General features: G+C 53.5%; 62 protein-coding genes, 1 tRNA gene and 1 pseudogene (1 of these 64 only partly in view). 31 read left to right on the top strand and 33 right to left on the bottom strand.

Annotation, left to right across the window (positions count from 1 at the left end; translation table 11 throughout):
• The 4 genes in view from INF86_RS02555 to INF86_RS02540 are tightly spaced (at most 16 nt apart) and all read right to left on the bottom strand, a layout consistent with a single transcriptional unit that may run on beyond the window.
• Nucleotides 1-314 carry the start of a fimbria/pilus outer membrane usher protein gene (locus INF86_RS02555; protein ID WP_193543192.1) on the bottom strand. It extends 2,071 nt beyond the left edge of the window, so the window shows 314 of its 2,385 coding nt (coding positions 1-314); its start codon is at nt 312-314; the stop codon falls past the left edge of the window.
• On the bottom strand, nt 290-1,051 hold the full coding sequence (locus INF86_RS02550; RefSeq protein ID WP_023300459.1) for a molecular chaperone: 762 nt from the start codon (nt 1,049-1,051) through the stop codon (nt 290-292). Before INF86_RS02550 ends, INF86_RS02555 begins: the two co-directional genes overlap by 25 nt.
• Before the next feature lie 16 nt (nt 1,052-1,067).
• A complete protein-coding gene (locus INF86_RS02545) occupies nt 1,068-1,613 on the bottom strand; it encodes a spore coat U domain-containing protein (RefSeq protein ID WP_022648507.1) in 546 nt (181 codons plus the stop codon).
• Nucleotides 1,614-1,620: 7 nt separating this feature from the next.
• On the bottom strand, nt 1,621-2,193 hold the full coding sequence (locus INF86_RS02540; protein WP_022648508.1) for a spore coat protein U domain-containing protein: 573 nt from the start codon (nt 2,191-2,193) through the stop codon (nt 1,621-1,623).
• A gap of 427 nt (nt 2,194-2,620) precedes the next feature.
• On the opposite strand from INF86_RS02540, the gene INF86_RS02535 reads away from it, so the two are divergent.
• Complete coding sequence (locus INF86_RS02535) at nt 2,621-3,880, top strand: dicarboxylate/amino acid:cation symporter (RefSeq protein WP_023300461.1); 1,260 nt, start codon at nt 2,621-2,623, stop codon at nt 3,878-3,880.
• Nucleotides 3,881-3,976: 96 nt separating this feature from the next.
• Here INF86_RS02535 and cheW read toward each other — a convergent pair whose 3' ends face one another.
• From cheW to flhD, 6 genes are all read right to left on the bottom strand, one after another.
• Nucleotides 3,977-4,480: a chemotaxis protein CheW gene (gene cheW / locus INF86_RS02530; RefSeq protein ID WP_003859699.1), complete on the bottom strand. Its 504-nt coding sequence runs from the start codon at nt 4,478-4,480 to the stop codon at nt 3,977-3,979.
• A gap of 19 nt (nt 4,481-4,499) precedes the next feature.
• On the bottom strand, nt 4,500-6,509 hold the full coding sequence (gene cheA, locus INF86_RS02525; protein ID WP_022648510.1) for a chemotaxis protein CheA: 2,010 nt from the start codon (nt 6,507-6,509) through the stop codon (nt 4,500-4,502).
• 4 nt (nt 6,510-6,513) lie between these two features.
• The gene (gene motB, locus INF86_RS02520; RefSeq protein WP_022648511.1) at nt 6,514-7,443 is read right to left on the bottom strand and encodes a flagellar motor protein MotB; all 930 of its coding nucleotides are present in this window, start codon (nt 7,441-7,443) and stop codon (nt 6,514-6,516) included.
• On the bottom strand, nt 7,440-8,327 hold the full coding sequence (motA, locus tag INF86_RS02515; protein ID WP_003859696.1) for a flagellar motor stator protein MotA: 888 nt from the start codon (nt 8,325-8,327) through the stop codon (nt 7,440-7,442). Before motA ends, motB begins: the two co-directional genes overlap by 4 nt.
• A 123-nt stretch (nt 8,328-8,450) precedes the next feature.
• Entirely contained in the window at nt 8,451-9,029 is a 579-nt protein-coding gene (gene flhC, locus INF86_RS02510; RefSeq protein ID WP_022648512.1) for a flagellar transcriptional regulator FlhC, read from the bottom strand.
• Between the two features lie 2 nt (nt 9,030-9,031).
• Nucleotides 9,032-9,382, bottom strand: a complete 351-nt coding sequence (gene flhD / locus INF86_RS02505; protein WP_003859693.1) for a flagellar transcriptional regulator FlhD — start codon at nt 9,380-9,382, stop codon at nt 9,032-9,034.
• A gap of 795 nt (nt 9,383-10,177) precedes the next feature.
• On the opposite strand from flhD, the gene uspC reads away from it, so the two are divergent.
• Nucleotides 10,178-10,606: a universal stress protein UspC gene (uspC, locus tag INF86_RS02500; protein ID WP_022648513.1), complete on the top strand. Its 429-nt coding sequence runs from the start codon at nt 10,178-10,180 to the stop codon at nt 10,604-10,606.
• A 15-nt stretch (nt 10,607-10,621) separates the two neighbouring features.
• Here uspC and otsA read toward each other — a convergent pair whose 3' ends face one another.
• The 6 genes from otsA to INF86_RS02470 all read right to left on the bottom strand — a co-directional run bounded on the left by otsA (nt 10,622) and on the right by INF86_RS02470 (nt 17,422).
• Entirely contained in the window at nt 10,622-12,046 is a 1,425-nt protein-coding gene (gene otsA, locus INF86_RS02495; RefSeq protein WP_022648514.1) for an alpha,alpha-trehalose-phosphate synthase, read from the bottom strand.
• On the bottom strand, nt 12,021-12,824 hold the full coding sequence (otsB, locus tag INF86_RS02490; RefSeq protein ID WP_032676180.1) for a trehalose-phosphatase: 804 nt from the start codon (nt 12,822-12,824) through the stop codon (nt 12,021-12,023). Before otsB ends, otsA begins: the two co-directional genes overlap by 26 nt.
• A 153-nt stretch (nt 12,825-12,977) precedes the next feature.
• Nucleotides 12,978-13,958, bottom strand: coding sequence for an L-arabinose ABC transporter permease AraH (gene araH, locus INF86_RS02485; protein ID WP_023300464.1), 981 nt, complete (start codon nt 13,956-13,958; stop codon nt 12,978-12,980).
• A gap of 14 nt (nt 13,959-13,972) precedes the next feature.
• A complete protein-coding gene (gene araG / locus INF86_RS02480) occupies nt 13,973-15,487 on the bottom strand; it encodes an L-arabinose ABC transporter ATP-binding protein AraG (protein ID WP_193543191.1) in 1,515 nt (504 codons plus the stop codon).
• Between the two features lie 71 nt (nt 15,488-15,558).
• Complete coding sequence (gene araF, locus INF86_RS02475; protein ID WP_023300466.1) at nt 15,559-16,548, bottom strand: arabinose ABC transporter substrate-binding protein AraF; 990 nt, start codon at nt 16,546-16,548, stop codon at nt 15,559-15,561.
• Nucleotides 16,549-16,864: 316 nt separating this feature from the next.
• Entirely contained in the window at nt 16,865-17,422 is a 558-nt protein-coding gene (locus tag INF86_RS02470) for a DJ-1/PfpI family protein (RefSeq protein ID WP_048966695.1), read from the bottom strand.
• A 504-nt stretch (nt 17,423-17,926) separates the two neighbouring features.
• Here INF86_RS02470 and INF86_RS02465 point away from each other — a divergent pair.
• Nucleotides 17,927-18,430 carry a non-heme ferritin-like protein gene (locus INF86_RS02465; protein WP_022648520.1) on the top strand — a complete coding sequence of 168 codons (504 nt, stop codon included), beginning with the start codon at nt 17,927-17,929 and terminating at the stop codon, nt 18,428-18,430.
• Between the two features lie 492 nt (nt 18,431-18,922).
• On the opposite strand, the gene ygfZ is transcribed toward INF86_RS02465, so the two are convergent.
• A complete protein-coding gene (gene ygfZ, locus INF86_RS02460) occupies nt 18,923-19,903 on the bottom strand; it encodes a tRNA-modifying protein YgfZ (protein WP_032626101.1) in 981 nt (326 codons plus the stop codon).
• Between the two features lie 294 nt (nt 19,904-20,197).
• Between ygfZ and sdhE the strand changes: the two genes are divergently transcribed.
• Entirely contained in the window at nt 20,198-20,464 is a 267-nt protein-coding gene (gene sdhE, locus INF86_RS02455) for an FAD assembly factor SdhE (RefSeq protein ID WP_003863437.1), read from the top strand.
• Entirely contained in the window at nt 20,445-20,855 is a 411-nt protein-coding gene (locus INF86_RS02450; protein WP_022649305.1) for a protein YgfX, read from the top strand. The genes sdhE and INF86_RS02450 overlap by 20 nt, the downstream gene beginning before the upstream one ends.
• A gap of 1 nt (nt 20,856) precedes the next feature.
• Here the strand turns inward: INF86_RS02450 and fldB are convergent, their stop codons facing one another.
• Entirely contained in the window at nt 20,857-21,378 is a 522-nt protein-coding gene (gene fldB / locus INF86_RS02445) for a flavodoxin FldB (protein WP_015571793.1), read from the bottom strand.
• A 101-nt stretch (nt 21,379-21,479) separates the two neighbouring features.
• Between fldB and xerD the strand changes: the two genes are divergently transcribed.
• The 5 genes from xerD (at nt 21,480) to lysS (ending at nt 27,573) form a co-directional block, all read left to right on the top strand.
• Nucleotides 21,480-22,376 (top strand): site-specific tyrosine recombinase XerD, encoded by an 897-nt coding sequence (gene xerD / locus INF86_RS02440; RefSeq protein ID WP_048965619.1) that lies wholly within the window; start codon nt 21,480-21,482, stop codon nt 22,374-22,376.
• Nucleotides 22,377-22,404: 28 nt separating this feature from the next.
• Nucleotides 22,405-23,118, top strand: a complete 714-nt coding sequence (dsbC, locus tag INF86_RS02435; RefSeq protein WP_022649304.1) for a bifunctional protein-disulfide isomerase/oxidoreductase DsbC — start codon at nt 22,405-22,407, stop codon at nt 23,116-23,118.
• A 5-nt stretch (nt 23,119-23,123) separates the two neighbouring features.
• Nucleotides 23,124-24,857, top strand: a complete 1,734-nt coding sequence (recJ, locus tag INF86_RS02430; protein WP_193543190.1) for a single-stranded-DNA-specific exonuclease RecJ — start codon at nt 23,124-23,126, stop codon at nt 24,855-24,857.
• Nucleotides 24,858-24,947: 90 nt separating this feature from the next.
• Nucleotides 24,948-26,046, top strand: a protein-coding gene (gene prfB / locus INF86_RS02425) for a peptide chain release factor 2 (protein WP_096147815.1) whose coding sequence is annotated in 2 segments (ribosomal slippage) — nt 24,948-25,022 and nt 25,024-26,046 — 1,098 coding nt in all. Because the reading frame shifts where the segments join, the coding sequence is not laid out codon by codon here.
• Nucleotides 26,047-26,055: 9 nt separating this feature from the next.
• Nucleotides 26,056-27,573: a lysine--tRNA ligase gene (gene lysS, locus INF86_RS02420; RefSeq protein ID WP_022649302.1), complete on the top strand. Its 1,518-nt coding sequence runs from the start codon at nt 26,056-26,058 to the stop codon at nt 27,571-27,573.
• A gap of 48 nt (nt 27,574-27,621) precedes the next feature.
• Here lysS and idi read toward each other — a convergent pair whose 3' ends face one another.
• A complete protein-coding gene (gene idi, locus INF86_RS02415) occupies nt 27,622-28,164 on the bottom strand; it encodes an isopentenyl-diphosphate Delta-isomerase (protein WP_032676492.1) in 543 nt (180 codons plus the stop codon).
• Between the two features lie 163 nt (nt 28,165-28,327).
• On the opposite strand from idi, the gene actS reads away from it, so the two are divergent.
• From actS to INF86_RS02400, 3 genes are all read left to right on the top strand, one after another.
• Nucleotides 28,328-29,068, top strand: a complete 741-nt coding sequence (gene actS / locus INF86_RS02410) for an amidase activator ActS (protein ID WP_063137624.1) — start codon at nt 28,328-28,330, stop codon at nt 29,066-29,068.
• A gap of 80 nt (nt 29,069-29,148) precedes the next feature.
• Nucleotides 29,149-29,222, top strand: a tRNA-Gly gene (locus INF86_RS02405).
• A gap of 596 nt (nt 29,223-29,818) precedes the next feature.
• Complete coding sequence (locus INF86_RS02400) at nt 29,819-30,133, top strand: hypothetical protein (RefSeq protein ID WP_015673660.1); 315 nt, start codon at nt 29,819-29,821, stop codon at nt 30,131-30,133.
• Here the strand turns inward: INF86_RS02400 and INF86_RS02395 are convergent.
• Entirely contained in the window at nt 30,130-30,936 is an 807-nt protein-coding gene (locus INF86_RS02395; RefSeq protein ID WP_023306876.1) for a DUF4225 domain-containing protein, read from the bottom strand. The two genes, INF86_RS02400 and INF86_RS02395, sit on opposite strands and share 4 nt — an antisense overlap.
• Before the next feature lie 240 nt (nt 30,937-31,176).
• On the opposite strand from INF86_RS02395, the gene INF86_RS02390 reads away from it, so the two are divergent.
• The 4 genes and pseudogenes from INF86_RS02390 to INF86_RS02380 all read left to right on the top strand — a co-directional run bounded on the left by INF86_RS02390 (nt 31,177) and on the right by INF86_RS02380 (nt 33,121).
• Nucleotides 31,177-31,593 (top strand): recombinase family protein, encoded by a 417-nt coding sequence (locus INF86_RS02390; RefSeq protein ID WP_226863006.1) that lies wholly within the window; start codon nt 31,177-31,179, stop codon nt 31,591-31,593.
• A gap of 518 nt (nt 31,594-32,111) precedes the next feature.
• Nucleotides 32,112-32,426 (top strand): hypothetical protein, encoded by a 315-nt coding sequence (locus INF86_RS02385; protein WP_022649281.1) that lies wholly within the window; start codon nt 32,112-32,114, stop codon nt 32,424-32,426.
• Nucleotides 32,427-32,595: 169 nt separating this feature from the next.
• Nucleotides 32,596-32,826, top strand: a pseudogene (locus tag INF86_RS22335) (hypothetical protein); the annotation flags it as partial.
• Complete coding sequence (locus tag INF86_RS02380) at nt 32,765-33,121, top strand: putative T6SS immunity periplasmic lipoprotein (RefSeq protein ID WP_063146499.1); 357 nt, start codon at nt 32,765-32,767, stop codon at nt 33,119-33,121. The pseudogene INF86_RS22335 and the gene INF86_RS02380, both read left to right, overlap by 62 nt.
• Before the next feature lie 21 nt (nt 33,122-33,142).
• Here INF86_RS02380 and INF86_RS02375 read toward each other — a convergent pair whose 3' ends face one another.
• Nucleotides 33,143-33,787, bottom strand: a complete 645-nt coding sequence (locus tag INF86_RS02375; protein WP_023298536.1) for a LysE family translocator — start codon at nt 33,785-33,787, stop codon at nt 33,143-33,145.
• Nucleotides 33,788-33,973: 186 nt separating this feature from the next.
• On the opposite strand from INF86_RS02375, the gene INF86_RS02370 reads away from it, so the two are divergent.
• The 4 genes from INF86_RS02370 (at nt 33,974) to INF86_RS02355 (ending at nt 36,910) form a co-directional block, all read left to right on the top strand.
• Nucleotides 33,974-34,117: a hypothetical protein gene (locus tag INF86_RS02370; RefSeq protein WP_058676772.1), complete on the top strand. Its 144-nt coding sequence runs from the start codon at nt 33,974-33,976 to the stop codon at nt 34,115-34,117.
• Between the two features lie 212 nt (nt 34,118-34,329).
• Nucleotides 34,330-35,505, top strand: coding sequence for an OmpP1/FadL family transporter (locus INF86_RS02365; RefSeq protein ID WP_023298534.1), 1,176 nt, complete (start codon nt 34,330-34,332; stop codon nt 35,503-35,505).
• Between the two features lie 63 nt (nt 35,506-35,568).
• Nucleotides 35,569-36,198, top strand: coding sequence for a winged helix-turn-helix transcriptional regulator (locus INF86_RS02360; protein WP_193543189.1), 630 nt, complete (start codon nt 35,569-35,571; stop codon nt 36,196-36,198).
• 100 nt (nt 36,199-36,298) lie between these two features.
• Nucleotides 36,299-36,910: an outer membrane beta-barrel protein gene (locus INF86_RS02355; protein WP_022649276.1), complete on the top strand. Its 612-nt coding sequence runs from the start codon at nt 36,299-36,301 to the stop codon at nt 36,908-36,910.
• Nucleotides 36,911-36,968: 58 nt separating this feature from the next.
• Here INF86_RS02355 and INF86_RS02350 read toward each other — a convergent pair whose 3' ends face one another.
• The gene (locus tag INF86_RS02350; RefSeq protein ID WP_022649275.1) at nt 36,969-37,367 is read right to left on the bottom strand and encodes a hypothetical protein; all 399 of its coding nucleotides are present in this window, start codon (nt 37,365-37,367) and stop codon (nt 36,969-36,971) included.
• Between the two features lie 171 nt (nt 37,368-37,538).
• Between INF86_RS02350 and INF86_RS02345 the strand changes: the two genes are divergently transcribed.
• Nucleotides 37,539-39,521 (top strand): alkyl/aryl-sulfatase, encoded by a 1,983-nt coding sequence (locus tag INF86_RS02345; protein ID WP_193543188.1) that lies wholly within the window; start codon nt 37,539-37,541, stop codon nt 39,519-39,521.
• 102 nt (nt 39,522-39,623) lie between these two features.
• Here the strand turns inward: INF86_RS02345 and INF86_RS02340 are convergent, their stop codons facing one another.
• Complete coding sequence (locus INF86_RS02340; RefSeq protein WP_022649272.1) at nt 39,624-40,508, bottom strand: SDR family oxidoreductase; 885 nt, start codon at nt 40,506-40,508, stop codon at nt 39,624-39,626.
• Nucleotides 40,509-40,569: 61 nt separating this feature from the next.
• The gene (locus INF86_RS02335) at nt 40,570-40,959 is read right to left on the bottom strand and encodes a YdeI family stress tolerance OB fold protein (protein WP_022649271.1); all 390 of its coding nucleotides are present in this window, start codon (nt 40,957-40,959) and stop codon (nt 40,570-40,572) included.
• Nucleotides 40,960-41,098: 139 nt separating this feature from the next.
• Here INF86_RS02335 and INF86_RS02330 point away from each other — a divergent pair, with 139 nt between their 5' ends.
• Genes INF86_RS02330 through INF86_RS02315 form a run of 4 tightly spaced genes read left to right on the top strand, consistent with a single transcriptional unit; the run spans nt 41,099 to nt 43,595 of the window.
• The gene (locus INF86_RS02330; RefSeq protein WP_032626079.1) at nt 41,099-41,602 is read left to right on the top strand and encodes a hypothetical protein; all 504 of its coding nucleotides are present in this window, start codon (nt 41,099-41,101) and stop codon (nt 41,600-41,602) included.
• A gap of 9 nt (nt 41,603-41,611) precedes the next feature.
• Nucleotides 41,612-42,058, top strand: coding sequence for a DUF421 domain-containing protein (locus tag INF86_RS02325; protein WP_193543187.1), 447 nt, complete (start codon nt 41,612-41,614; stop codon nt 42,056-42,058).
• A 15-nt stretch (nt 42,059-42,073) separates the two neighbouring features.
• Nucleotides 42,074-42,592, top strand: a complete 519-nt coding sequence (locus tag INF86_RS02320) for a 2-oxo-tetronate isomerase (protein WP_193543186.1) — start codon at nt 42,074-42,076, stop codon at nt 42,590-42,592.
• A 16-nt stretch (nt 42,593-42,608) separates the two neighbouring features.
• Complete coding sequence (locus INF86_RS02315; RefSeq protein WP_023298529.1) at nt 42,609-43,595, top strand: SDR family oxidoreductase; 987 nt, start codon at nt 42,609-42,611, stop codon at nt 43,593-43,595.
• On the opposite strand, the gene INF86_RS02310 is transcribed toward INF86_RS02315, so the two are convergent.
• From INF86_RS02310 to INF86_RS02280, 7 genes are all read right to left on the bottom strand, one after another.
• On the bottom strand, nt 43,596-45,221 hold the full coding sequence (locus INF86_RS02310) for an alpha-amylase family protein (protein WP_045622067.1): 1,626 nt from the start codon (nt 45,219-45,221) through the stop codon (nt 43,596-43,598). It lies immediately after the preceding gene.
• Nucleotides 45,222-45,229: 8 nt separating this feature from the next.
• Entirely contained in the window at nt 45,230-46,240 is a 1,011-nt protein-coding gene (gene cydB, locus INF86_RS02305) for a cytochrome d ubiquinol oxidase subunit II (RefSeq protein ID WP_022649265.1), read from the bottom strand.
• The gene (locus INF86_RS02300) at nt 46,240-47,643 is read right to left on the bottom strand and encodes a cytochrome ubiquinol oxidase subunit I (protein WP_003862857.1); all 1,404 of its coding nucleotides are present in this window, start codon (nt 47,641-47,643) and stop codon (nt 46,240-46,242) included. Before INF86_RS02300 ends, cydB begins: the two co-directional genes overlap by 1 nt.
• 70 nt (nt 47,644-47,713) lie before the next feature.
• Entirely contained in the window at nt 47,714-48,586 is an 873-nt protein-coding gene (locus INF86_RS02295; protein WP_193543185.1) for a manganese catalase family protein, read from the bottom strand.
• A gap of 17 nt (nt 48,587-48,603) precedes the next feature.
• Nucleotides 48,604-49,110: a ferritin-like domain-containing protein gene (locus INF86_RS02290; RefSeq protein ID WP_022649262.1), complete on the bottom strand. Its 507-nt coding sequence runs from the start codon at nt 49,108-49,110 to the stop codon at nt 48,604-48,606.
• A 62-nt stretch (nt 49,111-49,172) separates the two neighbouring features.
• Entirely contained in the window at nt 49,173-49,670 is a 498-nt protein-coding gene (locus INF86_RS02285) for a ferritin-like domain-containing protein (protein ID WP_003862851.1), read from the bottom strand.
• A gap of 90 nt (nt 49,671-49,760) precedes the next feature.
• Nucleotides 49,761-49,949, bottom strand: a complete 189-nt coding sequence (locus INF86_RS02280; RefSeq protein ID WP_022649261.1) for a general stress protein — start codon at nt 49,947-49,949, stop codon at nt 49,761-49,763.
• A 452-nt stretch (nt 49,950-50,401) separates the two neighbouring features.
• On the opposite strand from INF86_RS02280, the gene yjdI reads away from it, so the two are divergent.
• Together yjdI and INF86_RS02270 are read left to right on the top strand one after the other, a co-directional pair.
• Entirely contained in the window at nt 50,402-50,632 is a 231-nt protein-coding gene (yjdI, locus tag INF86_RS02275) for a 4Fe-4S mono-cluster protein YjdI (protein ID WP_022649260.1), read from the top strand.
• 10 nt (nt 50,633-50,642) lie between these two features.
• Entirely contained in the window at nt 50,643-50,915 is a 273-nt protein-coding gene (locus tag INF86_RS02270) for a GNAT family N-acetyltransferase (protein WP_006811846.1), read from the top strand.
• A 33-nt stretch (nt 50,916-50,948) separates the two neighbouring features.
• On the opposite strand, the gene INF86_RS02265 is transcribed toward INF86_RS02270, so the two are convergent.
• Together INF86_RS02265 and INF86_RS02260 are read right to left on the bottom strand one after the other, a co-directional pair.
• The gene (locus INF86_RS02265) at nt 50,949-52,178 is read right to left on the bottom strand and encodes an amino acid permease (protein WP_022649259.1); all 1,230 of its coding nucleotides are present in this window, start codon (nt 52,176-52,178) and stop codon (nt 50,949-50,951) included.
• Between the two features lie 116 nt (nt 52,179-52,294).
• Nucleotides 52,295-52,759, bottom strand: a complete 465-nt coding sequence (locus tag INF86_RS02260; protein ID WP_022651793.1) for a multidrug/biocide efflux PACE transporter — start codon at nt 52,757-52,759, stop codon at nt 52,295-52,297.
• 101 nt (nt 52,760-52,860) lie between these two features.
• On the opposite strand from INF86_RS02260, the gene INF86_RS02255 reads away from it, so the two are divergent.
• The 3 genes from INF86_RS02255 (at nt 52,861) to INF86_RS02245 (ending at nt 55,999) form a co-directional block, all read left to right on the top strand.
• Nucleotides 52,861-53,727, top strand: coding sequence for a LysR family transcriptional regulator (locus INF86_RS02255; RefSeq protein WP_032626067.1), 867 nt, complete (start codon nt 52,861-52,863; stop codon nt 53,725-53,727).
• Nucleotides 53,728-53,819: 92 nt separating this feature from the next.
• Entirely contained in the window at nt 53,820-54,998 is a 1,179-nt protein-coding gene (locus INF86_RS02250; protein ID WP_022649256.1) for an acetyl-CoA C-acetyltransferase, read from the top strand.
• A 317-nt stretch (nt 54,999-55,315) separates the two neighbouring features.
• A complete protein-coding gene (locus INF86_RS02245) occupies nt 55,316-55,999 on the top strand; it encodes an oligogalacturonate-specific porin KdgM family protein (RefSeq protein WP_003862842.1) in 684 nt (227 codons plus the stop codon).
• The last annotated feature ends 44 nt before the right edge of the window (nt 56,000-56,043 follow it).

The following is a 56,043-nucleotide window of genomic DNA, read 5'->3' as shown; positions in this document are numbered from 1 at the left end:
TCATACTCTACGCGTACCGATGAGAGCGTTGAAAGGTTCACCTCTCCGGCAGGCACATGCTCCTGCGGCAGTCCGGCGCGAAGCAAATCCGCTCCTGAAATAAACCAGGCGCCCTCGCGCTGCGTCATCGGCACCACCAGACCCGTGTCATAGTGGTTCAGCACCAGAGCGAGCTGGAATACAGCTTCGCCGTTCATCGTCCGCGCGTCCGGCGGCGGCGGTAAACTGTCGTCGCCGGTTTCGGCAAATGCGCTGGTACTGACGCAAAGCAGGATCATCATCGCCGGTTTCAGTTGACGGGCGTCGATTGCCATTGCGTATCCCTGGCATTAATTTGCGCGCTCATCCGATTCGGCTGATAAATCCCTGCCGGAAGCGGCCAGCTTCGGGTGCTGCCTGGCAGCACATAACCCAGCAGCCCCTCGGCAACCGTGCGTTTTTGCCCGCCCTGCTCAACCGCAACCTGGCTGAGCCTGACGTGAACGTTTCCCTGATTGCGGACCTCAAGCGCGGGTTTCCCCTCCTCCTGAATGACCCGCCAGTTGAGCTGCTGAGTGTTCGCCAGCGCGTGATGCTCACCTTCGTTGAGGGTGGGGATCCCCTGTCCATAAACAAATAAGGGAATGGAATAGCGCATTTGCAGTTTGAGGCCCATAGACGGTTCCGCTTTGGCATCCGGCTGGGGAATCTCATCCACAATGATGCGGTAGGCTTGCTCGACGCCGGACGGGATCGTCCCCTGCTTAATCAGGCGAATAAGCTGTTTACTGCCCTTAGCGATAGTCACGATCGGCGGGCTGGCGACCACATCCTGCTGGGCGGTGTAACGCTCATATCCGCCCTCCTGTTTCCAGCGCACAATGCGTATCTGCATTGTCGTGGCGCTGTTGCCCTGATTCTGGATCCACAATTCAGTTGCTCTGGCGTCTGCCGAAAGCCACGGATCGATAGGCCAAAGAAGAATGGTTGCGGCTGCTTGCGCCTTAACCGCTGTAAGGGCCGTTATCCCCAACAGACTCAACAGGCCTGACCGCCTGAAAAATGGCTTCATCAATGCTCTCCCTTTCCTACCATGACAAGGTCACGGTGAGTTGATCTGAATACGTTCCTGACGGGCTAAACCCGGTCAAAAGCGCGACGCCAAAAAGAGGCAGCGCGATGTTATTGCTGTTGGTATAGGTAATCGGTATTGCCTGGTTAACCCCAATTTCACTGTTTGCGGCCAGAGAGCTGCTGCTGTAGAGCCGGTAACCGACCACCTCTGTCCCGCCTGAACGCGTCATCCGCCGCACAGAGCTATAATTCTGACCGCCATTAATGCTCATACTTAGCGCCACACCCGGTGTGCAGGCGATGGACAACGCGCCGTCGGCAACAAAGCTGGTGCTGACCGGTGCGCTCTCCACGCCGCTGCGGGTCCCGAAATTCAGCGTACCGAAACGCCCGCCGGTGCCGGTGCTCACCGAGCATCCAGGCACAACCGTCGCGCTCACCCTGAATGACTGAGATGTCACCGCCCCGGCGTCTGGGATCAACATCAGCCCGACCAACAGGGTCAAAAAAGGGTGCACGACGCCCTCTGCGCTGTCGCGCAGACATAACAATGCCTTCATGGCTGAATCAGTAGGTGACGCTGACGTTAATCGTGTCGGTATAGGTTCCCGGTACGACCGTCACGCTATTGCCGCCGCCCGTAATGCGTGCATAGAGGGTGTAGCTATCCACCCCACCCGCAGTAGAGGCGACCGGCAACGCGGCATTGTTCGCAACCACGTTGTTGTAACCGCTATCGCTGAACAGGCTGTAGGCAACGCCCTGCGCCGCATTGGCGGTGTTGACCAGATAGCGGCCCGGCGTACCTGGGGTGCCGACAACGGTTCCGGGTGCGGTAGCGTTAGTGTTGCCGGTGATCGCCACCGTGTAACTGGCAGTGGTACATTGAATGGTAAAGGTGTTTCCTCCGCTGGCACCGGTTAACTGGGTTGTCAGGGTGGAGAATGTTGCAGGATGAGTGCCGAAATCGAGCGTCCCGAAGTTAATGCCGTTTTGCGTTGGCGAGCCGTTGATCAAGCAGCCGTTGGTCAGCGTCAACGTCGCGCCAATAGTGCCGCTACTGGTGACCGCGAGAGCCTGACCGACCGTTGCCGCCGTCAGCAGCGTGCCCGCGCAGATAAAAAGAAGTTTTCTTTTCATTTACCACCCTCCAGAAGAAATATAGGTTCGCTTGCCATATTTTATTCATACTGTTCAGTATGTTAGCCCCGCTTAAACATTCCCCGGCGCGGTTACTGAGAATTTAGTTTATGGTTAGCACTTCAACCACTTTCATCAAAAAGAGGGCAACCCCGCTCGAATTAACAGGTTATTAACAAACATTACAAAGGGTTAGCAAAAAAAAATGGGCATTATTCTTGCTTAACTTGAGGATATATCGCCTGTAGTGTGATCTGAGTCACAATATATCGTCATGATAAAAACAACGAATTTCATAAAAAATAAAAACAAGTTGTAACTCACGCAGCTTTACTTCAATTTATGCCCCGAATATTTTCCTGCGCTTAAATAAAAATTTTGTATGCATTGACGCAGGAAACTCTTTTAGCGCATAGAGGATCTTTTTGTGGCAAGTGCAAACAAACTCACGCTCTTCATCGTGATTTTCATGCTGGCGGGCATTCTTTCCGGTGCGGCGATCCATGAGTATGCTTCGTCCGACGCGATACAGGCCTGGTCGGAGAACATCACCCTGCTGACCGATATTTTCCTGCGGCTGATCAAGATGGTGATAGCCCCGCTGGTGTTCAGCACCCTGACGGTGGGCATTATGAGGCTGGGTGAAACGTCGACGATTGGGCGCGTCGGGGGTAAAGCGATGGTGTGGTTTATCAGCTCATCCGTACTTTCCATTCTGGTGGGGCTGTTTATTGTTACCCTTGAACAACCCGGCAGCGGTCTGAACCTGAGCATTCCGACAGAGACGGTTGATACCGGCCTGGCCGTGAGCGGGATGTCGCTGAAAGCCTTCCTGTCACACACCATTCCAACCAGCATTGCCGGCGCGATGGCCAACAATGAGATCCTGCAAATTGTGGTCTTCTCGATGTTCTTCGGCATTGGCGGCGCGTCACTGGGCCAAAAATTCAACGCCCCGCTGGTCGCGGCGCTGGATGTGGTATCCCACATTATGCTGAAGGTGACGGGCTACGTGATGTACGTTGCGCCGCTGGCCATTTTCGCGGCGATTTCGTCCGTCATTGCCACCCAGGGGCTGGGCATTTTGCTGAACTATGCCTCGTTTATTGGCGGTTATTATGTGGCGATCCTCCTGACCTGTCTGGTATTGCTGGCCGTGGGTTACATGGTACTGAAGAAAGAGATTTTCCGTCTGGTGGCGATGCTGAAAGATCCGGTGCTGGTGGCGTTTACCACCAGCAGCTCTGAAGCGGCATACCCAAAAACGCTGGAGCAGTTAGCGCGCTTTGGTTGTTCACGGAATATCGCCTCTTTCGTCCTGCCGATCGGCTACTCGTTTAACCTGGTCGGCTCCATGGTGTATTGCTCGTTCGCCTCAATGTTTATTGCCCAGGCGTACAACATTCACCTGAGTTTTACCGAGGTGACGGTGCTGATGTTAACGCTGATGCTGGCCTCGAAGGGCATTGCGGGCGTACCGCGCTCGTCGCTGGTGGTGCTGGCGGCAACCATTCCGAGCTTTAATATTCCGGTGGCCGGGATTCTGCTGCTGATGGGGATTGATCATTTCCTGGATATGGGGAGATCGGCCATTAACGTGCTGGGGAACGGGATTGCGACGGCGATGCTGTCGCAGAATGAAGGGGCGCGGGAAGTTGAGGCTGAGCTGGTGGAGCAGGAGGCGTAAGGTTACAAAAGAGCCGGGTGGCGGCTTCGCCTTACCCGGCCTACGAATGGCTCGAACACGTAGGCCGGGTAAGCGTCAGCGCCACCCGGCTTTATTTTATGCCACGTGATTCGCCGCGATATCCAGCAGCGCCATCTCTTCGCTGTTCAGCAGCTTCTCAATATTCACCAGAATCAGCATACGCTCGCCGAGCGCACCCAGCCCTGTCAGGTATTCCGTCGACAGCGTGACCGCAAACTCCGGCGCAGGACGGATTTGATCGGCGGTCAGCGACAGCACATCTGACACGCCGTCCACCACAATCCCCACCACGCGCTGCCCCAGATTCAGAACAATCACCACCGTGTTATCGTTGTACTCCACATCGCCCTGGCTGAACTTCACGCGCAGATCCACGATAGGCACAATCACACCGCGCAGGTTGGTCACACCCTTGATAAACGCTGGCGTGTTCGCGATGCGCGTTACCTGATCGTACCCGCGAATTTCCTGCACTTTCAGGATGTCGATACCGTACTCTTCATCACCTAAAGTGAAAACCAGGAATTCCTGCCCAGAGGGCTCGCCCGCCAGTTTCGTTACGTTACTCATACCGGTCATGTTATTACCTTTTACTTAATCAGGCGGCTGTGTTCGCCACACGTTGTTCACGATTTAATCCCTGAAGTGCCGATACATCGACGATCAGCGCGACGCTACCATCACCCAGGATGGTGGCAGCAGAGATCCCCGGCACTTTGCGGTAGTTACTTTCCAGGTTCTTAACCACCACCTGATGCTGACCAATCAGCTGATCGACCAGCAGCGCGTAGCGGCGACCGGCGCTTTGCAGGATCACAACGATACCCTGCGTGGCCTCGGTTTTTGCCCCGTCCACTTCGAACACTTTCCACAGTTCCACCAGCGGCAGGTACTCGCCGCGCACTTCGAGCACGCGCTCGCCGCCCGCCAGCGGATGCAGATCTTCTTCGCGCGGCTGGAGGGATTCCATCACCGCGTTCAGCGGCAGAATAAAGACTTCGTCCGCCACTTTAACGGACATGCCGTCAAGAATGGCCAGCGTCAGCGGCAGCAGGATACGGATCGTGGTGCCCGCGCCCTGCTTAGACTGGATCTCAACGTGACCGCCCATCTCCTGAATGTTACGTTTCACCACGTCCATGCCCACGCCGCGGCCGGAAACGTCGGTGACCTGCTCTGCGGTTGAGAAGCCCGGGGCAAAAATCAGCATGCCCACTTCTTCGTCAGTCATGTTTTCGTTGACCGCCATGCCCTGCGAAATCGCCTTCGCCAGAATGCGCTCGCGGTTCAGGCCCGCGCCGTCATCGGTCACTTCGATGCAGATGTTGCCGCCCTGATGTTCTGCTGACAGGATCAGGTTGCCCACTGGCGATTTTCCGGCTGCCACGCGGTTTTCCGGCAGCTCAATGCCGTGGTCGAGGCTGTTACGCACCAGGTGCGTTAACGGGTCGATAATGCGTTCAATCAGGCTCTTATCCAGCTCGGTGGAGCTGCCCATCAGCGTGAGTTCGATCTGTTTGTTGAGCTTGCTGGCCAGGTCGCGCACCAGGCGCGGGAAGCGGCTGAAGACATATTCCATCGGCATCATGCGGATGGACATCACCGATTCCTGCAAATCGCGGGCGTTACGTTGTAACTGGCCCATGCTGGTGATGAGATCGCCGTGGGTCACCGGGTCCAGCTCGTTGGAGCGCTGGGCCAGCATCGACTGGGTGATCACCAGTTCACCCACCAGGTTGATCAGCTGATCCACTTTCTCCACCGCCACGCGAATGCTTGTGGACTCGCTGGAACGCGCCGCCGGTTTTTCACCGCGGGCCGGGGCGGCCGTCTCTTTTGGCACGGCTTTCAGGGCCGGAGCAGCGGCAACTACCGCAGGGGCAATTTCTGCCGGCGCGGGCACTTCAACGGCCGCCGCCTCGGTTTCAAACGCAATTTGATCCGCTTCAATCACGAAGCACAGCACCGCCACAATGTCATCCTGACCGATCCCGCCGTCGAGCGTCGCGGCCAGGCTGTCTTTACCCTTCACCACGTTGCTGAGCGTCGCCAGGTTACCCAGCTCCTCTTCCAGCAGGTTGACCTCGTTCTCTTTCAGCCGTGACAGCACTACGCGCAATTTTCCTGCGGGCGCATCAGGCGCACTGTCTGGTTTGGCCGCGGCGTCAACAACGCTCAGTTTTGCCGCAGGGACAACGGGCGCAGACGCCTCACCTTTGGCTTCCAGCGCTAACTGACGCAGCGCGTTGCAGATGTATTCAAAGCTGGCGGCATCAGGCTCTGCCGAACTTTTATAGGCGTCGAGCTGTTCCTGCATAATATCTTTCGTTTCCAAAAACAGGTTGATAATGTCGGTATTGAGCTGCATCTCACCGCGTCGTGCTTCATCCAGCAGGTTTTCCATTAAATGGGTCGTTTCCTGCAAAATGGTAAATCCAAACGTTCCGGCTCCGCCTTTAATGGAATGCGCCGCACGGAAGATGGCGTTGAGCTGTTCTGAGTCCGGTGCCTCGGGCACCAGATCCAGCAAATGTTGCTCCATATCGGCCAACAATTCGTCGGCTTCATCAAAAAATGTCTGGTAAAAATCGGTAATATCCATGCTCACGCTATCACCTCGGATTGGCTGGTGGCGATGTTGGAACGGCAGCCGAAGGGACGGCCCCAGGCTGTTTTAAATCGTCCAGTGACTCATTCTGACTTTCGGCGTTTTCATGCAGGATGGCCTGCTCCGCCTGCTGGTTCAGCACTAAAAGACTGATACGACGGTTGATGGCGTCATCCGGTCCGCGGTCGGTCAGGCGCATGGTTGCAGCCATGCCGACCACGCGCAGGACCTTGCCATCATCAAGCCCACCCGCCACCAGCTCGCGACGCGAGGCGTTGGCGCGATCGGCAGAAAGCTCCCAGTTGCTGTATCCCTTCTCTCCCGTGGCGTACGGGAAATCATCCGTGTGACCGGAGAGGCTAACGCGGTTCGGAATGCCGTTCAGCACCGGTGCAATCGCACGCAGAATATCGCGCATGTAGGGCTCCACGTCGGCACTGCCGGTTTTGAACATCGGTCGGTTCTGGCTGTCGATGATCTGAATACGCAGCCCTTCCTGCACCAGGTCAATTTTCAGATGCGGACGCAGCGCGCGCAATTTAGGGTCCGCCTCAATCAGCTGATCCAGGTCACCGCGCAGTTTTTTCAGGCGCGCCTGCTCCATCCGTTTTTTCAGCTCGTCGATGTTAGGCTGTTTTTTCACTTCGCCCTGCTGCTGGGTGTAATCGTCACCGCCGCCGGGGATCGGGCTGTCGCTGTTCGATATGCGCGGCCCGCCGGTGACCGCCGTCGCCAGCGGCGTTCTGAAATATTCCGCAATCTGAATAAGCTCTTTCGGGCTGGAGATGGAGATCAGCCACATCACCAGAAAGAAGGCCATCATGGCGGTCATAAAATCGGCGTACGCGATCTTCCATGAGCCGTGAGAACCGTGTCCGTGCCCCTTATGCTTGCGTTTTTTTACGATGACGATCGGATGGGACTGGTTTTTCATGCGTCCTCAGTTGTCGTCTGTTGGTTGGGGTTTTTCACCGCGCGCACGTGCTCTTCCAGTTCGATAAACGACGGACGTTCGCTGGAGTAGAGCGTCTTACGGCCAAATTCGACGGCGATCGGTGGCGCATAACCGTTGAGGTTTGAGAGCAGCGTAATTTTCACGCACTGCATCATTTTGGTGGTTTCCGCGCTCTTTTGACGCAGAACGCTCGCCAGCGGGGAGATAAAACCGTACGCCAGCAAGATACCGAGGAAAGTCCCGACCATCGCGTGGGCAATCAGGGCGCCCAGTTCAGCCGCCGGACGATCCGCCGAGGCCAGCGCGTGAACCACCCCCATCACCGCCGCAACGATACCAAACGCCGGAAGCGAGTCGCCCACCAGCGCCAGGCTGTTGGCTGGCACTTCAGATTCGCTTTCGTGGGTTTCGATCTCTTCGTCCATCAGGGCTTCAATTTCGAAGGTGTTCATGTTGCCGCTGATGATCAGCCGCAGGTAATCGACGATAAAATCGAGCATCATCGCGTCAGCCAGAATACGCGGGTAGCTGGCGAAAATTTCGCTCTCTTTCGGGTTTTCAATGTCCCGCTCCAGCGAGAACATTCCTTGCTGACGTGACTTCGCCATCAGGCGATAGAGCAGCGCCAGAAGATCCATATACATGCTTTTGGTGTATTTCGAGCGACGAAACAGCAGCGGAATCGCCTTCAGCGTGCCCTTGATCGATTTACCGTTGTTACCAACGATAAAAGCCCCTACCCCTGCACCGCCGATGATGACAAGTTCAGCCGGTTGATAGAGTGCTCCAAGGTGCCCGCCGGTCATCATGTAACCGCCGAAAACTGTACCGAGAACTACCAGGTAACCTAATAAGATAAGCACGACATCATCCTTCCGCTAGTGACTATGGCAGGACGTTCATTTCGAGCGCGTGACCTGAACGCAGGGTAAAAAAAAGCAGCGGTAATCGCTTACCGCTGCTGGAATCTTGCCCACAGGTTCGGGTTAAACAGCGTGTTCGATCTGTTCATCCAGCAGTTGTGGAATAATATCGGCAGCATCCCGGGAAAGTTTACGTCTTTTTACGGCTCGGGATGGAGGCTGGCATAAACTACAGGCGAAGCTGCCCGCAGGCTGGTGCGCGTGGGTAATAAAATTGCCGTCACAGCAGTTGCAGCGCGACAATTCAAGCATTCCGCTTTCAACAAAACGCACCAGCGTCCAGGCGCGGGTCAGCGCCAGCAGGGGTCCCTGTTCCTGCTGCGGGCATTGCTCAAGGTAAAGTTTGTAGGCTTTAATCACGGCATCCACGCCGCTGCATAAGCCTGTTTTAAGCAGGTACTGCCAGGCGTTACAGAACATGGAAGCATGGATGTTCTGCTCCCATGTCATGAACCAGTCAGTCGAAAACGGCAGCATGCCTTTTGGCGGTGGGCTACCACGCAATTCTTTGTACAGCTTGATCAAACGACCACGGCTCAGTTGCGTCTCGCTTTCCAGCATTTGTAAACGCGCACCCAGCGTGATGAGTTCCATTGCCAGCTGGATATCACGGGCTTCCTGAACAATGCTTTTTTCGCTCATTGTTAAGCCCTTTTCTTCCGGGCTACGTCGTCAGGCTGGCTGATTTCGTTGAGCAGGCGGGTGGAGAGAAGAATACCGGTGTGGATCTGTTGCAGATCGTCCACGCGGGATTCCTGAGTCAGACGCGTAATTGTCTGCGGGTTATCGAAACGGAACTGGCAGACAAGCTGATTGGTTTCAGCCAGCTTGACCATCTGCGGAAGTGTTAATCCCCCCAGCATGGTTGCCATCTCTTCGTTAACACCCAGACGAAACATCGCTGACGGTTTGTCCTGACTAATCAAACGCTGCGCGAGCAATAAATACGACAAATTGATGTCGTAAATATGTTTTAGCAACTCGGATGTATGCATTTTTCCCATCCCGAATAACCAACTATTATTTTTATGCGGAAAGACCGCACCCCGTGATGTCGCCGGGAAATCACCCGGTATAAAAAGAAAAGGCCAAATGCATAGTTGAATTTAGGTTTGTACGTCGTAAAGCGCGTGACCGTTTAACATGGCCAAAATGGCGGTTACACATTTTATCTTTTCTTACAAATAACTAAGATTTTTCCTAATTCGACGCAAACTCTACTCGTCAGTTTTGACACATACAATGCAGCCCCCCCTGGAATTTAAAAAAATGTGATCTGCGTCACATAATTTACGCGAATGTAACCTATAAATCCATCAGCGTGACTTGTAATTTGGGTGTTTTTTATCCAACCCAAGCTTGTTTATATTCTTCAGGAACGAATACTCATGCATCCGGACGGGGGAATTGGGTCTGGGAAATGTAAAGACAGGGCAAATCCGCATTGATCTGCTATGGGGAAAACTTCACGCTGAAACTACCATTAATTAATAAAGTAAAAACAGGGGGTTAACGCTGGCAACACAAAAATCAGTTTCGTTGCGTAACGATCTACGCCGGGTTGATGATGAGTTAAGGCGTGTTAACCACCCGGGAGGGAAAATGTGTAATTTACGTTAAGCTGTTAATTTTTTTCATTTAGGCCATCTTTTCAGTTATTCTTCTTATAAGAATAATTAATGAATAATTATGATAAGCTTCACACTAATGACGCATTCACCTCTTGCAGTAATGACAGTTTCGCGGTAAAGCTGGGGAAACTTGTCATTCTGACATCAAAGGAGTGCGTGATGAGTTACTCCCATCTGCTTGTTTCAGTTGCTGTTTCTCCCGAAAGCCACCAGCTTGTCGCCCGAGCCGTATCCATCGCCCGCCCCGCCAATGCCCGCATCAGCCTGATCACGCTGGCCGCGGAACCCGAAATGTATAATCAGCTGGCTGCGCCGATGCTGGAAGATATACGTGAGGTATTGCAGGAGGAAACGCACCAATTCCTGCAAGAGTTGGTGGAGAGGGCAGACTATCCGATTCATCAGACCGTTATCGCGACCGGTGAATTAAGCGCGCATATTCTCGACATCTGTCAGAAAGAGAATATTGACCTGGTTATTTGCGGAAATCATAACCAGAGTTTTTTTTCTCGTGCGGCATGCTCGGCAAAATCTATCGTTTCGTCAAGCCAGGTTGATGTCCTGCTGGTGCCTCTTGGGGGCAATTAATGCCCCCGGAGAAAATCAGGCGAGTTTAGGGAAGGTCGCGATCTTTTTTTGCAGATCACCTTCCTGACTTTGCGGCTGGATCGCGCGCAAATCGTCAATAAAACGCGCCTGCCAGCGGTTAATATCATTCTTCATGATGGTCTCCATCATTTCCGAATGGCGTGAAATACGTTCCGCAAGCGGCATAGTTAACGCACGGTTCAGGGCATTTGCCACGTCATCGCGATCGTAAGGGTTTACAATCAGCGCTGAGGTTAACTCGTTTGCCGCACCGGCAAATTGAGACAGCACCAGCACACCCGGGTCAGCAGGATCTTGTGCTGCAACATACTCTTTTGCCACCAGATTCATCCCGTCGCGCAGGGGCGTGACCAGCCCGACGTCCGCATAGCGGAACACTTTCATCAGAATTTTGCGCTCAAAGTGCTGATTCAAATAGAAAAGCGGTGTCCAGCCAAGCTGCCCGTAGCGCCCGTTGATGCGCCCTGCTTCGGTCTCAAGCTGGTGACGGATATCCTGATAGGCCTGAACCTCACCGCGTGAGGTCGGCGCTATCTGGGTATAACGAATCTTGCCGTGATGCTGCGGGAATTTTTCCAGCAGGGTTTCGTACGCGAGGAATCGCTCCGGCAACCCTTTGGAATAATCAAGTCGTTCAACCGAAAAGATATTCTTAACGTGCTTGAGTTCATCCTTAAGCTGGGCAAGCTTCGGAGGCAATGGACCGGAGGCCTGCTCGGCAATTTCGTCTGGCTCAATACCAATCGGGTAGACCTCGGTATGGAAATTACGTCCCCACGCGGTGTGAGATTTGCCGCCGTGAGTGACCAGTCGGGTTTTACCGGACACGCTGTCGAGGAAGGCCAGCCTGTCGTTTTCCGTCTGGAAACCGAGCAGGTCGTAATCGGACAGCGCCTCAAGGATCTCTTCATGCTGCGGCAGTGCCGTGAAAATCTCCGGCGTCGGGAAAGGGATGTGCAGGAAAAAACCGATTCGGTTATTCACACCACGTTTTCGCAGCTCTCTGGCGAAAGGCAGCAGATGGTAATCGTGGATCCATAAAATATCGTCTTCTTCGATTAGCGGCAGCAGTTTATCTGCCAGCAGCGCATTAACGCGCATATAGCCTTCATAGGATTCACGCTGGAATTTCACCAGGTCCAGACGATAGTGAAACGCTGGCCACAGCACGGCGTTTGAGAACTCGGAATAATATTCATCATAGTCCTTCTCACTGAGTGCGAAGGAAGCCCACGTGATATTGCCCCGTGACACCTTTTTAAGCGGTTTCTCATCATTACTGATTTCCCCGCTCCAGCCAAACCAGAGACCACCCGCGGCTTTGAGGGCACCTAATACCCCGACCGCCAGGCCACCGGCACTGGCTTTTTTATCATCCGGCGGTGCGATGCGATTAGAGACGACGACTAAGCGACCCATAATGATTTCTCCCGTTGTTTTGCGCTATTTGTTGTTGTTGCTGGTTAGCGACATCAGATATCCACTGCCAGACGCTGGCGACGTTTTCCAGCCGCCATCCGGCAACGGTTTCACCCGGCCCTACCTTGACAGACATGCCACTGGCCCGGTTTACCACGCTGAACCCGGCCTCATCGGTCAGGTCATCCCCAAAAAATACTGGCGTACGCCCTTTAAACGGCGCTTCCGCCATAAACGCTGCAATGGCAGCGCCTTTATTAATTCCTGCTGGTTTAATCTCGACCACACATTTACCGGGCTGTAACGCCAGCTCCGGATGGGCTTCCGCCACGCTTCTTGCTACCGAAAAGATCGCCGCCTCATGGTGAGGCGCCTGACGGTAGTGCAGCGCAAAGGCCATGCCTTTGGCTTCCAGTTCCGTACCGGGAAGCAGTTCCAGAGCAGAAGAGAGTTGCGCATGCAGCGCCTGAACCAGCGTATCGGGGAGTGAAACTATATGCAGTTGATCATGGATATCGCGGCGCTCCGCTCCGTGCACACCGGCTAGCGGAAAGTGATAAGGACTGGCGAGCACATCCAGCTCGGCCATTGAGCGCCCTGAAATCAATGCCAGTGCCCCCTCGTTCTGTCGGGAGAGCTGCTGCAAATTCTCTAACACCAGATCCGGTACAACGACGTCGTCAGGATGCGGTTCAATTCCGGCGAGCGTCCCGTCGAGGTCAAAAAAGAAAGCAAATTTTCCGGGCAGTACAGGCGGTGCGGTTAACAAGTCAGCCACCCTAATCCTCCTTACAGTGAATAAAACAGCCATGTAAGTATAGACAGTGTGACGGCGCTCGCCATTTAGCAACCGGCCCGTCAGCATAACTGGCGGGCCGGTCAGGGAGTCAACTATGGTTAATAGTTGAGCAGATACGTGGCTAAAAATAAATCAGATGGTACGCTTCGCTTTTTGCTTGTAACGGTCGAAGATCACTGCTGCCAGCAGGATCAGGCCGCGTACGACGTACTGAGAGAACGGAGAAATATTAAGCAGGTTCATGGCGTTCTCCACGGTCCCCAGAATCAGGATCCCCGCCACCACATATGAGATTTTTCCGATGCCGCCCTTGAGGGATACGCCCCCCAATACGCAGGCGGAAATGACAATCAGCTCATAACCGATAGAGGTCATTGGCTGGCCGCTGGTCATACGCGACGCCAGAATAATCCCCGCCGCTGCCGACACCAGCCCGGAAAGCACAAAGATAATGATCTTGGTCCGTACGACCGGGACACCCGCCAGACGCGCCGCTTCCTCGTTCCCGCCAATCGCCAGGGTATTACGACCAAAGGTGGTGCGGTTAAGCAGGAAACCAAACAGGATCAGACAGGCTACCGTCAGCCAGATAGGCGCAGGCAAGCCCAGCCAGTTGGCATAGCCCAGCGTAAAGAAGCGCTCGTCTTCAATCCCCACCGCCTTACCGTCGGAGATGATATAAGCCAGACCGCGCACGATTTGCATGGTCGCAAGCGTCGTGATCAGGGCGTTAATCTTCAGGCGCGCAATCACAAAGCCGTTCACCAGACCGCTCAGCACGCCGAGCATCAGCCCCGCCAGCACGCCGATCCACAGGCTTTCGGTCATATTGATCACCACGGCAGTGGTGACCCCGGCACAGGCAATCACCGAGGCGACCGACAGGTCAAAATCGCCGGAGGCCAGGCAGAATAGCATTCCGCAGGCCACCATGCCGGACATGGAGATAGCCAGCCCCAGCCCCTTCATGTTGATGAAGGTCGCAAAGTTTGGCACAAAAATCGCGCACGCAACGAACAGGGCGGCAAAAACCACCAACATGCCGTACTGGTCCCAGATGCGGCCAAAACTGAAAGCCGACTTCGGCGCTCCGGATGTAGTAACAGAGGACATCATTGACTCCTTACTCAGGCGACAGCCTGGCTAACTTTAGGCATGGCGAGACTCAACGCCTGTTGTTCATTCGCCTGTTCATGCAGCAATTCACCGGCAATTTCGCCTTCACGCATCACTACAATGCGGTCGGCGACGCCCAGCACCTCGGGCAGATCGCTGGAGGCGAACAGCACCGCCACGCCGCGTTTTGCCAGCTCATAGATGACGTTATAGATTTCGTGTTTCGCCCCCACGTCGATACCGCGCGTTGGTTCATCCAGCAAAATGACCTTCATGTCTTCCGACAGCCAGCGCCCCAGAATGGCTTTTTGCTGGTTGCCGCCGGACAGGTTCATGATCAGCTGTTCAGCCCCGGGAGTTTTGATGTTCAGCGAACGGATATGGTGATCAGCGTTGCGCGCCTCCCACCCGTCGTTAATCAGACATCCCGCGCGGATGAACTTGCGCCGGGCAGAGATGTTGATGTTGTCGCGCACCGAGTGCACTGGAATAATGCCTTCGGCCTTTCGATCCTCCGGACAGAGCATGATGCCCGCGTTAATCGCCTGCGCAGGCTTCTGTATATCGACCTTTTTCCCGTCGACGAAGACCTGGCCCTGGGTAATACGCGTCCCGCCAAACAGCCCTTTCATCAGCTCGCTGCGCCCTGCCCCCACAAGGCCAAACAGCCCGACGATTTCGCCGCTGCGCACCGAGAGTGAAATAGGTGTGCGCACGCCTGGGGCTTTAACGCTATCCAGACGCAGACGCTCAGGGCCGTAATCGCGCGGCTTCCAGTGGTAAATATCCCCCAGATCGCGCCCGACCATCGCCTGCACCAGCTGGTCATGATTGACCTGCTGCATATCGGTGAAGGTGCGCACGTAGCGGCCATCCTTAAACACGGTGATGGCATCGCTTAAGGCAAAAATCTCTTCCATACGGTGGGAGACGTACAGAATGATGCGGCCCTCTTTGCGCAGCTCGCGGATCACGCGAAAGAGGTTTTCAATTTCACGCGCCGAGAGCGAGCTGGTTGGCTCGTCAAAAGCGATGATCTTGGCGTTACGCGCCAGCGCTTTGGCAATTTCCACCATCTGCCACTGGCCGATGGAGAGATACTTGAGGGGCGTTTGCGGATCGACATCCAGCCCAAGGTGCCTGAGTTGCAAGCCCGCTTCATAGTTGAGCAGCGAGCGGTTGACCACGCCGCTTTTATGCGGAAGCTGGCCCAGGTAGATGTTCTCCGCCACGGTCATTTCAGGAATGAGATGCAGCTCCTGATAGATGATGGCGACGCCCGCGTTTAACGCTGCCGTGGTGTCGGCAAAGGCCACCTCTTCGCCGCGAATGGCCAGCGTGCCGGTGGTGGGCGTGTAGTTGCCGCTGAGAATTTTTAGCAGCGTGGATTTTCCCGCGCCGTTCTCCCCCATCAGGGCATGAACCTGGCCGGCATAGCAGTCGAAGCTGATATCGGTCAGCGCGTTTACGCCGGGGAATGTTTTACCGATGCCGCGGAAAGAGAGATACGGATCAGACTGTTGCATAACGACTCCGTGATTCCTGTAGTGTGTACGTCAGGCCCCTCACGGCGTGTGAGGGGCGCAATCACAGCGTATTACTTACCGCCCAGTCCTTTTTTCGCCAGCTCCTCTTTGAAATTATCGCGGGTGATCAGCACCACATCGGTTACTTCGGTGAATTTCGGCGGCTCAACCCCCTTGGTCACCCAGTTGTAAAGCATTTCGCTGGATTTATAGCCGTGGACATCCGGGCTTGGCAGCAGAGAGCCGTAGAAGCCGGTCGCCTGCGCTTTAGACAGTTCGCTCACGGCGTCCACGCCGTTGATGCCGATCCCGATAATGTCCGGTGCTTTAAAGCCCTGGCCTTCCGTTGCACGCACGCCGCCCAGCACGGTGTTATCGTTCATCCCCACCACCAGCCAGTGTTTCACCTCCGGATGCTGGACGAGCATAGAGTTCGCCGCATCAAAGGCGCCCGGGATATCGTTGGATTTGGTCGGGACTTTGTAGATTTGTTTTTCCGGGAAGCCAGCCGCTTTTAGCGCGTCCATGGAGCCCGTGGTGCGACGACGGGCGGTATCCAGCTCGTCAGCGGTAATCGCCATCACGGCGGTCTCTTTTACATCCCAGCCGCGTTTTTGCATCTCTTTATAGAGCTCCTGGCCCTGACGCTCGCCGATTTTGGTGGCCGCCATCATCACCAGCGGAACGGTATCCATCGGTTTGCCTTTGGCATTCACGAACTGATCGTCCACCGCAATCACTTTCATGTCATAACCGCGCGCTTTCGCGGCAATCGCTGAACCCAGCTTTGGATCCGGCGTACAGATAACGAAACCTTTCGCGCCGCTCGCCGCCAGGCTATCAATGGCGTTAAGCGTTTTCTCGCCGTCAGGTACGGCGATTTTAATTACCTCAAATCCCAAATCTTTTCCGGCTTTATCAGCAAATTTCCATTCGGTTTGGAACCACGGTTCTTCCGGCTGTTTAACCAGAAAACCGAGCTTTAAATTTTCAGCGATAGCGGATTGTGACATAACGGCAGCCAGGCCGATGGCCGCCAGCGCTTTAGTAAATTTGTGCATGGTAAACTCCAGCTTTAGCATTCTTATCTGTAGGGAATAATGGCGAACAACTTATTTAATCGGACTTAAAACAAGGCATTAGCGCTTACCTCGTTATAAGCGTTATTGCTGGAGATAGTTTTAGCGGGAAATTAATCATCCATAAGAGAGCGACATCACACCGCAGAATTACAGTAATTGCGTACATAAATTCAGCGAAAAATGACATAAAAAAGGACGTAATTGTCCTACAAATGGAAAGGAGTTAAGCAGGATTATCCATAAGGTCAGCTAAGAAATCCCTGTAACCCGGACGCCTTAGCGTCCGGCAGAAAATTTACCAGCGGTAATAGATGTGTTCAGCATGATCGCGCACGGGGGCATCGTCGCCCAACAGACGCGCAGAGAGCGTCAGCGCAAAGTCAAAAGCGTGCCCCAGCCCCTTGCCGCTGATGAGGTTGTTATCCTCCACCACCGGCGCATCTACATATACTCCATCATCAACGGTCTGCCACAGATCGCCGGAACAGACGTAGCGCCGCCCCTTCAGTAGCCCGTTTGCGCCCAGCACCCGCGCGGCCGCAGAGCAGATCGGGCAGATGAGTTTGCCGTGCTCGTCATGCGCGGAAACAAAGCGGATCACCTCCTGGTTAGCCGCCAGATTGATACTCCCCTGCGGCCCACCGGGTAACACGACCGCGTCATACAGCCTATTAATACGTTCCGTTAAGGTACTGTCAGCCACCATGGGGATATTGTGGTAACTCACTACCGCACGGGACTCCGCGCAGGCCAGCGTTTCTACCTCAATCTGCAAGCGACGCAGGATATCCACTGTGATAATCGCTTCTGCTTCTTCAAAACCAGGTGCCAGCAGCACCGCAACTTTTGTCATCATAAACCTCTACGGGGGAAAAGATATAAAACATCGTTTCATTTTCCAGATCTGTTAGATAACAATCTTACGACGCGATCACAGAACCGTATATTGCGGGAAAATTGATTTAGCTCAAATTTGCTACAGCAGGATATATTTGCAGTTATTATTTCTGATTTAACACTTTCACAGAATTTCCCGCCACAGAAGGTTTCCTGAAACGATAAAAATGGGAAGTACTGATTTTAATATCATTAAAATCATATAGATAAAAAATATTATATCTCGTCACCTGTTTTCTGTTCTGCGCTATATTTAAATTTGTAATGTATGGTAAACACAGCCCAACTAAGAGTTTTCTTAATTCAAAGAGAAGCGTATGCTTATTTAAATCGAACACAGGACGTGAATTTTCGAGTTTGTTTACCTTGCAGAAATCTTTTTCTGTTATTCAATCGTCAGTACCTGCCGGGTCAGGTTTCGTAGCGGACATCAAGTCCCACAGTCAATAAGGATATGAGTATGACTACCCAAACGATGATGCAAAAACTGAATGCCCAGATGAACCTGGAGTTTTATGCTTCAAATCTGCATCTGCATTTGAGCGCCTGGTGTTCCAGAAAAAGCCTCAACGGCACTGCCACCTTCTTTCGTACTCAGGCGCAAAGTAACGTCACGCACATGATGCGTGTCTTTAACTTTTTGAAAGCCATCGGCGCCAATCCCACAGTCAAAGAGCTTGAAACGATTGAAGATAATTACTCTTCTCTGGAGGAACTGTTCCAGAAAACGCTTGAAGAGTATGAGCAACGCTGTACGAAGCTGAACAAGCTGGCCGATGAAGCCAAAGCGCAACAGGACATCATTACCCTCAAGTTTTTACGTGATATGGACAGAGAGCAGCAGCAGGATGGCATGCTGCTGAAAACGCTCGCAGACGAAATCCGCAACGCGAAACGCGCGGGGATCTGTCTGGAGCAGACGGACCGCCATCTTCTCGACATAGCTACCGTGCAACACCACTAAGTCCCTTCACCCGCTCCCGTCAGGGCTGAGAGTTCCCCACAAAATAATGCCTGCACAGACGGCCCCCTCTCCCTTGAGGGAGAGGGCTGGGGTGAGGGGGAACATACGGCTCTGGTGGTCATTCCGTTCACTTTATGTTCCTTGCTACTCTGTCACGGCATAACCGGTGAACGTGCCAGGGTGGCTCAGTCGCCACCACCCTGGCGACCCGGGCTTCCGGCGGAAAATCGCCGCTTCGCGGTGCCTTCGGCTTATTCCTTCCGGCTTATCGGGGACGGGCGGAGGTAACATCCCTGTAAAGCCCGCCCTCTCGGCGCATCCCTGCGCCTCGCCCCGGCCTACAGGAAACGCCTCAGCGATTTACAGCCGGACCGAGGCATCGCTGAAAGCCCTCAGTTATTCTGAGGCAACGTTATCGCTTTTGCTTTCAAATTACTGGGGATCCCTCAGCCCACAGGGAGAGGGAGAATATCAACACCGGGCGATACAGCATCAATCTTCCAGTGAATACGGCAGCGGCTCAATGCTGAGCGTGTTTGCATCGTCCCGCACGCGGAACACGCTGTCGGGCTCCATATCATTATTCATGACAACCTGCACCAGCAGGCGGCCATCATCGAGCTGGACGGCGGCTAACACGGTGCCGGTACGGCGCCAGTTTTCGCCCATCTTCATCTCGAGATCTTCACCCGCTTCCGGCACACGGCTGGCGTGACCAGCCAGCGTCCACAGGGCACGTTTGTTCGCGCCGCGGAATTTCGCACGCGCCACCATTTCCTGTCCGGTGTAGCAGCCCTTCTTAAAGCTGATACCACCCAGCGCCTGGATGTTTGTCGCCTGCGGGATAAACTGCGCGCTGTTTGCCGCGTCAATAACTGGCAGGCCCGCTTCGATGTTCAGCGCCAGCCACTGCTGGCTGTTGTTGAGCTGTGCTTCACCGCGCAGGGCGTCAGTGACGCGTTCCGCCGTTGCTTCGTCGGTTACCAGCAGGAAGCGCTCCGCAGGGTGTTCGAACCACAGAATGGAGGTTTCTCCCTCGCTGATCAGCTGTTTTCCGGCATCCGGTAGCTCGGCAAACAGGTTTTTCAGCGCTGCACGCGCCTGGAAACCCGCTACCCCCAGCAGAACGTGTTCATCGTCCGGGGCGATGGTGACTTTAGAAAAGACCGCGTATTTTTTCAGCTCTTTAAGCTGGGCGTCACGCAGGCTGCGACGCTCAATGAAGGCGAATCCGTCCTGACGGCGGAACAGACGCAGGTTGCTCCACATTTTGCCTTTTGGATCGCAATGCGCGGCCAGCAGATGCTGGTGCTCAGTCAACTGCGCCACGTCCGCCGTGACCTGGCCTTGCAGGTATTTTTCGCTGTCCGCACCGGTCAGTGTCGCCAGTGCCCAGTCATCAAGAGTAATCAGCGTCAGCGGCAGACGCGCAGAGGCGGCGGGCTGGCGAGGAGAAAATGGTGTAAATGCCATAGTGATGTCCTGAATTGCTTAACGCTTTGATAATACCTAATGGTAAAAGAGACTGTATTCAATGCAAGCGCTTTCAGCAGGCCATTCGTGCCATTACGCGGTTATGCGTGGCGCTACGCAAAATAGTGTAATCCGCTGTCTTTATAAGGATTATTCAGGAAGCCTGCTCGAGGTTCGCAATATTCCAGTAAAGAAACGGTCAAAAACACGTTACACTAGCAGGTGTTCCCGAAGAGCAATAATGAATACCGAACGGGATACCGACTGTGCCAAACGTAATGCAGGAAACAGAACATGGATATTAACAACAAGGCCCGTATTCACTGGGCGTGCCGTCGCGGCATGCGTGAACTTGATATCTCCATCATGCCTTTCTTCGAGTATGAGTACGACAGCTTAAGCGATGACGATAAGCGCCTGTTTGTCCGTCTGCTTGAGTCCGACGATCCGGATTTATTCAACTGGCTGATGAATCACGGCAAGCCCGCCGACACCGAGTTGCAACGGATGGTGCAATTAATTCAAACACGGAATCAGGAACGTGGTCCTGTGGCAATCTGATCTTCGCGTCTCGTGGCGCTCACAGTGGATGTCCTTACTGCTCCACGGTCTGGTCGCGGCAATGGTGTTATTGGTGCCGTGGCCGCTAAGCTATACCCCTCTGTGGCTGCTTTTGCTGTCGTTTGTAGTGTTTGACAGCGTGCGCAGCCAGCGTCGAATCAACGCCCGTCAGGGTGAAATTAAGCTGCTGATGGATTCTCGCCTGCGCTGGCAGGGAAAAGAGTGGGAAATGATAGGGACGCCGTGGATGCTCAACACCGGGATGATGCTACGGCTGCGTCGGGTCGAGGACAATCGTCGCCAGCACCTGTGGCTGGCAGCAGACAGTATGGATCCTGCGGAGTGGCGAGATCTGCGCCGGTTGATCGTGCAACAGCCGACGCAGGAGTAAATCAGCTGAACTGCTCGGCCATCTCACCCAGAATCTGCTCGCACCAGCTCTGGAGGCGCTCGTCGCTAAGATCGTACTGGTTGGTTTCATCCAGCGCGAGCCCGACAAACAGCTGACCGTCGGCAATAATCGGTTTTTGACTGGTGAACTCATAGCCTTCCGTGGGCCAGTAGCCGATAAAGGTCGCGCCCTTTGGCGCCAGTTTGTCGTGCAGCATGCCGAGTGCGTCAAGGAACCACTCCCCGTAGCCCAACTGGTCGCCCATGCCGTACATCGCAATGATTTTGCCTTCAAAATTGACTGAATCGAGCTGATCCCAGATCGCTTCCCAGTCTTCCTGAATCTCACCAAAGTCCCAGGTAGGGATACCCAGAATCAGCACATCGTACTGCTCCATCAAGGCAACCGCGTCATCTTTCAGGTTATGCAACGTCACCAGTTCCGGGCCAATAATGTCGCGAATTTTCTCCGCCGCCATTTCGGTGTAGCAGGTGCTGGAACCATAGAACAGACCAATATTCATCGCGTAACTATCTCAATTCTTGCTATGACTTTGCGCGTAGTGTACCAGAAACCGATGGCAATCAGGCATAATGGCCAGATTGCAGAACCATAGGGGTTGATGTGGAAAAGGATCTCGCACTCATCGAACAGTTTCTCGACGCGCTGTGGCTGGAGAAAAACCTCGCTGACAATACGCTCAGTGCCTATCGTCGGGATCTCACTCTGCTGGTCGAGTGGCTGGCGCACCGGGGGCTGACGCTTGAAAGCGCACAAAGCGATGACCTGCAAGGGTTACTGGCTGAGCGGATGGAAGGGGGGTACAAAGCCACCAGCTCCGCACGTCTGCTGAGCGCCATGCGCCGCCTGTTCCAGCACCTTTACCGCGAGAAGATCCGCGCGGATGATCCCAGCGCACTGCTGGCATCGCCTAAACTACCTCAGCGGCTGCCAAAAGATCTCAGCGAAGCGCAAGTTGAGAGATTATTACAGTCGCCCGCAGTTGACCTTCCGCTGGAGTTACGCGATAAAGCCATGCTTGAACTATTGTATGCCACGGGCTTGCGCGTTTCCGAGCTGGTGGGCCTGACGATGAGCGATATCAGCCTGCGTCAGGGCGTGGTGCGCGTTATCGGTAAAGGGAACAAAGAACGGCTGGTGCCGCTGGGTGAAGAGGCGGTCTACTGGCTGGAGACGTATCTGGAACACGGGCGTCCGTGGCTGCTGAACGGCGTCTCCATAGATGTATTATTCCCGAGCCAGCGCGCGCAGCAGATGACGCGACAAACGTTCTGGCATCGCATTAAACATTACGCCACACTGGCGGGTATTGACAGTGAGAAGCTGTCGCCGCACGTTTTGCGTCACGCCTTCGCGACGCATCTGTTAAACCACGGCGCGGATTTACGCGTGGTGCAGATGTTGCTTGGACACAGCGATCTTTCAACGACGCAAATATACACCCATGTCGCGACGGAACGCCTGCGGCAGCTACACCAACAGCACCACCCTCGCGCGTGAGTGCCGACGAATTGTTACAGGATCATATATGAAAAAGTCTTTAGCGCTGTTCACCCTGCTGGCAGCTTCGGTTTCCGGTTTTGCCCATGCGGATGATGCCGCCATTAAACAGTCTCTGACGAAACTCGGCGTCGCCAGCAGCGAGATCCAGCCAGCGCCGGTGGCTGGCATGAAAACGGTGCTGACCAACAGCGGCGTGCTGTACGTGACCGAAGACGGAAAGCACATCATTCAGGGGCCAATGTACGACGTGAGCGGTGCGCAGCCGGTGAACGTCACCAACCAGCTACTGATGAAAAACCTGAATGCGCTCGAAAAAGAGATGATTGTCTACAAAGCGGCGCAGGAAAAGCACGTCATTACCGTCTTCACCGACATCACCTGCGGCTACTGCCACAAGCTGCATGAAGAGATGAAAGACTACAACGCGCTGGGCATTACCGTGCGTTACCTGGCCTTCCCACGCGCTGGCGTGCAGAGTCAGCCTGAGCAGGATATGAAAGCGATCTGGTGTGCGAAAGACCGCAACAAGGCCTTTGATGATGCGATGAACGGTAAAGGCGTGAAGCCCGCCTCCTGCGATATCGACATCGCTAACCACTACGCGCTGGGCGTACAGTTTGGCGTGAGCGGTACGCCAGCCATTGTGCTGAGCAACGGCTATGTGGTGCCGGGCTACCAGGGGCCAAAAGAGATGAAAGCGTTCCTCGACGAACACCAGAAACAGACGGGTGGTAAATAATTCGCGTGAAAGCCCCGATAAAACTGCGCCGCCGCGATGCGGTTGAAACCGCGGATTTACCAGATACGCTTCCGCTGCTGTTAAAGCGGTTGTACGCCAGCCGTGGCGTGCGTACGGCAAGCGATCTTGAGCGCAGCGTCAAAGGCATGCTGCCCTGGCAAGCGCTGAGTGGCATCGAAAAAGCGACTGAAATGCTCTACGACGCGTTCCGTGACGGGACGCGGATTGTCGTGGTGGGCGATTTCGATGCCGACGGCGCCACCAGTACCGCGCTGAGCGTACTCAGCCTGCGTGCGCTGGGCTGCGATAACGTGGCTTACCTGGTGCCGAACCGGTTTGAAGACGGCTACGGCCTCAGCCCGGAAGTGGTCGATCAGGCCCATGCCCGTGGTGCACAGATGATCATGACCGTGGATAACGGGATCTCTTCTCATGCGGGGGTCGATCATGCCCATGCGCTGGGGATCCCGGTACTGGTCACCGATCACCACCTGCCAGGAGAAACCCTGCCAGACGCTGAAGCCATCATTAACCCGAACCTGCGCGACTGCGATTTCCCGTCGAAATCGCTGGCCGGAGTAGGGGTGGCGTTTTATCTGATGCTGGCGTTACGCACGTTGCTGCGTGATAAGGGCTGGTTCGAATCGCGCGGGATTGCCGTGCCGAACCTCGCGGAGTATCTCGATCTGGTGGCGCTGGGAACCGTGGCGGACGTGGTGCCGCTCGATACCAATAACCGTATTCTCACCTGGCAGGGCTTGAGCCGCATTCGGGCGGGCAAATGCCGTCCGGGGATCAAGGCGCTGCTGGAAATTGCCAACCGCGATCCGCTGAAGCTCGCGGCAAGCGATTTGGGTTTTGCCCTCGGCCCGCGCCTGAACGCGGCGGGGCGGCTGGACGATATGTCGGTTGGCGTTGCGCTGCTCCTGTGCGACAACATCGGCGAAGCGCGCGTGCTGGCCAGTGAGCTGGACGCACTCAACCAGACCCGTAAAGAGATTGAGCAGGGGATGCAGGCCGAAGCGCTGACCCTGTGCGAAAAACTGGAGCGCAGCGGCGATAACCTGCCGGGTGGGCTGGCGATGTATCACCCCGAATGGCACCAGGGCGTGGTGGGCATTCTGGCGTCGCGCATTAAAGAGCGTTTCCACCGCCCGGTGATCGCGTTCGCCCCCGCCGGGGACGGCACGCTGAAAGGCTCCGGTCGTTCCATTCAGGGGCTGCATATGCGCGATGCGCTGGAGCGTCTCGACACGCTTCATCCGAACCTGATGATTAAGTTCGGCGGCCACGCGATGGCGGCAGGCCTGTCGCTGGAAGAGGCGAAGTTCGACGAGTTCCAGCGTCTGTTTGGCGAACTGGTCACCGAGTGGATCGATCCGTCTCTGTTGCAGGGTGAAGTGGTTTCTGACGGTGAGCTTTCTCCGGCTGAAATGACCATGGAGGTGGCGCAGATGCTGCGCGATGCCGGCCCGTGGGGGCAGATGTTCCCGGAGCCGCTTTTCGACGGACGTTTTCGTTTGCTGCAACAGCGCATCGTGGGCGAACGCCATCTCAAAGTGATGGTGGAACCGGTCGGCGGCGGGCCGCTGCTCGACGGCATCGCCTTTAACGTTAATACCTCCATCTGGCCGGACAACGGCGTGCGCGAGGTTGAGCTGGCCTATAAGCTGGATATTAACGAGTTCCGCGGTAACCGCACCCTTCAGATCATCATCGACAATATCTGGCCAATTTAGCGTCAGTAATCTCTATAAAAAAGGGCGTGGATTCGGTACAATCCCGCTCTTATCACCGCATTTTGACAAGCTCATAAAAGAAAACAGACCATGTTTGAAATTAATCCGGTAAAAAACCGCATTCAGGACCTCACGGAGCGCTCTGACGTTCTTAGGGGGTATCTTTGACTACGATGCCAAGAAAGAGCGTCTCGAAGAAGTAAACGCCGAGCTGGAACAGCCGGACGTCTGGAACGAACCTGAACGCGCGCAGGCGCTGGGTAAAGAACGTTCCTCCCTCGAAGCCATCGTAGATACGCTGGATCAAATGGCGCAGGGTCTGGAAGATGTTTCTGGGCTGCTGGAGCTGGCTGTCGAAGCCGACGACGAAGAAACCTTTAACGAAGCCGTGGCAGAGCTCGACGTGCTGGAAGAGAAGCTGGCGCAGCTGGAATTCCGTCGCATGTTCTCCGGCGAATACGACAGCGCTGACTGCTATCTCGATATTCAGGCAGGCTCTGGCGGTACCGAAGCGCAGGATTGGGCCAGCATGCTGATGCGTATGTATCTGCGCTGGGCAGAAGCGCGCGGTTTCAAAACCGAGATTATCGAAGAGTCCGAAGGTGAAGTGGCGGGTATTAAATCCGTCACCATCAAGATTATTGGCGATTACGCCTACGGCTGGCTGCGTACTGAAACCGGCGTTCACCGCCTGGTGCGTAAGAGCCCGTTCGATTCCGGTGGCCGTCGCCACACCTCCTTCAGCTCCGCGTTTGTCTACCCGGAAGTGGATGAAGATATCGATATCGACATCAACCCGGCTGACCTGCGCATCGACGTGTACCGCGCATCCGGCGCGGGCGGTCAGCACGTTAACCGTACGGAATCTGCGGTGCGTATTACCCACATTCCAACCGGGCTGGTAACACAGTGCCAGAACGACCGTTCCCAGCATAAGAACAAAGACCAGGCCATGAAGCAGATGAAAGCGAAGCTTTATGAGCTGGAGATGCAGAAGAAAAATGCTGAGAAGCAGGCGATGGAAGACAACAAGTCCGACATCGGCTGGGGCAGCCAGATCCGTTCTTACGTCCTTGATGACTCCCGCATCAAAGACCTGCGTACCGGGGTTGAAACCCGTAACACGCAGGCGGTGCTGGACGGCAGCCTGGATCAATTTATCGAAGCAAGTTTGAAAGCAGGGTTATGAGGAACCAACATGTCTGAACAACAATCACAGGGCGCTGACGCGGTAGTCGATCTTAATAACGAACTGAAAACCCGCCGCGAGAAGCTGGCAGCGCTGCGCGAGCAGGGCGTGCCGTTCCCGAACGATTTTCGTCGTGACCACACCTCAGACCAACTGCACGCAGACTTCGACGGTAAAGAGAACGAAGAGCTTGAAGCGCTGAACGTTGAAGTGTCCGTGGCGGGCCGCATGATGACCCGTCGTATCATGGGTAAAGCCTCCTTCGTGACCTTACAGGACGTTGGCGGCCGCATTCAGCTGTATGTCTCTCGTGACGACCTGCCGGAAGGCATCTATAACGAGCAGTTCAAGAAGTGGGACCTGGGCGACATCCTGGGCGCTAAAGGTAAACTGTTCAAAACCAAGACCGGTGAACTGTCTATCCACTGCACCGAGCTGCGTCTGCTGACCAAAGCCCTGCGCCCGCTGCCGGACAAGTTCCACGGTTTGCAGGATCAGGAAGCGCGCTATCGTCAGCGCTACCTGGATCTCATCTCTAATGATGAATCCCGTAAGACCTTCAAAATTCGCTCCCAGATCATGGCCGGTATTCGCCAGTTCATGGTTAACCGCGACTTTATGGAAGTAGAAACCCCGATGATGCAGGTGATCCCAGGCGGTGCCTCTGCCCGTCCGTTCATCACCCATCACAACGCCCTGGACCTGGACATGTACCTGCGTATCGCGCCGGAACTGTACCTGAAGCGTCTGGTGGTCGGTGGTTTCGACCGCGTGTTCGAGATCAACCGTAACTTCCGTAACGAAGGTATTTCCGTACGTCATAACCCAGAGTTCACCATGATGGAACTCTATATGGCGTATGCGGATTACAAAGATCTGATCGAGCTGACCGAATCCCTGTTCCGTACCCTGGCGCAGGATATTCTGGGCACCACGCAGGTCCCTTACGGTGAAGAAGTGTTCGACTTCGGCAAGCCGTTCGAAAAACTGACTATGCGCGAAGCGATCAAGAAATACCGTCCGGAAACCAATATGGCGGATCTGGATAACTTCGACTCTGCGAAAGCGATCGCTGAAAGCATCGGTATTAAGGTTGAGAAGAGCTGGGGTCTGGGCCGTATCGTGACCGAGATCTTCGAAGAAGTGGCCGAAGCGCACCTGATTCAGCCGACCTTCATCACCGAATACCCGGCGGAAGTGTCTCCGCTGGCGCGTCGTAATGACGAGAACCCGGAAATCACTGACCGCTTCGAATTCTTCATCGGTGGCCGCGAAATCGGTAACGGCTTTAGCGAGCTGAACGATGCAGAAGATCAGGCGCAGCGTTTCCAGGATCAGGTTAACGCGAAAGCGGCAGGCGACGACGAAGCGATGTTCTTCGACGAAGACTACGTAACCGCGCTGGAACACGGCCTGCCGCCGACGGCTGGCCTGGGTATTGGTATCGACCGTATGGTGATGCTGTTCACCAACAGCCACACCATCCGCGACGTGATCCTGTTCCCGGCGATGCGTCCGGTGAAATAAGCCGTTAAGACGTAAAAAAAGCCCCGTGCGTTCATCGCCGGGGCTTTTTTATTGCGCCGCAAAAGCGCTGAGTTTTTCGCGCGCAGTGTTCGCTTCCTGCACCATCCACGGACTAAATGCCCACGGTGTGGCGTCCAGCGCGCGGAAGAGCGCGTCCAGCTCCACCCACTGATACTCCATCACTTCGTCGCTATTGATTGCGAGGGTATTCGTTACGCGGGCGGCATAGACCGGGCAGATTTCGTTTTCAACGATCCCTGAAGGGTCGGCTTCACGGTAGCGGAACTCCGGGGCAACGGGAGTGATGTCTATGATTTCGGCGCCGACTTCAAAGCGGCAGCGGCGGATAATCGCCTGCTCTGTCGCTTCGTCGGCCTGTGGATGTCCGCAAACGGAGTTGGTCCACACGCCGGGCCAGGCTTTTTTACTTAAGGCGCGCCGGGTAATCAGACATTCTCCGTTAGCGTTAAACAGCCATGAAGAGAAGGCCAGGTGAAGCGGGGTGTGTGACGTGTGCGCGGCGTACTTCTCCTGAGTGCCAATCACCTTTCCCTGGTCATTTACCAAAATAACGTGTTCTTGAATACTCATTGATGCTCCAGTGCCATAATGCTTAATGGTTCAGCACCATCAGCGGAATTATTATACTGCATTCTTATGCGAACGGTTTGGCCCACAGAGCGGAAAAGGGCATGACCCGCATCAGTTTGGGCTGCTATCATAGTGCGCCATTCACGCTGACCGAGGAGCTGTTTTGTTTGCAGGAAGCCTGACGAGAAACCCGATCATTGCCGTTTTCTGCCTGACGCTGACGCTACTTGTAGCAGGATGCTCGGGGAGTAAATCTTCGGATATGGGCAGTTATTCCGGTGCCGTCTATACCGTTAAGCGCGGGGACACGCTCTACCGCATCTCACGTGCCACGGGGACCAGCGTGAAGGAGCTGGCGCGCCTGAATAATATCTCTCCACCGTATACCATTGAGATAGGGCAAAAGCTCAAGGTTAACGGCGGTTCCTCCTCAGGGAATAAGTCCTCAACGCGTAAAACAGCCAAAGTGACGCCATCCTATCAGGTGCCTAAATCATCCTGGCCGCCGGTCGGTCAGCGCTGCTGGATCTGGCCTGCAAGCGGAAAAGTGGTTGCGCCGTACTCGCTCTCGGAAGGGGGCAATAAAGGTATTGATATCGCTGCCGCACGCGGCACGCCGGTTTACGCTTCAGGGGCCGGGAAGGTGGTCTATGTCGGTAACCAGCTTCGTGGATACGGTAACCTGATCATGATTAAGCATGGTGAGGACTACATTACGGCATATGCGCATAACGACACGATGTTGGTGAATAATGGCCAGAACGTGAAGGCGGGGCAGAAGATTGCGACCATGGGCAGTACCGGGACGGATACGGTGAAGCTGCATTTCCAGATCCGCTATAAGGCCACGGCCATCGATCCGCAGCGTTATCTTCCGGCGCAGGGCAGTAAACCGAAGTGCTAAGTGATTATTTAATCGCCACTTAGTGGGGTAAAGGCTTGTATGAAGAGGCGTAAGGTCTATAATGCCTTACGCACCTCAAAGCGGGCGTAGTTCAATGGTAGAACGAGAGCTTCCCAAGCTCTATACGAGGGTTCGATTCCCTTCGCCCGCTCCAGTCTCCTCATAAATCAAGAAGTTATATTTCATCAGTTAGTTACGTTGCTCTGCTTTAGCAGGTACAACTAAAACTACCCACTGTTCTATACCCGTACCTGTCGCGTGATAGGTCTGTGGTACAAGGGAACATATCCTCACGCTGGCGGTGGTTCCAGGTTCTTACCGCGATAGTACAACAACGAACAAAAAGCCGCATACCTGGCATAACTCCCGAACAGATTGAACACACGCATTTAAGCCCGATGTGTGGCCCTATGAGCCACGTAAACAGGTGAATAGTGGTAATGCCCCGGTAGCTACAGATCCGGCTCTGCCAGCGCTTTGCTCACGCTCCGAAAGGTACACGAGCACCCTGATAAGGTGTGATCCCCCTGACAATCTGATTTGGTCACTGGTGACTTTCGCAAAGCGAAACCAACTAGGTTGGCCTGTTGCAGTCGCTATGCTCCGCTTGTTGCTTCTACCACTAACGGGGCTTTATGGCTTCTATTGTCTGAAATCTGATACATTGCACAAACATCATGTGGATTACTGTAAAGTTCATCACTATGATTATGTGTGCCATTGCCAGTTAAGAAATGCGGAGAGGACAATATGGATGTTACTGATGAGGCTTTGTTGAGTTCTGGCTTTACACCATCGGATTTGAAGAAGATAAAGAACAACGTTGAAAGCTATGGTGGAACGTTGGGGAATGCAATCAGGGACCTGGCTAGGCGATTTATTCTTGCCGTGTGGGTTGTATCCGGTTGCCTTGCTGTATTCATTTTTCTTGTGATGTTCGCATCTGAGCAGAGTGTTTTCTCTGGTGCTATTGGCCTTTCTTGTGGCGCAGCGGTTGCAATTTTTATACAACCGCCTGTACTTGCTTATAAATCTTGGCGATTCTGTAGAGCGAACAAATCTTAATTAGTACTGTTATCAGTAGCCAGAAGATCAAAAATGACTTTCGCTTTGACACCATATCCAGCGATTTTCATCGTTAGCTTAGGCTTGCTCATTGTGTCAACTTTTCGGTAGTAATCACGCGGCAGCCAACGGAATAATCGCCAAGCTCCGGGTTTCCTTGCTAAGCCGAAGATACTATAGACACTCGCCCCTAGAGTCACCGTATTATAAAGAGCTAATCCACTTTTTGGGCTAAACCCCATAAATTGCGCGGTCTCCATTGCGCCATCAGCAAAAATTCCTTCCGATTTGGATTGTTCACCATAGCGAAGATGGCTTGCTTCTTTTGTTATACCGTTAATACCATCAACAAATAAAACTGCTCCTGCAAGAACTCCAACAGGGGTCATAGTGGACATCATAACCATCCCACCAAATAATGCTGCTCCAGATACCACTATATGGATTGCCGAAATCACGTATCCGACGATTTTATTGTTTTCCCTGACAAACTCGACCTTTGCATAAAGTTGGGCGGCTCTGGTTCTTAACAGGCGTTCTTGTTCTTGCAGATTATCCGTTTCGGCACGCAGATTTTTGATGCATGCAATGCATTCTTCATCGGTTTTGGCCCGTCGTGCAGTTTCAAATTCTTTCTCTACGACCTGCCTTATCTCTTCGACAAACTTGATACGTGTTATCCCATCTTGCAAATAGAATGCTGATAGCCGATTTGCAGTTTCGACGAGTTTCCGGGCTTCCAGATTTACCATGGTATCTGACCATGTTCTGTTCCAGCCCCTGTTAAGCAACGCAATATCCATTAAAGACTCCTTTCCAAAATGTGTCTGGTCATTTGACGTGCAATAAGGTCGAAGACAACAGGAAATACTTACACAACCCGCCCCCGTAGGTGTCCCGTCTCTTTATCCTCCCAGTTTACATCCTCCTGCTTAAAATATCCCCGGCTCTATTATAGATCCGCTGAGTGGATCGATTAGCTGCCTAATAATTTCACTGGATCTGCATGAAATATCCTGGTGTTATCACTGCGTTACACTACTTTGCTTGCGTTGCAATTTGCCTCGCTTTATTACAACAGGCGAAACGCTGTCTTCCTGTGCCTTTGCCGTAACACTGCTGACTTGCTGGCAACGGTTGAGCGGTTAACAGAACGGGGTGTAGTTGTTCAGTTCCACAAAGAGGATTTTAAGACCGGGAAGAACTCTCCAGCAGGTAATATGATGCTGACCGTACTGGCAGCAGTCGCACAGATGGAACGTGAAACGATGCTGGAGCGCCAGCGTGAAGGTTATGAAGCAGCAAAAGCCGCAGGCAGGATCACCGGACGGGGCAAAGGTCGCTCTATTGATCGTGAAGCCATTAAAGCAGAACTCGCAGCAGGTAAAACCATTCGTGCAATCGCAGAAAGCCACAACGTCAGCACCAGAACAGTCATGAACATTAAGGCCGAAGCCTGAACAATTCTAAAACATCCCCACTTTGACCTCGCTCCGGCGGGGTTTTTTATTGCCTGAAATCCACACCAGCGCGAGCACCACCACCAATAGCTCCGTATGCTCCACCAGAAACTCTACAGCTCGTCATCCCCCTCACAATTGTAAACTGACAGACCCATATCACAGCGTCCCGCTGATAGGCTCTCACAGGCCCAGAAATGGAGGGTTTTTCGTTGTCAAAAATTCCGACATAAACCACTAAAGGAAGGTAAGTGGCTTTCCTTTGTCAGAGGGTAGGGAGGTTTTAGCAAAGTTTGTACATGAATCAATACTAAGTGTTAATCAATACAAAGTACTTCTGACTTTCGCAAAGCGAAACCAACCATTGTCGTAATGTCCTTGCATCACCCAGATAATAAGAAAGGGGAGATGGAATCTGCCGAAAAGTTTCGGCTGGATTGCTGTAAAGTTCATCATTATGATTGCTTGCATAATCAGCGATTGGAAAAACACTTTTGGGAGATAAGGAACGAGACGATATGAAAGTGACTGATGAGGCTTTGTTACGTTCAGGGTTTACGCAGCCCGAATTGCAGAAGATAAAAAGCAATATTGAAAAATATGGAGGAACGCCTGGAGAGGCCATAAATGACCTCGCTAGACGATTTGTTACCCTGGCGGGAGTGGTGGCTGTGTGTACCTTTACCCTACTGCTACTTTTCGTCTTCAGCTCACCTGATAGAGCAGCTGCATGGGGGCTGGCGATGATCTTTGGGGTTGCCATTATGTCCTTCGCACAGCCGCCGGTAATTTCCTATAAATCCTGGCGTTATCGAAAAAATACAAAGGATTAAGGGGTTCCATTTTCTGCTGTTAACAGGTCGAAAATCACTTTTGCTTTAACGCCATAACCGATAATCTTCATTGTTATCTTAAGAGTGCTTATTGTGCTGACATTGCGATAGTAATCGTGTGAAAGCCAGCGGAATAATCTCCAGACTCCAGCTTTCGAGCAAGTCCTACTGGGCTGCTGAATATACCTACAGGCTGGATAAAGAAAAGCTCACTGATTACTCTCTTGAACAGCAAGCCTCTATTTTAGCTGATCACTGGTTACTGCTGGTTTATGGGATTAGTAAGTGGTCTTATTATCAAAGGCCTGGGCGCATGGGGATGTACAGGGGCGTTAAACATGAAATACAAAATGTTGCTGGGTGTTGTGTTCATCTTAACGGGATGCCCTGGGCCTGGTGATCGAATGGTAGATCGTGAATCTTCAACGGCATTAATCAAAGATAATCAAGTTTGTGTGTTGTCACCACTGGAGCCACAGGAACGGATCACTGCTATCCAAATCAACAGTGATAATAGCGACTCTCTTCACAAGATTTTTGATGACAAGCCCGTGTATGTTCAAAAGGGCGGGTGTCTTCCTGTGTTCGGATTTAAGTTTACACCTGGAGAGCGGTATAACTTCGCCTATGACGTCCAATCTGATAAATCAGGGTCACATTTAGTCACTGCTGTATTTTCTTATCCTAAAGAATAAGGGGCTGAACGCCCCATATTCTTAACGGCGTGTAAACGCCAATCTGAGCCCTAATCCAATGAATGTTACACCAACAATTCTATCCAGTATTTTCTGCAACCTTCTGTTTTGCGAAACGGTTCCGGCTGCACTACCTGCAAGTACGGCGAACGTTAAATCAGTCATAAAAGCGATCAATGCGTAGGTCATTCCCAGGAGTAGAAAAGAAGCTGTCTGGTGCTCGCTTCCAGGCGCAACGAATTGAGGGAAAAAGGAGATGAAGAATAACAGTACCTTCGGGTTGGTTAAGGTAGTTATGAAACCTTTAGTAAGTAGACTCGTCAGAGTCGCTTTTGCCTTAACGCGTTCAGCTTCGTTGTGATTCGTGGTTTGCTTTGTCAGCGTTCCCCAAATCATCTTACTACCGAGATACACCAGATAAGCCGCACCGAGAGACTTAATGATGGTGAACATCATCGGAGATGCTGTTATCAACGCGGTTAATCCCACAGCGCTTGCAATTGCATGTGTGCAACTACCTAATGCTACACCAGCGGCAGAGATAATTCCCGCGCGTCTTCCATTAACCACGCTTTGACCTACCACGTAGGCTATATCAGGCCCAGGTGTAACGGAAAGGAGAAATACAGATAGGGCGAAAAGCCCAAAATGAGTTATGTCCAGCATAGCCATCTCCAGAAAAAAATTATGTACCTCCATGCTAACACTGAATTTTTATGCGTAAAGGGTGATTTTATATGCTTTTAGTCTGCTTTTGCTAAACAACGAATCACTCATGGCGTAACACGCTAAGTTGCACATTTCCTGTACCCTGGATACCCTGAGATTAATCCTAATAACTCAAGGGTGAGTATGGCTAGCGGGAAGAGAAAGAATCAAAAGGAATCGCCTGAAGAAGAGTTAGATCGCCTGCTGGATGAGCTTGAACTCACACCGGAGCAACGGGAGTTTATCGAATCCATGCGAGAGGATAAGGGCGATCCCAGTAGTGAGTAACGCTTGTCTTAAGCCGAACGAGTACAAACGGCATTGTAAGAAATTCCTCTCCTGGTGCATGCAGAATCACGGTGCCTTTGTTCCGGCTGTCGCTGGAGTGTCATAAATATAATTACGCGCGCGCATAATTTAAAATTAAACCCTCTTTCTTTTTACGTAATCAATCGCCGCTGTTATATCTGTCGGCAAATTTTTTATTTCCCGGATCGCAGATGAAAACACGACTCCTCCTGTGCGCTGGCTTATTAGCTGCCTCCAGTGCCCATGCCAGCGCCCTCTATTTTTATGAAGCTGGCACCGAAGATACCGCGCTTGCCGGAGCAGGGCAGGCGGCTCGTGCGCAGGATGCCTCTACAATTATGACCAACCCGGCTGGCATGACGCGCTTACCGGATCATATGGTCACCGGTGGGTTACAGGTTATGGATGGCTCCATCGACAACCAGCTGGATAACGATGCCCATCAAAGCCCCGGCGATGTGATGAAAACCATCCCGAATGCCAGCGCCTTTTATAGCCAGAAGGTGACCGATAATCTTTATGCCGGGGTCGGGCTTTACGGTAATTACGGCCTGGGGATCGACTACGGCAGCTGGGCGGGCGACAGGCTGATTAAAAAGAGTACCATGGTAGCCATGACGCTCAGCCCCTCGCTGGCCTATAAGCTTAACGACCGTCTTTCGATTGGCGCGTCCGCCAACGTTAACTACGGTTACTTCTCGCTGACTCGCAGCGTTAACGATGATGACTACCGGCGACGCGATGAAGACCTGGCCATGAGCTATCGGCTTGGGCTGCTGATGCAGCTAACTGACCAGACCCGAGCCGGTATTACCTGGAACAGCGAAACGGACTACAGCTTCAATATTGACGGCAACGCGCGTCTACAGAACGGCACCTACGACCTGCCGGTGTCAGCACAAATCAGCGCGCCGCAGCAAATTATGCTCAGCCTTGTGCATGACATTAACCCGCAGTGGTCGGTTATGGGCGATCTCGGCTGGCAGGACTGGAGCCAGTTCGGCGCGCCGCAAATCGTCGTCGGGGACCAGCAGCTTAACAACGTCAGCCGCCTGAAGGACACGTGGCACGGTGCGGTGGGCGTGCAGTATCGTCCAACGCCTCAGTGGCGACTGAATGCCGGTGTGGCGTTCGACAGCTCGCCGTATGAAAGCCAGAGCGATGTGGCCTTAACCTTACCTACCGGCGATGAGTGGCGATTTGGTACGGGAGCCCAGTATCAGATCACCCCGGCCAGCAATATTGGTATTGCCGTGTCGTATCTTCATATGCAGTCGTCGCATGTGAAATCGCCGGTGGCGTTTGCCGGAAGTTACGACCATCCTTATCTTTGGTTTGCCAGCGTCAACTACAGCTATCAGTTTTGATCGGCTAACCGCTTAAAATATATGGTCTATAATGGCAGATACTGAATGTCAGAAGGTTGTACCATGCATATTTTACCGCCTGTTCGACCCGAAAAATCCATCGAACGACTGACCGCTATCCTTGAGTCGATAGCGGAGAAAGTGCACGTTGTTCCACGTAAGCGACTCACCTGGTTACGGAAGGGGAAACAGCAGATGTACCTCTTTCTGGAAGGGGAGCTGTCCCTGCTGCGGACATCGGATGGACTGGTGGTCGTGACCGTTTACGAGCCGCATTTGTTTGGTATTGCTGAGATGATCCAGCCTACGCAAGGCCATTTTCTCCGTGCGGAAAGGGAGTCGACCATTTTACGTCTCGATGCGGACAAGGCGGCCGAGTTATTCCGTGCCGAGGGCGTCTGGGAGGATGTCGCAGCGCTGCTCTCATACCATACGGCCTATTTGATATTCCGTGATGCGCAGGTACTCCAGCAGCGTACCTATTCCGTTATTCGTAACCACCTTCAGGAAATGATTTTGCTCCCGGAGGAGACGCGTTTGCGTACCACGATACTGGAATATATTCAGGATCGTACGCTGCTTTCTCGCAGTAGTATACTCAATGTATTATCCGCCCTTAAACAGGGAGAATATATCTCCTTTAAGCGCGGTGGGTATTTGCTTGAAGTCAGACACTTACCTGAATCATTCTAGGGGAAGTTTAAAATTAAACAGAAATGGAATTAACGAGGCTGTTAATTTTCTATATCGTTTGCTTTCTAAGTTTTATCTTTATTAAGTAAACGGTATATTTATGAAAAAGACAGTTCTCGCTTTGATTATGGTTAATGCGTTTACCGCCACTTCCGCGTTCGCCGCCGCTGATGCGGGCACCTGGTATGGCGGAGCGAAATTCGGCTGGTCACACTATTTTGATACCAATATGGGTTCAAAAGCGTTTGATAACAATAATTCCGACCACTTCGATTTTGACCATGATAATGTCGGTGGGGGTGTTTATACGGGTTACCAGATTACCCCATGGCTTGCGGTAGAAGGCGGTTATGATTATTTAGGCAACATGCAGATCAAGGGTCAGCATGGCGCAGGGGCGCAAATGAAGACGCAGGGTCTGCAAATGTCCCTGAAGGCCAGCTATGCCTTGACCAATGACTGGGATATCTACGGCCGTGCCGGTGCGATGGGCTATCGCGCTGAATCCGATGTAAGTGGTCACAATCGTTTTGAAACCGGTGTGCGCCCGCTTGCAGCTGTGGGTACTGAATACGCCTTCAATAAAAACTGGGCTGGCCGCCTGGAATATCAGTGGGTAAGCAATGTGGGTAATGCAAACCAGATCGGTGTGAGCAGCGACCTGAGTTCCGTCACCGCAGGGCTTAGCTATCGCTTTGGTCAGTACGACTGATGCATGTGATATGGCGATTAAGAAAAACCCGGCTGCTATGTTGCCGGGTTTTTTGTTGTCAGCTGGCGAATAACGGTTCAAGCATAATATGAATATTTTGCAGGCCCGTGACATTATTGTCTTTCAGGTATTGCTGATTAACCATATCTAACTGTTCCAGTTTGGTCAGCGAGGCGTAAACGCGTTGAACAGCGCTGTCCGCAACAAAAATTTCTTTTGCGGTAGTGTCCTGAAGATACTGTGATTTTACGCTGCGCGTTAAGTTATCGATCTGCTGTTTATTTTCCTGATAAAGAGACGCGATATGAGATATCTGTGCCTGCGGCGGTTTTTCCCCCGGTAATACCAGCGGAATTTGCAGATGATTAATCTTTTCAACGTTGTCTGGTGGTGGAGAGCTACATGCTGTTAATGTGCTCAGACTTAATATAGCGAAAAAGAACGGCAGGCTCTTCATCGAATCACTCCGGGGAAATAATTGGACTCAGCATTATCCCTGAAGGCCGCAGCGACGAAAGAATAAACTTATTTATTTATAAACGTTATTTCCATAGGTAAAAGAAAAGCCCGGTGATAGCCTCCTTTCCCCCCATGTACCGCCAGCGTGAATATGACGCCTCGAGGATGTATGAAATTTAAAACTCTCGTTAGTGCGATGGCCGTTGCTGGTCTGCTATTGGCCTCGTTGATCTCATTGCCTGTCCTGGCACAAAAGGAGGTGAAGGAAGCTACTGCCCATACGAAACAAATGAATGATGCACTTTATGGTCAACTGCCCTTCTTTGATAAAACCGATTTCCGAAATGCGCATAAAGGCTTTATTGCCCCGCTGCCACCTGCGGTGATTAAAGGTGAAAAAGGCGCCGTTATCTGGAATCCCCAGAAATACGCTTTTATCAAAGAAGGGCAAAAAGCGCCGGATACCGTCAACCCGAGCCTGTGGCGTCAGGCGCAGCTGAATAATATCGGCGGTCTGTTTGAAGTCACGGAAGGCGTCTACCAGATCCGCAACCTCGATCTGTCGAATATGACAATCATAGAGGGCAAAGAGGGGATCACGGTTATCGATCCGCTGGTGTCTGCGGAAACGGCTAAAGCGGGCATGGATCTTTACGTTAAGCATCGCGGCAAACGTCCGGTTGTTGCCGTTATTTATACCCATAGCCACGTCGATCATTATGGCGGCGTGCGTGGCGTAATTGATGAAGCCGGGGTAATGTCCGGCAAAGTGAAAGTCTATGCGCCAGCCGGTTTTATGGAAGAGGCGGTATCGGAAAATATCATGGCCGGAAACGCCATGAGCCGCCGTGCCAGCTATATCCACGGAAACCTGCTGAAGCCCGGTGCGAAGGGGCAGGTGGGGGCAGGTCTGGGGACTACCACCTCAGCCGGAACGGTCACGCTCATCGCGCCCACTCACTCTATTACCGAAGAGGAGCAGAAAGAGGTCATTGACGGTCTCACCTATGACTTTATGCTGACGCCGGAATCGGAAGCACCGTCTGAAATGCTCTGGTATGTGGAAGAGAAAAAGCTGATCGAAGCAGCAGAGAACGTCACTCACACCCTGCACAATACCTACTCGCTGCGCGGGGCGAAAATACACGATCCGCTGGCATGGTCAAAGTACATCAATAACGCCATCGATCGTTGGGGTGATAAAGCGGAAATCATTATCGCGCAGCACCACTGGCCCACGTGGGGTAACAAAAAAGTGGTGAAGTTGATGAAAAGCCAGCGTGATATCTACCGCTATATCAACGACCAGACGCTCAGACTGGCGAATAAGGGGCTGACGAGGGATGAAATAGCCGCTAATTTCGCCCTGCCTTACGGGCTGGCTAAATCCTGGGCAGGCCGTGGCTATTACGGCTCGGTAAGCAACAACGTCAAAGCCACCTATGTCTACTATCTTGGCTGGTTCGACGGCAATCCGGCGACGCTCGATGAACTGCCTCCGGTCGAGGCGGCGAAAAAGTATGTCGATTACATGGGCGGAGCCCGCGCGATCCTTGAAAAAGCCCGTGTCGATTATGCCCGGGGGAATTATCGCTGGGTGGCTCAGGTGGTCAGTAAAGTCGTTTTTGCCGATCCGAATAATAAAGCGGCGCGCGAACTGGAAGCCGATGCGTTTGAACAGCTGGGATACCATGCGGAGTCAGGGCCGTGGCGTAACGCCTACCTCACCGGTGCGCAAGAGTTGCGTAACGGCGTGAAGATAAAGCCGACGCCCAAAACCGCCAGCCCGGATGCGGTCCGTGCCATGTCGACTGAGATGATTTTTGACTACTTCGGCGTTCACCTTAACGGCGTCAGAGCGGCGAATGCCAGAGGCATTTTTAACGTTGATTTAGGCCGCGAGGGCGGCAGGTATAAGCTGGAGCTGGAGAATGGCGTGCTAAACCATAGTGCCAATATCCAGGCAGAAGATCCGGATGCAACCATTACGCTCAGCCGCGAAACGCTGAACAAAATCATCCTTAAGGAGACCACGCTGAAAAAGGCGCAACAGGCAGGAGAGGTGACGATCGTCGGCAACGCCGCGAAGGTAGACGAAATGCTGCGCTGCATGGAGAGCTTCAGTTTCTGGTTTCCTGTCGTCACCCCTTAAATGTAAGAAAGGCTGCTTTCGCAGCCCTTTAGCATTCGCCTGCAACAATTTGCCGGGTGGCGGGTTCGCCTTACCCGGCCTACACTCTGCGCTGCTTGAGCGCTAGATGACGCCGTCGCCGCCGTCTGAACACCAGACCTGCCCGGAGGTGTATGAACACTCATCCGAGGCCAGAGTGACATACAGCGGTGCGATCTCCACGGGCTGTCCCGGGCGTCCCAGAGGGGTACTCTCGCCAAAATGTTTCACTTTTTCCTGTGGCTGCCCACCGCTGGGCTGGAGCACGGTCCAGTAAGGTCCGGGCGCTACCGCGTTCACGCGGATCCCTTTCGGACCCAGCTGTTTCGCCAGCGCTTTGGTAAACACCGCGAGACAGGCTTTGGTCTGCGCATAGTCAAGCAGTACGGCGCTCGGTTTTACCGCCTGTACAGATGAGGTGTTAATGATGGAAGCGGGAGCTTTCATGTGGCGCAACGCCGCCTTTGTGATCCAGAAAGGCGCATAGACGTTGGTTTTAAAGGTCGCGTCAAAATCTTCCGTGGTCAGTTCTTCCAGCGTCTCACGGTACTGCTGGCGGCCTGCGTTATTCACCAGGATGTCCAGCCCGCCCAGTTTTCCGACGGCCTGTTCCACCAGGTTCTGACAAAAAGTTTCGTCCCGCACATCGCCCGGTAGCGCGACGGCATTCCGTCCTTCCGCTTTAATCAGGGCGATCACTTCCGCAGCGTCTTCTTCCTCTTCCGGCAAATAGTTAATGGCGACATCTGCCCCTTCGCGGGCATAGGCAATGGCTACTGCGCGTCCGATGCCGGAATCGCCCCCGGTAATTAGCGCCTTCTTACCAGTAAGCCGGCCATGCCCTTTGTAGCTTGTCTCGCCGTGATCGGGAACAGGGTCCATTTCAGAGGCCAGGCCCGGTGGCGTCTGGGGCTGCTCCGGGAAAGGTGGCGTTGGGTAAGCGTTCGTACGTTGTTCATTATCACTCATAGCTAACTCCTTGTTAGGGGTGAGATTTGATGGATAGTTACAGCGTTAACGCTTCGCTGAATTATTTTTGCAAGTGGCTGACCCGCACTACGGGTGGGGATGATTTTTTATCGAGCGAGCCGCTAATACTGATCATGTTGTCAGGTTCCACGGTTCTGTCGTCAAATACGGCTTTCGGGATAATAACGTCGATTTTCCCGGTTTTATCCTGGAATACGTATTTATCGCCGTTGCCATCAATAAGATTGCCGCGCAGTGAAATAGAGGCGCCATCATGCATCTCTTTCGCCTGAGTAATGGTCATAATGCGCGCATCATCGGTACCACGATAACCACTGTCCAGGGCGTGCGGCGGTGGCGGCGCTTCACCCTTTTGTAACCCGCCGTTATTATCTGCCCATGCGGAAGGGATAATTAATATTAACAAGGCTGAAATCACTGATAATTTCATCTGATATCCTTCATTTTGGATGTCTTGACTTATTAAGTATTGTTGCTATTCCTTTATGTGGCAAATGTGATAAGTCTTAAAAGCATTTGCGTAGAAAAATCAAAAATTTCGGCAATTAAGCGAAACGGTGACAAAAGCCATGGAACCAAAAAATGAAAAAGTGCCTGGGATAAAAGAGAGTTATCGTTTACTGACGTTTGAGTATGCATTTCGTCAGGTGGGTTTTATTGTTCTGTTAGGTATTATCGTGGCCGCGTTAGCCGGCCTGTTTTCCAGCGGTGCGGTTAGCGACGTGGAGAAAACAAACGAAGCAAAATCCCTGAAGCTGAGCTATGAGCGCTTCGGCCGCCGCCAGACCGAATCGCGGATGACGCTGACGTTTCCGGTGACGTCTGAGGGTAAATATATTCTCAGCCTGACCAGCGAAAGCAGCGACGTATATGAGCCGGGCAGCGTCTGGCCGCAGCCGGACAGCATGTATAGCCGGGGGAACACCCTGTTTCTCGTTTACGACAATCTGAAACAGAGCGATAAGTTCACCGTCCTGCTGTTCATCACGCCGACAAAAGCAGGGAAATGGACAAACAGCATCCGCGTAAACAACGGGCCAGATATCCGCTTCTGGCAGTTTATTTACCCATAGGAGTCGAATATGGACATGGTTTTTCGTGCCCTGGCAATATACCTGTTTCTGGTGATCGTGTTTAAAGTCGCCGGACGGCGCGCCCTGCTGCAAATGACCAGCTTTGACCTTATTTTGCTCTTAATTATCAGTGAGGCGACACAGCAGGCGCTACTGGGCGAAGATTTTTCCGTCACCGGTGCGATGATTACAATAACAACGCTGGTGGTGGTGGATATTATTTTTGGCCTGATTAAAAAATATTCTTCTTCTGTTGAGAATATTCTTGATGGCACCCCGGTGATATTGGTAGAGAATGGTATTCCCATTGCGGATAAACTGAAAAAAGTCGATGTATCCTGCGATGATATATTGGTTTCAGCACGGCAGAACCACGGCATAACGGAATTAAAGGATATTAAGTACGCGATCCTTGAGCGTAACGGCCATATTTCAATTATTCCTGAAGAAAATTAACTAAGGGGCACATCCATGAGCAACCTTATTCACGATAATAATACGACCATCAGCGAGCTGACGAAAAAGCTTGCCACGACGCTCACAGAAAGAGGACTGCGTCTAACCACGGCGGAGTCCTGCACCGGCGGTAATCTCGCGGTTGCGCTTTGTGCCGAAGAGAACACGGCGGAATTTTATGATGTTGGCATGGTGGTGTTCAGCGATGCGGCGAAGGAGAGGATCCTCGGCGTGCGGCACGAAACGATTGAGCGCTTCACCGCCGTCAGTGAACAAACGGTTACTGAGATGGCCGCTAAAATTCGCGATATTGCCGAGGCGGATATTGGTGTTGCCATCAGCGGCTATGCGGGACCGGAAGGCGGAGACGATGGCACGGCAGCCGGTACGGTCTGCTTCGGCTGGAATATTTGCGGACAGACGGAAACCCGCACCGTGCTGTTTTCCGGTGAATGTCAGGATGTGGTGGAAAAAGCGGTGCGTTATTCGCTGTCTGAACTGATCGAAATACTCTCCGGATGGGATAGCGTCTGAGACAAGGGGAAAGGCTATGGCTGTTATCGTTATTACCGGCGGTACGGCGGGCGTGGGGAAAGCCACGGCGCTGCACTTTGCTAAAGCGGGCTACGATGTAGGCATTATTGCCCGCGATGAGCAGAGCCTGCGCTCCACAGAAGAGGAGTTGCGCCGTTTCGGGATCAACGCGTGTGCCGTTCAGGCCGACGTGGCGGACAGCAAGGCGGTGACCGATGCTGCTAACGAAATTGAATACCGGCTTGGAGCCATCGATGTGTGGGTGAATAACGCCATGGGCGGGATGCTGGCGCCGTTTCGCACCATGTCCCCGGAGGAGTTTCGCCGCGTCACCGAGGTGACCTATCTGGGCTATGTTAACGGCACCCGCGCCGCGCTGGAGTTAATGACCCCTCGCGATCGCGGAACGATTATTCAGGTTGGCTCCGCGCTGGCCTACCGTTCCATTCCCTTGCAGTCAGCCTACTGTGGCGCGAAGGCCGCGATCCGCGGATTTACCGATGCCGTACGCACCGAGCTGATGCATGAAAACAGCCGGGTGCAGATCGCAATGGTACAGATGCCGGGCCTCAATACGCCGCAGTTCGAGTGGGCGAGGAATAAATTTGCCTGGGCGATGCGCCCGGTTCCTCCCGTATTTCAGCCGGAAGTGGCCGCCAGCGCTATTTTTAAGGTGGCGCAGAAACCGGTGCGGGAGCTATGGGTGGGCAGCAGCACCGTCCAGTCGATTGTCGGGCAGTTTCTTTTCCCCGGTTTTCTGGACCGGCTGATGGTTAAAAAGGCCTGGGAAGGGCAGATGACCGATACGCTAAATGCGGATGACCGTCAGGACTATCTGGATCAGCCGGTTAACGATCTGCATAAAATCCACGGGCATTTCACCGACGAAGCAAAAGAGCGCGCCACCAGCGTTACCTCCGGCATGCCGGGGAAAGTGCTGCTCGGCTCCCTCGCCGTCACGGGCGCGATCGTGGCGCGTCTGCTGCTCTCGCGGAGACGATAATCAGCGCAGTGCGGTACGATCGGTCCAGAACCAGCGGTAGCCATAGCCGCTGAGGTTAAGCGCGACGGTTTTGCCGCATACCAGCGCGTCGTCGTAGCGTTTGTCCGCCAGGCATGCGGTCCAGGTCGCATGCCGGATCCCTCTGGCGGTAAAATTAACGGGCTTATCGCTGAAGTTAACGAAGGTCAGAATGCTGCGCGTGTCGGTTTCGTAATAGATCCCCAGTACCGCATCGTTGTCGATAGTAATAAGACGAAACGGCGCGACGCCGATCTCAGGAAACTCCGAGCGCGTATTGGCGATATCGATAATGCAGTGCAGGAGGGAGTTGCGGTGCAACAGCGAATCCGCCACGTTGATTTTTTGATAGCGGTACGGACCATGGTCAATCATTGGGGCGATAAAGGTTTCCGGGTCGGCATCTGAGAAACCGCCGCCCTGCGATCCGGCCCACTGCATCGGGGTGCGTACGGCGTAACGCTCCTCCAGATCTAAATCATCGCCCATTCCAATTTCATCCCCGTAGCGCATGACCGGTACGCCCGGCAGCGAAAACAAGACCGCATGGCAAAAGGCCAGCCGCTTTCGATCGCCCTTAAGCATCGGCGCCAGACGGCGGCGGATCCCTCGCTGATACACGCTCATCTCTTCATCAGGGGCGAAGGCATCAATGACGGTCTGCTTTGCTTTTTTGCCTATCCCTTCCAGATCCAGCTCATCATGATTGCGCAGCCAGTTGGCGAAGCAGCAGGAGTCCGGCGGCACAATCATCTTTTTCACCGCGTTGCGCAGCGGTCGTGCGCTCTTCTCTGCAAGGCTGACGTAAAAGTACTTATTGAGCCAGAAATTCAGCACCAGGTTGAGCCGGTCATTCTGACCAAAATAATCTTTGTAGGCGTCGACCTCCACGTCGACTTCGCCGAGCAGGATCGCGTCCGGATTGCGCTGTTCGATAAGACGGCGCAGATGCTCCAGGATCCACAGGCCGCGTTTTTCATCTCCACGCCCGGCCTGTTTTGTCAGGTGCGACGCTGCATCCAGGCGAAAGCCCGACACCCCGAGCTTTAGCCAGAAGATGATGATGTTCTCAACCTCCTTCAGCACCGCCGGGGAGGCCAGATTGAGATCCGGCTCGTGGTGATAAAACATATGCCGGTAGTATTGCCCCGCTTCGTCGTCCCATGTCCAGACGCTCTTTTCCACGCCGGGGAACATCGGTGGCGTATCGTCCTCGTCCGTGTCAGACCAGAGATAATAGTCACGGTAGGGTGACTGCGGGTTGCGGCGGGCTTGCTGAAACCAGGGATGCGCATCCGAGGTGTGCTGGATCAGCAGCTCAATAATGACCTTCATCCCCAGCTCCCGCGCCTGTTCAATAAAGGCGATGATATCGTTGAGCTTGCCGAAGCGGGGATCGACCTGCAAATGGTCGCTTACGTCATAGCCTTCATCGAGAAAAGGGGTGAGGTAAAACGGGGTGATCCAGATAACCGTCGCGCCCATCCGGCGGATGTAGCGCAACTTCGCGGCGATCCCGGCGATGTCGCCACAACCATCGCCGTTAAGATCGTAAAACAGGGCGGTATCAATCTGGTAAATAATGGCGCGTGTATGCCAGCCTGCCATAGCAATCCTTAGTGATAACCTTCGGTATCAGACACTTTGCCCCGGAAGACGTAGTAGCTCCAGGCGGTGTAAACCAGGATCACCGGGATGATTAACAGCGTGCCGATCAGCATAAACAGCTGGCTGGCAGGCGGCGCGGCGGCTTCCCACAGGGTGATGTGCGGCGGGATAATGTGTGGCCACAGGCTGATGCCCAGTCCGCTAAAGCCGAGGAAAATCAGGCCCAGCGTTAACAGGAACGGACGGGCATGGCTGTCGGGATTGCGCGTCAGCCGCCAGATCCACAGGCTGAATACCGCCACCAGAACCGGAACCGGCAGGAACCAGAAGAAGTTAGGCAGTGTAAACCAGCGCTCGGCGACAAACTGCCAGCCGAGCGGGGTCCAGATACTCACCACCGCAATAACGGCGATCAGGGCCAGCAGCACGTGCCGGGTCAGCTCACGCATCCGGTTTTGCAGCGCGCCTTCGCTTTTCATGATCAGCCATGTGGTAGCCAGCAGGGTATAGGCGACAATCAAACCCAGCCCGCAGAACAGGTTAAACGGGGTTAACCAGTCCAGCGAGGAGCCCACAAAGCGTCGCCCTTCCACGTCAAAGCCGTTGATCATCGCGCCGACCACGATCCCCTGGCTGAAGGTTGCCAGCAGGGAACCGCCAGCAAAAGAATAGTCCCAGAATTTGCGGTGGGAAGGGGTCGCCTTAAAGCGAAACTCAAATGCCACGCCGCGGAAAATAAGCCCGATCAGCATGGCCGTGAGCGGGATGGTCAGGGCATCGATAATCACCGCGTAGGCCAGCGGAAACGCGCCGAACAACCCTGCGCCGCCGAGAACCAGCCAGGTTTCATTTCCGTCCCATACCGGTGCGACGCTGTTCACCATCACGTCGCGTTCTTTGGCATCGCCCACAAAGCTGAACAGCATGCCGATACCGAGATCGAAACCGTCCATGATGATGTACATCAGCGTGGCGAAGACAATAATGGCAAACCAGATGACCGGGATATCGACGCCCATCAGATCTTCTCCTCTTCCGGAACAGACTCGGCGGCGGACAGCGGACGGGCAGGGGTGCCCGACGTATTAGACGTTAGCGTGCCGACAGGCTGCGGCCCTTTCTTTATCAACCGGGCGAGATACACATAACCCACGCCAAATACCGAACAGTAGACCACGATAAAGGCCAGCAGGCTGATGCTCATCTGCAACGTGCTGTGCAGAGACACCGCATCTATCGTGCGCAGATAGCCGTAGACGACCCACGGCTGGCGGCCCACTTCGGTGGTGACCCACCCGGCGAGCAGCGCAAGCAGTCCGGCTGGCCCCATGCACAGGGCAAACCAGTGGAATGGTCGCGAGTGATAGAGTCGGCGGCGATAGCGCAGCCAGACGCTCAGCACACCAAGCGTAATCATCAGCAGCCCCATGCCGACCATAATGCGGAAAGACCAGAAGACGATGAGCGAGTTCGGGCGGTCCTCTTTCGGGAAATCTTTCAGCGCCGGGACCTGTTTATCCAGGCTGTGCGTCAGGATCAGGCTGCCGAGCGCCGGAATTTCAAGCCCGTATTTGGTGCGCTCCTCCTCCATATCCGGTACGCCGAACAGCAGCAGCGGGGTAGCCTCGCCGGGCGGATTTTCCCAGTGGCCTTCAATCGCGGCGATTTTGGCAGGCTGATGCTCAAGCGTATTCAGGCCGTGCATATCCCCAACGACTGCCTGGATGGGCGCGACCAGCAGCGCCATCCACATGGCCATGGAGAACATTTTGCGAATAGCGGGCGTGTCGTTGCCGCGCAGCAGATGCCATGCCCCGGACGCGCCCACAAACAAGGCGCTGCACAGGAAGGCGGCGATGGACATATGGATCAGACGGTATGGGAATGAGGGGTTAAAAATAATGGCCAGCCAGTCTTCGGGAATGACCTGACCGTTCTGAATACTGAAGCCCTGCGGGGTGTGCATCCAGCTGTTGGAGGCGAGGATCCAGAAGGTGGACATCAGCGTGCCCAGCGCTACCATGCAGGTGGCAAAGAAGTGCAGGCCGGGGCCGACCTTGTTCCAGCCGAACAACATCACGCCCAGGAAACCGGCTTCGAGGAAGAAGGCGGTTAAGACTTCATAAGTGAGCAGAGGGCCGGTTATGCTGCCTGCGAACTGGGAAAATCCGCTCCAGTTAGTCCCAAACTGGTAGGCCATTACCAGCCCGGAAACCACGCCCATACCAAAGTTAACGGCGAAAATTTTCAGCCAGAAATGGTAAAGCGAGCGCCAGACATCATTTTTTGTGCGAAGCCACATGCCCTCGAGAACCACCAGATAGCTCGCAAGCCCGATGGTGATTGCCGGAAAGAGAATATGGAAAGAGACGGTAAAGGCGAACTGTATCCTGGCCAGATGAAACGCATCAAGCTCGAACATGCTCCGTACCTCTGGAACTGATAGCCCACAAGGCATTGCCAGACAGCCTCAGGCTGCCTGGCAAAACCGGTTACGGTTTTTTCTTACCCGCGCCAAGCTCGGCACCGGTAAGCGGATCGGCTTTAGGATCGGATTTCGTACGTGCGCACATTGCTTTGACCAGCGTAGCCTGCTCTGTTGTGAGCGTTACGCTTGCGCCGCCGTCACCGCCATCGACCGCTGGCTGAGGAGATTCCACGTAGTCGAAGTGCTTGTCGCTGTTCCAGCTTCCGCGAACTTCTCCCCCCTCAGACATTTTGTAGTACTTGTTGGTGTACTCTTCGATTGGCGGCAATTTACCCGGTGGGAAGTTGTTACGGATCGACTGGAGCGCCTTCTCAAACGAAAGCTGGTGTGCTGCCTCACGCGTCATTAAAAACGCCAGCGCATCTTTAACACCTGGATCGTCCGTTACGTTAATAAGCCGTTCGTAGATAATTTTGGCGCGCGCCTCGGCCGCAATGTTAGAGCGCAGATCCGCGGTGGGTTCGCCAATGGTATCCACGTACGCCGCCGTCCACGGTACGCCTGCGGAGTTAGTGAGCGGAGTACCGCCCCCGTAGAGCAGGGAAGTGATATGACTGTCGTTGCCGTTTTCGGTCATGGACCGGTACAGCTCCGCTTCATTTTCAACGCCTTCCGCCAGTTCACCTTTCGCACCCTTATTAAGCATACCCACCAGGGTGCCGATAATTTCCAGGTGACTTAACTCCTCGGTCGCGATATCCATCAGCATATCTTTACGACCGGGATCGTCGTCGCTCAATCCTTGCGTAAAGTAACGACATGCCGCGGCAAGTTCGCCCTGTGGCCCGCCAAACTGCTCAAGCAGAAGATTAGCCAGACCCGGATTCGGTTCGGCTACGCGTACCGTGTATTGCAGCTGTTTTACGTGTCGAAACATAGTTTCTCCCTCTTCCGTTATTTTTTCGCTTCAACGCCGTCCGCGTCGGAGCGCAGCAGGAACTGTTCCGTCGTCTGTGGAATATGTTGAATCAGCCAGTCCGCCATCTGGCGCTCTTCTTCCAGAATGGATTCAATGGCTGGAATGGAGGCGGTATCGCCCGCTTGTTTGGCCGCGGCCAGCAGAGAGGTGTAGCAGGCAATTTCAAACTGCTCAAAAACGTAGCCGCTGATGGAGCCTTTAACAATTTCGTCGGAAGGGAACATGCCGCCAATGGACTGGCCGAGCGCCGCCATTTTGCTCATGGAATCTTTTATGACCGAACGGGAAATATTATTGCGGTCGAGAATTTCTTCCAGCACGGTAATTTGATGTTTAGTTTCATTAACGTGTTGTTCAATTCGTGCACGTAAGTCGGGATAATTATCAATACGGCTGGCCATTGATTCCAGCATGGATTCGGCTTGCTTTTCCATCGCATGGGCATCGCGTAGCCAATCATGGTAGTGTTCTACATGATTCATAATTAACTCCTGTGATTTATTTTCTGGTTAATTGTTGGTGCTGATGCTCATTAAATTATTATTTATCCTTTCTGGGCTTTTTGATTAATATTGCCGACAGCCAGATCGGTTAATTTGAGATCGGTTTCTTTTTCTTCTTCCAGTGTTTCTGCAAGAAGTTTAACGGCTTTTTTATAGCCTAATTGTTCAGCCAGGGTGGCCAGGGTGCCGTAGCTGGCAATTTCGTAGTGCTCGACTTTCTGTGCGGCGGCAATTAATGCAGCGTCACGCACTTCGTTTTTCTCAGTGCTCTCAATAACTTCGTTGGCTTCTTCAATTAAGCCTTCCATTGCAACGCATTTCATGCGCTTCAGCTTGAGGCCGGATTCCTGCTCAATAATCTGATCGATACGTTCGATCTGTCCCTGCGTCTCCTCAAGGTGAGCCGTGAACGCAGCGCTCAGCTTCTCGCTTGATGCGGCGCGGGCTAACTTGCTTAGCGCGCGGGTCAGCTGCTTCTCAGCGCTATAGGTATCGGATAACAGGTGAATAAATACATCTTCAACAGTTTTCATATTCATATATTCGCTCCAGTGAAATAAAGGGAAGGTACTGCGAGCCGACAGGCCCGCAGCATGCTCTCGGTATATTTATAAGAGCTTTAAATAAGATCAGGAGTTATCAGATTTACGGCCCCCGCCGTGACTGTTCTGTCCCCCTTTCTTACCCGCTTCAGATGCGCGTTGCGGATCGTTTTTGAAATTACCGCCGCTGTGCTGGCCGCCTTTACGTCCAGCTTCTGATGCTTTTTCACGGTCTTGCGCGAAATTACCGGAACCACCACGATGTTGCTCTGCCATATATCAACCCTCATGTTGCGTTTATGTCAGGTGATACGATAAGTAATTCGTATCAGTTGTCGTTCAGAAATTAACATTAGTCGTTATGTGAGAAGAGTCAAATTTCCTGTCTGGGTTGTTTTGCGCCATTTCCAGAGATGCGGGGAAAATACCGCTTCGTTACGTTTTTTGAAAATTGGAAGTAAATCCATTGCTTAGGGATAAATAACTTGTGTCGTTAGGATTCCGCTTAGCTAATAATCTTAATATGAACGCGGCGGAAATGATTACAAGAATTGACGTAGCGCAAAAATATATCTTGCCGACCTGATTCTTTATAATCGGAATAGTCTTAAGCGAGAAGTAAAATAACGAGCCGAAACAGTGTATCCGATCGTCGTTTTTGACGTGGTCAGGCGGATCGGGTGAGGGTATGCTGCATTTGTCACCACAATAATTACAGAGGCAATGTCATGGATCAGGAGCTACTGGATGCAGGGTACCGGGCCTATACCGGTGAGAAAATCGATGTCTACTTCAACACAGGGATCTGCAAACACTCGGGCAACTGCGTACGCGGCAGCGCGGCGCTGTTCGACCTGAAGCGTAAACCCTGGATCGCACCGGATGAAGTGGATGCAGAAACTGTTGCGCGCGTAATTGATACCTGCCCGAGCGGTGCGCTGAAGTACCGCCTAAAATAAGTGAGGAACCATGGATATTCTTGAAGGCCATAACAAGTTTTATGTCAACGACGCCGAAGGCAATCAGGTTGCGGAGATCGTCTTTGTCCCGACCGGCGAGCATCTGAGCATCATCGAGCACACCGATGTGGATCCGAGCCTGAAAGGGCAGGGAGTGGGTAAACAGCTGGTGGCAAAGGTGGTAGAGAAGATGCGCGGGGAGAACCGTAAAATTATCCCGCTGTGTCCGTTTGCGAAACATGAGTTTGATAATACGCGGGAGTATGACGATATTCGGGCGTAAAACAGATGCCCGGCATTGCGCCGGGCAGCACACTCAACCGACAAACATCACCGACACACACAGCACACCCACAATCAGCGTCAGCAGGTTACCGATGGAGCGGTACGGTTTTAACGACGGGATCAGGTACGTCGACAGCGTCGGCATGATGAACAGGATCATGGCGATAAGCGGACCGCTGATGGCGTAAATCATTGAGATCGCATTCGGGTTGATGCAGCAGACCGCAAAGGTAATCAGCGACACGCCGAGAATCGAAACCGCGCGGTTAAAGGCGCGACTTTTCTTCACCCCCACCTGATTCAGCGACGATTTCACAATTTCCGTTGCCCCTTCAATCACGCCAAAATAGGTGCCGAGGAACGATTTCGACATCGCTATAATTGCCACGATAATGCCGGAAATGCCCAGCCATGCCGGGGACGAAGGCATCATCGACAGCGCGGACAGGATCGTCACCCCTTCCTCTTTTGCCGCCACGATATAGGACGGTGGAATCGAAAGCAGGCAGCTGAACACAAAGAACAGCACGCTGAGGCAGATGATCAGGTACGCCACTTTCATGATTTTTTTGCATTTACCCATAGCCTCTTCACCGTATTTCTCGCGACGATCTACGGCGAAGGTCGAGATGATCGGGGTATGGCTAAAAGCGAAAACCATCACCGGGATCGATATCCACACCTGGTGCAGCGTATGCTGGTCGAAGGCCATCTGGCTGGTCAGCAGCGACGGCTGCCAGCTGCCCGTCAGATACAGCGAGACAAACAGGAAATAGGCGATCAGCGGAAAGACAAGGAAACCCATCACCTTAATGGTGATGTGCCGCCCCATCAGGAAGATCAGATTCAAAATCAGCACCACGCCAAAACTCACCAGCATCCGCACGCTGGTATCCACCGTCATCCGTTTCGCCAGCTGTTCAGTAAGTGAGTTGGTTATCGCCACCGCGTAAATCAGAACCACCACAAAGAAGGCCACGAAATAGAGCGTGGTGATGAGGTTGCCGATCTTTTTGCCGTAGTAATGGGAAACGGCACCGGTGATCCCTTCGTTGCCTTTCGTCTTCGACGACAGAATAAATTGCGCCAGCGCTTTATGCGGCCAGTAGGTTAAGGGATACGCCACAAGGGCGGTGATCAGCAGGACAATTGCGCCAGCAGAGCCGAGCTGAATGGGCAAGAACAGGGTTCCTGCGCCCACGGCAGTGCCGTAGAGGGCGAAACTCCAGAGAGTCTCTTCTTTTGACCAAATTTTCGACATTAGAGCAACGTATCAACTATAAAACGAACAAAAAGGAGTGCAATTTACCATAATTATGCGTTGAGGTCGCCGTTGCTTCGCTGGGGTTGGGCCGGAGAAGGTCTCCGGCCGGAAGGTCATTCGCTTGCCAGGGCGCGACGTTGCTGGCGGCGCTTGATAATTTTCTCCCGCAGGGTGTCATACGCCCAGTTGTAGAGCATGGTGTACGGCAGGAAGAACAGGAAGAAACCAATCTCCAGCGTGAAGGCCTGGAGCAGCGTCACGCCCAGCACGGCGGCAACGATGGTTACGCCAATCACAATAAAGCCGCATTCAAAACCCAGCGCATGCAGGGCGCGCACTTTTGCCGTGCGCTTCACCCGCTGGACAGGCCAGAAACGGTCGAAGCCAAAGTTATAGATAATGTTCCAGAGCATTGCCGTGGTCGCCAGAATAATAGTGAGACCCCCCATTTCAACCACCGAGCGCTGCATTAGCCACGCGGCCGTAGGGGCGAGGATCGCCGTAGCAATACCTTCAAAACAGACGGCATGGAAGATCCGCTCCGGCAATTTACGTTGGAGTGCATCCTGATGTTGCATATTTACCTCATATAGACGCCAGTATGGGCGTTGATGCGGCCTATTCTTATCGCTTAAGGTGATATATAAAAGATGGTATCCATCGATAAAGTAGATACATCATGCGTTATTCTCCCGAAGCACTGACCGCGTTTGTTGAAACTGTCGCCGCAGGTTCGTTTTCAGCTGCGGCACGACGGCTGCGTAAAAGCCAGTCCACCATCAGCACCTCCATCGCCAACCTTGAAGCTGACCTTGGCTTTGAGCTGTTTGATCGCTCGGGCCGTCATCCGGTGTTAACCGCCCAGGGTGAACAGGTGCTGGGCTATGTCCAGTCAATCCTCGCCGCCAGCGCGCGCCTTGATGAGCTGGCCGTATCCTTAACGGCGCAAACGGAGGCGCGTTTTACCTTTGTTCTCTCCGATACGCTTAACCCGGCCGTACTGGAAGAGATGATGAGCCAGTTCGACCAGCGTTTTCCGCACACCGAATTCGAGTGTCTGATTGGGGAAGAGGAGGACGTGATCGATCTGCTGCAAAAGGAGCGGGCGCAAATTGGCCTGACGGAAGCACGCGACAGCTACCCGACCGATATTGGCGCGACCCGCCTGCCTATGCAGACGCGGATGGCTATTTACGTTTCTGCCGGACATCCTCTGGCAGGGCAACATGAGACGCAGGCGGACGAGCTGCATGGCTGGCGCGAGCTGCGGCTGAGTACCTATCTTGAACGGGAAGCGCCCCTTGCGCGCGGGCCGGTCTGGTCTGCGCCGAACTACCTGCTGCTGCTGAGCATGGCGGTACAGGGCTTTGGCTGGTGCGCGTTACCCTGCGCGCTGGTCGACGAATTTGCCGCATCGAAATCGCTGGTGCAGCTGAACGTGCCGGGCTGGCCGAGGTCGATTGCCATCGATCTGGTATGGAACAAAAGAACCCCGCCCGGCGTCGCCGGAAGCTGGCTGCGCCAGTACTTGCAGGACGCACGATAATCCTGTGACTAAACTCACTAATTTTAAACATTTGCGTCAATTGTTGATAACAATCCTCTACTATCGTCATGTCATTTTGCACAGAGGTCGTGATGAAAGATGTCGTTATAGTGGGTGCGTTACGTACGGCTATCGGCTGTTTTCAGGGAGCGCTTGCGCGTCACTCTGCGGTTGATCTCGGCAGCGTGGTGGTAAGAGCGCTGGTGGAACGCAGCGGGGTTGCCGCACATGAAATTGATGAGGTGATCCTCGGCCAGGTGCTGACCGCTGGCGCGGGACAAAACCCTGCGCGCCAGGCGGCGCTGAAAGGCGGCCTGCCTAACACCGTTTCGGCGATTACCATCAACGACGTCTGTGGTTCAGGTTTGAAAGCGCTCCATCTTGCGACGCAGGCCATCCAGTGCGGTGAAGCGGACGTGGTCATTGCCGGAGGGCAGGAAAACATGAGCCGCGCCCCGCATGTCCTGACCGACAGCCGGACCGGCGCGCAGCTTGGGAACAGTCAACTGCTTGACAGCCTGGTTCATGACGGGCTGTGGGACGCCTTCAACGACTACCATATGGGCGTAACGGCGGAAAACCTGGCGCGGGAATACGGCATCAGCCGCGAGCTTCAGGATGCGTATGCGCTTAGCTCGCAGCAAAAAGCACGCGCGGCGATCGACTCCGGCCGTTTTCGCGATGAAATTGTCCCGGTCAGTACCCAACGCCAGAACGGCGAAGCGCTCATCGTTGATACCGACGAGCAGCCGCGCACCGATGCCAGCGCAGAAGGGCTGGCAAAACTCGATCCGGCCTTCGAAACGCTCGGTTCTGTAACGGCAGGTAACGCATCCTCCATTAACGACGGTGCGGCGGCGGTGATGATGATGAGTGAAAGCAAAGCCCAGGAGCTGGCGCTGCCGGTACTGGCGCGCATCAAAGCGTTTGCCAGCGTGGGTGTTGATCCTGCGTTAATGGGGATCGCCCCGGTCTATGCCACGCGCCGCTGTCTTGAGCGGGCGGGCTGGCAGCTGAACGATGTAGATCTGATTGAAGTCAATGAAGCCTTTGCTGCACAGGCGATCTCGGTCGGGAAAATGCTGGAATGGGATCCGCTGCGGGTCAACGTCAACGGCGGTGCGATCGCGCTCGGTCATCCTATTGGCGCTTCCGGCTGCCGCATTCTGGTGTCGCTAGTCCACGAAATGAAAAAGCGTAACGCCCGAAAAGGGATCGCAACGCTCTGCATTGGCGGAGGGCAGGGGGTAGCCCTGGCTATCGAACGGTAATCTCCCCCTCTGCGCACAGAAAGCCTCCCTCGGGAGGTTTTTTTATGTCCGCAGAATCCTTTTTTAACACTTCTGCGTTCTTTCTTGAGCCCACAATAATTATTGCGCGGTGAATTATTCGCTTTGTGAAGTTCTTAGTGTGATCTCACGCCTGGAATTTATGCGTTATACGCCTTTTTTGTTGATGAGGTTCACGTCGATCTTTGCCAAAAAAAATGAAACAAATAATTTCGATCCTTGTCACTAAAATAACGGTACATAAAAAATAAACTCAAGTTTCATAAAAACGAAACGTTATTTTAATTGAGGGTTTTTTCATGTTTAAGAAATCTCTGCTCCTTGCTTCCCTTATTAGTGCCTCTTTTGCGGCTAGCGCCGTTACCGTCGATCTGCGTCACGAATATATTGACAGCGGCTCGAATGCCGACCGTGTTGCCGTCTCGCACCGCTTTGACAATGGCTTCGGTTTTTCAGTCGAGGCGAAGTGGAAATCAGGCGGGGACAAGGCAGATCAGCCATTCGCGGATGTGGTGGGGAACGGTCACGAAGATCAGATTAGCTGGCGCTGGAAAGCGACAGACAATATCGCCCTGACGCCTGCGTTTACGATTGAAAGCACAGACAGTCGTACCATTTATAAACCGAATCTGCATGTGCAATATAGTTTCGATAATGGCTTCTACGTGGCCGCGCGTTACCGTTATGAATATACCCGCTACCCGTCAAGCTCAAATAAGGACGATGATAAAGTTAACCGTGGTGATGCGTGGGTCGGTTGGGTATTAGGTGACTGGCGTACCGAGCTGAACTATGTTTACGCGAAAAGCTCTGAAGGCGTGGCCCGAAATAACAATAAAGATTATTCCAATGAATATAACGCCAAGCTGGCCTACAAATGGGATAAAAACTGGGCACCGTATGTTGAGGTGGGCAACGTGGGGGTTAAAGACACTGACGAACGCCAGACCCGTTTCCGTTTAGGCGTGGCGTACTCCTTCTGATAATCCAGCTTCTTCGCTAAAAACCGCCGGGTGGCGCTTCGCTT

It is taken from the genome of Enterobacter cloacae complex sp. I1M (assembly GCF_014982425.1).
GTDB lineage: Bacteria > Pseudomonadota > Gammaproteobacteria > Enterobacterales > Enterobacteriaceae > Enterobacter > Enterobacter intestinihominis.
Note: the sequence above shows the minus strand (reverse complement) of the source record. Positions and strands in the feature narration are given on the sequence as shown.

Bases quoted from the DNA above. Each gene is read 5' to 3' on its own strand.
- INF86_RS02550 (WP_023300459.1), bottom strand. From the start codon at position 1,051: ATGAAGCCATTTTTCAGGCGGTCAGGCCTGTTGAGTCTGTTGGGGATA.
- INF86_RS02545 (WP_022648507.1), bottom strand. From the start codon at position 1,613: ATGAAGGCATTGTTATGTCTGCGCGACAGCGCAGAGGGCGTCGTGCAC.
- INF86_RS02540 (WP_022648508.1), bottom strand. From the start codon at position 2,193: ATGAAAAGAAAACTTCTTTTTATCTGCGCGGGCACGCTGCTGACGGCG.
- cheW (WP_003859699.1), bottom strand. From the start codon at position 4,480: ATGACCGGTATGAGTAACGTAACGAAACTGGCGGGCGAGCCCTCTGGG.
- motB (WP_022648511.1), bottom strand. From the start codon at position 7,443: ATGAAAAACCAGTCCCATCCGATCGTCATCGTAAAAAAACGCAAGCAT.
- flhC (WP_022648512.1), bottom strand. From the start codon at position 9,029: ATGAGCGAAAAAAGCATTGTTCAGGAAGCCCGTGATATCCAGCTGGCA.
- flhD (WP_003859693.1), bottom strand. From the start codon at position 9,382: ATGCATACATCCGAGTTGCTAAAACATATTTACGACATCAATTTGTCG.
- uspC (WP_022648513.1), top strand. From the start codon at position 10,178: ATGAGTTACTCCCATCTGCTTGTTTCAGTTGCTGTTTCTCCCGAAAGC.
- otsA (WP_022648514.1), bottom strand. From the start codon at position 12,046: ATGGGTCGCTTAGTCGTCGTCTCTAATCGCATCGCACCGCCGGATGAT.
- araH (WP_023300464.1), bottom strand. From the start codon at position 13,958: ATGTCCTCTGTTACTACATCCGGAGCGCCGAAGTCGGCTTTCAGTTTT.
- araG (WP_193543191.1), bottom strand. From the start codon at position 15,487: ATGCAACAGTCTGATCCGTATCTCTCTTTCCGCGGCATCGGTAAAACA.
- araF (WP_023300466.1), bottom strand. From the start codon at position 16,548: ATGCACAAATTTACTAAAGCGCTGGCGGCCATCGGCCTGGCTGCCGTT.
- INF86_RS02470 (WP_048966695.1), bottom strand. From the start codon at position 17,422: ATGACAAAAGTTGCGGTGCTGCTGGCACCTGGTTTTGAAGAAGCAGAA.
- INF86_RS02465 (WP_022648520.1), top strand. From the start codon at position 17,927: ATGACTACCCAAACGATGATGCAAAAACTGAATGCCCAGATGAACCTG.
- ygfZ (WP_032626101.1), bottom strand. From the start codon at position 19,903: ATGGCATTTACACCATTTTCTCCTCGCCAGCCCGCCGCCTCTGCGCGT.
- sdhE (WP_003863437.1), top strand. From the start codon at position 20,198: ATGGATATTAACAACAAGGCCCGTATTCACTGGGCGTGCCGTCGCGGC.
- fldB (WP_015571793.1), bottom strand. From the start codon at position 21,378: ATGAATATTGGTCTGTTCTATGGTTCCAGCACCTGCTACACCGAAATG.
- dsbC (WP_022649304.1), top strand. From the start codon at position 22,405: ATGAAAAAGTCTTTAGCGCTGTTCACCCTGCTGGCAGCTTCGGTTTCC.
- lysS (WP_022649302.1), top strand. From the start codon at position 26,056: ATGTCTGAACAACAATCACAGGGCGCTGACGCGGTAGTCGATCTTAAT.
- idi (WP_032676492.1), bottom strand. From the start codon at position 28,164: ATGAGTATTCAAGAACACGTTATTTTGGTAAATGACCAGGGAAAGGTG.
- INF86_RS02400 (WP_015673660.1), top strand. From the start codon at position 29,819: ATGGATGTTACTGATGAGGCTTTGTTGAGTTCTGGCTTTACACCATCG.
- INF86_RS02395 (WP_023306876.1), bottom strand. From the start codon at position 30,936: ATGGATATTGCGTTGCTTAACAGGGGCTGGAACAGAACATGGTCAGAT.
- INF86_RS02385 (WP_022649281.1), top strand. From the start codon at position 32,112: ATGAAAGTGACTGATGAGGCTTTGTTACGTTCAGGGTTTACGCAGCCC.
- INF86_RS02380 (WP_063146499.1), top strand. From the start codon at position 32,765: ATGAAATACAAAATGTTGCTGGGTGTTGTGTTCATCTTAACGGGATGC.
- INF86_RS02375 (WP_023298536.1), bottom strand. From the start codon at position 33,787: ATGCTGGACATAACTCATTTTGGGCTTTTCGCCCTATCTGTATTTCTC.
- INF86_RS02370 (WP_058676772.1), top strand. From the start codon at position 33,974: ATGGCTAGCGGGAAGAGAAAGAATCAAAAGGAATCGCCTGAAGAAGAG.
- INF86_RS02365 (WP_023298534.1), top strand. From the start codon at position 34,330: ATGAAAACACGACTCCTCCTGTGCGCTGGCTTATTAGCTGCCTCCAGT.
- INF86_RS02360 (WP_193543189.1), top strand. From the start codon at position 35,569: ATGCATATTTTACCGCCTGTTCGACCCGAAAAATCCATCGAACGACTG.
- INF86_RS02355 (WP_022649276.1), top strand. From the start codon at position 36,299: ATGAAAAAGACAGTTCTCGCTTTGATTATGGTTAATGCGTTTACCGCC.
- INF86_RS02350 (WP_022649275.1), bottom strand. From the start codon at position 37,367: ATGAAGAGCCTGCCGTTCTTTTTCGCTATATTAAGTCTGAGCACATTA.
- INF86_RS02345 (WP_193543188.1), top strand. From the start codon at position 37,539: ATGAAATTTAAAACTCTCGTTAGTGCGATGGCCGTTGCTGGTCTGCTA.
- INF86_RS02340 (WP_022649272.1), bottom strand. From the start codon at position 40,508: ATGAGTGATAATGAACAACGTACGAACGCTTACCCAACGCCACCTTTC.
- INF86_RS02335 (WP_022649271.1), bottom strand. From the start codon at position 40,959: ATGAAATTATCAGTGATTTCAGCCTTGTTAATATTAATTATCCCTTCC.
- INF86_RS02330 (WP_032626079.1), top strand. From the start codon at position 41,099: ATGGAACCAAAAAATGAAAAAGTGCCTGGGATAAAAGAGAGTTATCGT.
- INF86_RS02325 (WP_193543187.1), top strand. From the start codon at position 41,612: ATGGACATGGTTTTTCGTGCCCTGGCAATATACCTGTTTCTGGTGATC.
- INF86_RS02320 (WP_193543186.1), top strand. From the start codon at position 42,074: ATGAGCAACCTTATTCACGATAATAATACGACCATCAGCGAGCTGACG.
- INF86_RS02315 (WP_023298529.1), top strand. From the start codon at position 42,609: ATGGCTGTTATCGTTATTACCGGCGGTACGGCGGGCGTGGGGAAAGCC.
- INF86_RS02310 (WP_045622067.1), bottom strand. From the start codon at position 45,221: ATGGCAGGCTGGCATACACGCGCCATTATTTACCAGATTGATACCGCC.
- cydB (WP_022649265.1), bottom strand. From the start codon at position 46,240: ATGGGCGTCGATATCCCGGTCATCTGGTTTGCCATTATTGTCTTCGCC.
- INF86_RS02300 (WP_003862857.1), bottom strand. From the start codon at position 47,643: ATGTTCGAGCTTGATGCGTTTCATCTGGCCAGGATACAGTTCGCCTTT.
- INF86_RS02295 (WP_193543185.1), bottom strand. From the start codon at position 48,586: ATGTTTCGACACGTAAAACAGCTGCAATACACGGTACGCGTAGCCGAA.
- INF86_RS02290 (WP_022649262.1), bottom strand. From the start codon at position 49,110: ATGAATCATGTAGAACACTACCATGATTGGCTACGCGATGCCCATGCG.
- INF86_RS02285 (WP_003862851.1), bottom strand. From the start codon at position 49,670: ATGAATATGAAAACTGTTGAAGATGTATTTATTCACCTGTTATCCGAT.
- INF86_RS02280 (WP_022649261.1), bottom strand. From the start codon at position 49,949: ATGGCAGAGCAACATCGTGGTGGTTCCGGTAATTTCGCGCAAGACCGT.
- yjdI (WP_022649260.1), top strand. From the start codon at position 50,402: ATGGATCAGGAGCTACTGGATGCAGGGTACCGGGCCTATACCGGTGAG.
- INF86_RS02270 (WP_006811846.1), top strand. From the start codon at position 50,643: ATGGATATTCTTGAAGGCCATAACAAGTTTTATGTCAACGACGCCGAA.
- INF86_RS02265 (WP_022649259.1), bottom strand. From the start codon at position 52,178: ATGTCGAAAATTTGGTCAAAAGAAGAGACTCTCTGGAGTTTCGCCCTC.
- INF86_RS02260 (WP_022651793.1), bottom strand. From the start codon at position 52,759: ATGCAACATCAGGATGCACTCCAACGTAAATTGCCGGAGCGGATCTTC.
- INF86_RS02255 (WP_032626067.1), top strand. From the start codon at position 52,861: ATGCGTTATTCTCCCGAAGCACTGACCGCGTTTGTTGAAACTGTCGCC.
- INF86_RS02250 (WP_022649256.1), top strand. From the start codon at position 53,820: ATGAAAGATGTCGTTATAGTGGGTGCGTTACGTACGGCTATCGGCTGT.
- INF86_RS02245 (WP_003862842.1), top strand. From the start codon at position 55,316: ATGTTTAAGAAATCTCTGCTCCTTGCTTCCCTTATTAGTGCCTCTTTT.